This is a genomic window from Bacillus sp. FSL W8-0519, assembly GCF_038005585.1.
GTDB lineage: Bacteria > Bacillota > Bacilli > Bacillales > Bacillaceae_G > Bacillus_A > Bacillus_A paranthracis.
The window spans coordinates 849474-906979 of record NZ_JBBOTL010000001.1 but is presented as its reverse complement, the minus strand read 5'-3'; the positions used below and the strand labels follow the sequence as shown (position 1 = coordinate 906979).

Genomic DNA, 57506 nt, shown 5'->3' with positions numbered 1-57506 from the left:
GGAGCAGCCGATATAAAAACATTCCTTCTCGGAATTGGTTTATTCGTAATCGGCTTTGCCTTCTATCCATTAATGAATCGTGATCAGAAAAAAAATAACGAAAAGAAAAACGGGCAAGTTGCATAACGCAATTTGCTCGTTTTTTCTTTTACAAAACATATATAATAGAACAAAGAGGTGAAAAACATGTCAATCGAATCACTATGGAGCAGCCGTTTCCAACAACATATGCAAAATATCATTACATACTTTGCACGTATGATTAACGGTTTACTATATAGCTTTATCTTTATTTCATGCGTTGGCGCATACTACTATGCTCAGTTTCTAAAAGCATCTCCTTCTAAAGGAATATCTTTACTACTCATCACGATTGTACTTACATTCATTATAACGAGATGCCCTATTCGTACATTTATTCAAAAACCTGACGCTGTCTATTTACTAGCACTAGAAGAGAAATTAACTTCTTATTTCAAAAAATCTCTTCTATACAATTACATCATTCAGCTTTTCCCATTATTATTTACGTTCCTTATTCTCGTTCCGCTTGCACTGCAATCATTACAATTAACGATACCTTTCTTATGTACAATCTTTATCATTTTAATGGTTACGAAAGCTTGGAACATATACATACATTGGATGTGGCGTGATCGTCACGAAAAAAATATATGGCTGATTATTCGTATTGCTTGTAACGCCCTAGTCATTTATATGCTGTTTTATGCGGCAAATGTTCTCATATTGGGCGGATTACTTTTACTGCTTGCTTTCCTGCTTCTTTATACGAAAAAACAGCCTACAAAACGAATACCATGGGATTACATAATCGAGCAAGAAGAAAAAATGAACGTTCGTTTTTATCAATTTGCTAGCATCTTCACTGATGTTCCGCAACTAAATAAGCAAGTAAATAAAAGAAAATGGCTTACAACTTGGATTGAACCTTTATTACATAAAAAACGAGCAACTTTCTTCTATTTACATACACTCGCATTTTTACGCGGGAATGATTATTTCGGTATATATATTCGCTTAGGGTTGATCGGTGCCTTCGCCTTATATTTTATACCAAACATATACGTAAAAGGCGCTATCGCATATATCGTCCTATATATGATTTCTATGCAGCTCCGTTCCCTATGGAAATATTTTTCGGGAAATATTATTGTAGCATTATATCCAATTGATACTGAAAAACGGCTGAATCAATTTCTTCACTTACTCTTTATATTGCTAAGCATTCAGCTCATTATATTTTCAATTGTTATACTCATTGCTACAGGTCAATTTTTACATAGCCTTATCATTATGATTGTCGGGTTACTCTGGATCAAATTTATTATTGTACCAAAAACGAAACAACGCGTTTCTTCGTTTTAACGAAAAGAATTATCTTAAAAGGCAAGGAGAAAATAAATTCTCCTTGCCTTTTTTATTTTTCCTCCTCAAACAAGAATCACCGGCACAATCGATATTTTATAATTTTACATAGAAAAACGATAATACATGTTTACGTCCTAATAAAAAGGGTATCTATTAATTAACAGCGTAAAGGAGGGGCCTATATTGTGAATAAAAAAACGGAACAATTGGAACACCACGTTACGGATAATCAACGCAAACATGCTTTAACAACAAACCAAGGAGTAAAAATAGCCGAAGATGAATTCTCTTTAAAGATGGGCTTAAGAGGCCCAACCTTAATGGAGGATTTCCACTTTCGCGAGAAAATGACCCACTTTGATCATGAGCGAATTCCCGAAAGAATTGTTCATGCACGCGGAGTTGGCGCTCATGGTTATTTTCAGCTTTATGAATCGTTAGAAGCATATACGAAAGCAGATTTTCTTACTAATCCTTCAAAGAAAACACCTGTATTTGTACGGTTCTCGACCGTTCAAGGCTCTAAAGGATCCAATGACACAGTAAGAGATGTGCGCGGATTTGCCACAAAATTTTATACAGATGAAGGTAACTATGATTTAGTAGGTAATAATATGCCAGTATTCTTTATCCAAGATGCTATTAAATTCCCTGATTTTGTCCATGCAGTTAAACCAGAACCACATAATGATATTCCTCAGGGAGCTAGCGCTCATGATACATTTTGGGATTTTGTTGCACATAATCCCGAGTCTACTCATATGGTTATGTGGCAGATGAGCGACCGGGCGATTCCGCGTAGTTTACGAATGATGGAAGGTTTTGGGGTTCATACATTTCGACTTATTAATAAAGAAGGAAAAGCCCACTTCGTAAAATTTCATTGGAAACCTACCCTCGGGGTTCATTCATTAGTATGGGATGAAGCTCAAAGGATTGCTGGGAAAAACCCTGATTTCCATCGTCAAGATTTATATGAAGCAATTGAAAAGGGCGATTATCCAGAATGGGAGCTTGGATTGCAGCTAATTCCAGAAGAAGATGAGCATGCATTTGATTTTGATATTTTAGATCCAACGAAATTATGGCCAGAAGAAGAAGTTCCTGTAAAACTAGTTGGTAAAATGACATTGAACAAAAATGTTGATAACTTCTTTGCAGAAACGGAGCAGGTAGCTTTCCACCCTGGCCATGTCGTACCAGGTATTGATTTTTCAAATGATCCTCTTCTGCAAGGAAGATTGTTCTCCTATACAGATACACAATTATCTCGTTTAGGAGGCCCTAATTTTCACCAAATTCCTATTAACCAGCCCGTATGTCCTTTTCATAATAATCAACGTGATGGCATGCATCAAATGCAGATTCATCGCGGTCAAACAAGCTATCACCCTAATGGCTTAAATAATAATCAACCAGCAACCGTGCAAGCTGAACAGGGCGGATATGAGCATTATCAAGAAAAGATTGATGGACATAAAATTAGGGGGCGCAGTAAAAGCTTTCTTAACTTTTATTCGCAAGCTAAACTTTTCTACAATAGTATGAACCCTATTGAAAAGCAGCACATAAAAGATGCATTTTGCTTTGAAGTTGGGAAGTGCAAATCAGACATGGTGAAGGCAAATGTAATTGCTCTACTGAATCATGTCGATCGTCAATTAGCAAAGGAAGTCGCTAACATGATTGGAGCCCCTTTGCCTAAAGAAAATCACGAAATAAATTCGGATGCAAAATCACCTGCACTAAGCATGTCCAACACTATTTTTAAAGCTGATTCCAAAAATGTGGCAATTCTATTGAATGGTGACCCAAGCGTCTCCCTTCTGTCCGAATGGATTCAAGCTTTTGTACAACACCGAATGAACTATAGCATCATAGATAATAAAATTCATCAGTTCAATGATTCCATTAAAGTAACGGATACTTATACAACAGCAGACTCTGCACTTTTTGATGCGGTATTAGTGTTTAGTAGCGAATCTGTCATTCAACCCCCTGTTTTAGAATTTGCAGAAACTACTTTTAAACACTTTAAACCGATAGCCTATGTCCTTAGCGATCCTCATGCTTTAGACAATAGTAAAATCAAATTAGATGGAGCAGGAATTTACAACTTAACAAACACTTCAATTGAGTCATTTATAGAAGGCATTGCCCAAGGACGATTCTGGAACCGATAATATAATATAAGGAGCGGATTAAAATGAGTAAAAAAATTGCTATTTTAATAACGGATTATTTCGAGGACACAGAATACACAGAGCCAACAGAAGCTTTTAAACAAAAGGGATATGAATTAACAACTATTGAAACAGAAAAAGGTAAAACAGTACACGGTAAACAAGGAAAAAGTGAATTTGTAATTGATAAAGGTATCGATGATGTTTCTCCAGAGAACTTTGATGCACTCTTCATACCGGGTGGATTTTCTCCAGATATACTTCGTGCGGATGAGCGTTTCGTTCACTTTAGTAAAGCATTTATGGATGCGGAAAAACCTGTTTTTGCTATTTGTCACGGACCCCAATTACTCATCACTGCACAAACACTTGAAGGACGCGATGTGACTGGATATAAATCTATTGAAGTCGATTTAAAAAACGCCGGCGGAAACTTTCACGATAAAGAAGTAGTCGTATGCCAAAATCAGCTAGTAACAAGTAGACAACCTGAGGACATCCCGGCGTTTATTGAAAAATCGTTGCGTATATTGGAATAGTTATTAAAGATTAATCAAAGTAGCTATTTAGCTACTTTGATTAATCTTTTTATTTGTATGAAAAACAAAAAAGAACCTTATTTTAATGATCTTTTCATACACCCTCTTTTCTCTCCCTGGAACTTCTAATCACTTTTCATAAGCAGTTCTCATATAGTGAAAATGACTATACAATTCCTATCCATAAGTTAAATAATGATTTTACACATATATAAATACAAAAGATGGGAGCCTTATTTATGAATAACAATCCACCTTCAACGCCCCCAAATCCAGCGGAAACGAATAATAATGAAGTGAGCTTACAAACGTTACGCGTCATCGGACTTATTGTACTGATTAGTGGCTACATATTAGTCACTCTTTCTGAAGTAGGAACGTTAAAAAATCTTTTACTACAACCGAGCACCACTCCAAATTTAGCTGAAGTTGATCCGTTTTAAAAGCCATATGAAAAGCGATTTCTAGCATCGCTTTTCATATCGTTTTATCCAATCTGAGAAACCTCCCCCTCATACTTCTCTCTCCCAATCGCCTTCATAAATAATAAAATACTGCTCATACCAACGATAAAGTACAGAGCACTCATGCCCCAAGATGCGATAAATGAACCTAGCATAACACCCAATGCCCCGTTCATTTTTGCCACTTGAAAGACCATTCCGTTAATCGCCATATATGAACCTCTCGCCTCATTTGGCACCATATCTGCCATAATAGATTGACGTACTGGCACATACATCATCTCGCCTACCGTTTGGAAAAGCCCTGCAATTAATAAAATCCATAAACTATTGCTCGTTCCGAGTATTGTAAAACCAATCGTATAAATGAATAAGCCTACATATAAAATTTTCAAATCGTTGAAGCTTTTCAGCATTTTAATAAGAAGTGCTGAACATAATACAACTAAAATTGTATTCTCTGCAGAAATCCAGCTCAGCATGCGAATACCTGTTAAATCAAACGTAACACCATTCCCGAATAAAAAGTGCACCGTTTCAAATTCCTTCTGCAAACGTACTCCTAAATAATTATTAATTTGAAACTCTAACGATAATGTACATATACTTGCTGCACAAAAAATTAAAAACGCTCTATCTTTCATTACGACTTTATAACTATCCGCCATATCTTTTAATACATTTTTCTTCTCCACCGTTTTCCGTGCTACATACACTTCTTCCATATATACAGCCATCACATATAAAGTAATAACCGCAATCACTGTTAATCCGATAAACAATTGCAATCTATAGTTCTCAAATAGTAATCCGCCAAATATCGCTCCAATCGCAATGGATAAATTAATTGCCCAGTAGTTAATGCTGTACATCACTTTTCGATTCTCAGGTGTACTCACATCAATTAACATCGCCTCTGTCGCAGGATTCATAAGTCCAGATCCTAAACTATTCACTAGCATAAAGATAAATGTTAACCAAGGTGAATCTACATAATCGGAATTTGCAATCCCCATACAAGCAATGGAAATGACTTGTATACTTTGACCGATAATCATAACCTTTTTACGACCAAGCCGATCTCCAACATACCCACCGTACAAACCAATTACTAATGAAGCTATGACATTAATAAGTAGTAACGCACCAGCAATCGCACTACCTAACTTTATTGAAAAATAAATCGCCATAAATGGAAAAATCATCGTGGATACAGTACGTGTTAAAAACGAAGTTATAATTCTAATTTTTATATTTCGATGCATACTCCAAAATCCCATTGTTTCCCCCTCCTTATGCTTACTTATTTTACTTTGAAAAAAAGGAAGAAAAAGGTTAGAATATTCTAAAGAGTTTCCCCTTTTATGATAGAAGGAAGTGTATATATGAAAATTATGGACTATTACATTAGACTAAGACTACATGCACAAGATCAACAGCATATGCGAAATAGCTTACAAGAATTAGCGGATGTTTTATATTGCAGTACGAAAAACGTAAAGATTTTATTAAAGAAAATGAGCGAGGAGCAATTAATTAGCTGGACTCCAGGGCGAGGTCGCGGGAATAAAACGGAAATTCTATTTATACATAATTTCGTAGAAGCGATTGAGTCCTATACAGATGAACTGTTAGCGCAAGAAAAATTAAAAGATATCTTTCTTCTTTTAAAAGAACCCCTACCCCTTGCACTTCAAAAAAAGATAGAAAATAAACTACATCATCATTTTGGATACGAACCTTCAAATGATATGTACGACATACTAAAAATTCCTATATCGAGAAAGATAGTCCCATTAGATCCGGCTTTTGTGGCTGTAACTACAGAAAGCCATCTTACAAGTCAAATTTTTGATACGTTAGTCGTTTATAACGATGTTACGGAAAAAATGGAACCACACATTGCGCATACGTGGGAATTAAGCGAAGACGGGCTTACGTGGACTTTTTATTTACGAAAGGATGTATATTTTCATAACGAAACAGTTTTAACTTCTAAAGATGTACGATTTTCATTTGAAAGACTAAAAGAAGTTCACTCTCCTTTCGAATGGTTAACAGCAGAAATTGTTCAAATTGAAACGCCATCACCACTGCAAATTCGATTTCATTTAGCAAAACAAAATTTATTTTTCTTACACTATGTAAGTTCCATACAACTAGCAATTTTACCGTGTGATGCAGTTATTCAAAATCACCATTATATAGGTACTGGACCTTTCAAACTTGCTCATTACTCTGAAGACAATATCGTGCTCGAAGCGTTCACTCATTATTTTAAAGAGCGCGCTTTATTAGACCGTATTGAATTTTGGGGTATTCCTGATCATGTACAAATCGATGCTGATTATGAACTACCAAATGAAGAAGAAAATGAAAGGCATAATATACAAATAGAAGAAATAGGTTGTATTTATGCTGGCTTCAACTTTACAAAACCTGGTCCTCATCACGACATTTACTTTCGAAAGGCTTGGAGAGAACTATATGATGTTGAAACGATACTTCGTAGCATAGAGGGTAGACGAACAATTGCTGCATCAAGCTTTTTCCCTGAAAGAAGTCGCCAAGCTTCTAAAAGGTCTTACTCTTTAGAAAAAGCGAAAGAGTATTTAAAAAAGAGCACCTATAATGGAGAGACGATACATATTTACTTCTTCGCATTTAAAGATAGTGCAAATGATGCATATTTCTTAAAAGAACGATGTGAAAGTTTAGGTATACAAGTAGAGCTTCACCCATTTCTCGTTTTAGATTATATGAACCGTTCTATCGATCAACATGCCGATATTATTTTCATGGGAGAAGTGTTTGCTGCCGATCATGAACTTGCATTCTTAAATGTATTTAAAAATAAAAGTTGCTTCGTAAACCGGTTCATGGACCCGCACTATGAAAAACAAATTAACTGTTTACTTGATACATTTTTATTAGAAGAAAATAAAGAAAAGCGCTACGAGCTCATGTATGAGATCGAAGAATTTTTACAAACAGAACACATCATTTTATTTAACTATCACGTTTTAAAAAGAAAGACATACCCTTCTTCTTTAAAAAACGTAACAATTGATTCATTCGGTTGGGCAAATTTTGCGAAGTTATGGATACAGCCATCCATGTCTTAAAATGTAATTCATTATAAAAGGAGAAGGTACTACATCCTTAGTAGTACCTTCTTCACATACAAATACAAACTATTATTTAATTACTTCATCTAAGTGATCCTTCAAGTTCAATAAATATTGCTCAATATCCGGATTCTTCACCACATCATAACAAGCAAAACTCTTTAACGGACTCATCCCAAGAAACTTCTGCACGCGGTGTAAATGACTAAGCGTTGATTCTAGACTTTCCCCTTCAAAGAACTTCGTCTTATCTCCAAATGAATTTTCAGGTGCATTCCAAGTTGTAGAGAACATATACTCTTTCTCTGTTAATAAACCACCTGTTCCGTATTCATCTGCACCTTTAAAGAACAAACCGTATTCATATACTTCATCCATATACGTTTTAAATAATCCTGGAACACTAAACCAATAAATCGGTGTTTGATAAATCACAACATCAGCCCATAAAAATTTATCTTGTTCTTCCTTTATATTGTATCCATCTTGAATCGTTGTTGTTTTTACTTGATGGTTCTCGCTTAATACCGCCACCATATGATCCACTAACGTTTTATTTAATCGTCCTTCCTTTGTACCGTATTTTTCATGTCCATTTATAATAAATATTTTTTTCATCGTTTTCCTCTCCCCTACTCTATTCCTCGCTTATTAACCCAAGTTGCTGTTTCAACGTAAGATTATCTTCTAAATGCCAGTCTTCCGTAATCTTTCCGTCTTTCACATGCAAAATATCTATTGCAGAAAAGCTAATATTTTTACCGTTATGCGTTCCTGTAAAAGAAAGACGAGCTGTTACTTTATCACCGACGACTAATAAATCTTCAATCTCGCAATGTATATTAGGAACGACTTTACGAAAATTTTGTGCTGCAAACTTTAACCCTTCAACACCTTGTGGTCGCCCTTTTGGCAACGTATTATCGAAAAAATCTTTTGTAACAGTCTGCGAAAGAAGCTCCTCTTTACCTGTATCCCAAAATGCATAAAAACGCTGCGCTGCATGAACCATTTCGGTCGCTTCCATTTTACTTAGTGAAGGATCGATTGTCATTTTTTTTGCCTTTGGCATTTCTTTTAATAACTGTACTTCAGTTTTTCCCTCCACGCCACATGCTACAAGCACAATACAAATAACAAACAAACTAAGAAATCCAAACAACTTTTTTACCCCCATGAAAATCACCTCCCCCTCATAAAAAAACTTTATATTTCGTATTGCTATTGTATATACACTAACTTCCTTTATGGAAGTAGTGATATTTTTTTCATATAGTTACCAAAAGTATAGTTTTGTGATACTATAAAGCAAATTCATTCAAAAAATTTTATGGAGGCTAGTTCCATGAACAATATAGATCCAGTTGAATTAACGAAAGGTTTACCTGGCATACCTTGTCCTATCGCTAAAACGCTTGATGTAATTCGTACGAAATGGACGTTTTTAATCATTCGCGACCTTCTTATCGAAGGAACATTACGCTTTAGTGATTTACAAAAATCAATGGACGGGATTAGCCCGAAAACATTATCGCTTCGACTAAAAGAATTAGAGTCTCAAGGCATTATAACGAGAAAAGTATATCCAGAAGTTCCACCTCGTGTAGAGTACACATTAACGGATAAAGGAAAGCAATTAGAGGGGATATTTATTGAATTAAAACGGTTTGGATTAAGCTTATAAACCCAAAAACCTTACCATCGTTAAACAGGCTATAATTAGAAGTAATTATAGCCTCATTGAAACGTAAGATTAAGAAGTTAGCAGAAGAGAAGAAACAATTACGTGAGCAATTGAAGATTGCTTATGCAGATATATACAAAAAGAATTTAGAATATGAGGGGAACTTTGTCCACCTTTATTCTGTCACTAAGTAGCGTATAAATTTATATTTTATTAGTTTATCTTCACACTATTAAACGTCTCCATATGTGTGCATCAACTTAAAAATTTTATAATGCCCCCACAAGATAAAATCTATATTTTTTCTTGTGAGGGTATACACGCAAAGCAACTAAATCTTTGGCTTGTTATTTACTAGTTCGTTGCACAAACCCTACATTTCTAGCAGGATCTCGTAAAATATTAGAGGATAAAAGAATTGAATTTCTTGAGTAAATAGTTAAGAGTTCTCTATATTTTTAATTATTTCTTTTTCAATCTTCTCAAGTTATTTTATCTAAAATATGATTAATGTGCGCCACTTAATTTAACTAAAATTTTTGCTTGCGCTTTATCATGAATTAACGCTTCAAAACCTTGTTCAGCAATATTATCTATATCAACTTTACTTGTAATAATGGATTGTGCAGGTAATCTTCCATTAGCGAGTAATTGAATGACCTCATTATAAGTTTCATTACTGTACCCCACAGATCCCAATAATTTTACGCCACTAAAGAGTAAGGAAGCAGGAGCATTAAATTGGATATCTTGAGTATGGAAGCTGATAACCATCATTGTGCCACGAACTTTAGTTGATTGAATGGCTTGATTAAATGTTGACTCAACACCTGCAGCTTCAATTGTCACATCTGCTCCATCTGGGAATAATTTACGAATTTCTTCTACAGGGTTTACTTCTTTAGCATTAAAGACATGCGTCGCACCCACTTCGGTTGCTTTGGCAAGCCGACTATCAAATAAATCAACAACAATAATATTAGAAGCACCTGCAACTTTTGCACCTAAAACAGCAAATAGCCCAATAGGGCCTGCGCCATAAACAACAACAGTATCTCCTTCTCCTACATTTGAATCCTTAATTGATTGGAATGATACAGCTGCTGGTTCTACCATTGCTGCTACTTCTAGTGATAAATTATCTGGAATTTTAAAAATCGTTTTTTGTGGAAGTATCACGTATTCAGCAAACCCTCCGTCGATTTGTGCACCTACTGCGTCTAAAGTGATAAAACGTTCAGTTTCAGCATTTGAAGGATCTTTAAGCATCATTGGATAAATACATACTCTGTCCCCTTCTTTAAATTTTGTTACATGAGCACCAACCTCTGCAATTTCACCAGAAAACTCATGTCCGATTACCATATTCTTATTCATTGGTACTGAATCTGGATGCAAGTATGCATGTAAATCAGAACCACAAATACCAGCCCATGCCACTTTAACTTTTACATCATTGGGTTGTAACTCTTTTGTTTCTCTTTCCTCGATACGAATATCTTTTTCACCATACCACACTGCGGCTTTCATAAAAAATCCTCCCTCAAATAATTGGAATATTATATATAATTTTCATTTAATATTAGATCGTAATTCGTTTTTTAAAGCATAACGGTAATTTTTTTGCTCTTTAACCTTACTCATTCCTCCTTTGCTATGTTCAATAATCTATCATAGGTTTTTGAGGAAGACGATGAGCAAAAAATAATATACGTCTCGAATTGAGACATTTGTTTTAATTTGGTTCATTTATCAATAAGTTCTTAGAAATCTGAATCAACTCTTCTTTTGTATAGGAATATTCATTGCTTAACCATTTTTTTATAATCTCAAAAAAGCCACTACAGTAAAAATCACACAGTACCATTGGATAATCTGAGTTTTGGATTTTTTTCGAAAGCGGATCATTATATTCCATTGAGTTTTCATATAAATTTTCTGCACCAAATCGAATCAATTTTTCGTATAACTCAAGGCTATTATTTTTACTAGTAATATTAAAAAACAATGCACGATTAACATCTATGTATTCAATTATTTCCTCAAACAATGTATGTTCTAAATCCAATCCTTCTTTTGTTTGTTCAAAAAGATTGATTGCGATGGAATTTGATACATCGCTAAATAATTCATATTTATCCTCATAATGACGATAAAATGTGCTTCTATGAATCATTGCTTTTTCACAAATATGATTGATTGTGATGGATGAAAATGTTTTTTCTTTTAATAAATCCATAAACGCATCTTTTATTATGTTTTGTGTGCGTAAACGTGTGAAATTACTCAATTTTAGTATCCTCCTATATTGAATCTAAGTACTGCATGAATTTGTAATTGTTTTCCTAATCCTTATCTCCTTTTAGTATGCCTAAATTAATGATAATCTGGCATTTCCCCACGAATATAATCCTTTTATGAAACTGAGATGGATCATATAAATTTGGCTCTGGCGCGAATATACCAGAGCCAAAATATTTAATTTAGTTCACTTTTTACAGGGAAAGAATGTAATCCATATATAGAACTACTATTTGAGATAGGAACAGGAAGATCCTGGTCAATAAATGAAAATGATTTATATCTTTTTATTAATTCCGTTAATACAATTTTCGCTTCTAATCTAGCTAGAGGAGCACCTAAACAAAAATGGATGCCATGTCCAAATGTAAGATGAGGATTACGTCTACGATATATGTTAAAACTATCGGCATCTTTGAATTGATGCGAGTCACGGTTAGCTGATCCAACCCAAGCTGAAATGATTTGGTCTACTTGTAAAGTTTGTCCTTTTAATTGAATCTCTTTTTTTACTCTGCGTACAATTCTTTGAACTGGTGAACGATACCGCAATACTTCTTCAATTGCTTTCGGAACAAGAGATACATCCTGTTGTAATTGATCATAAACATTTGGATGTTCTATGAAGCAATATAAAGCGTTTCCAAGTAAATTGGTTGTTGTTTCATTTCCCGCTACTAAAAGTAGTTTACAAAACGGTACTATTTCTTTTCCTGAAATATTTTTGTCCGCTTCACTTTGAACTAATAAAGAAATAATGTTATTTGAATCTTTTTTGGATTTCCCTCGATTGGATTGTATAATTTCTTCAAAAAACTCTCCTAATTCATTTTCTGCTTGTAAACGTGTATTAAAAAATTCCTCCAAATAATCCGAATCATCATGACTCGGTGAACTTACGATAATATCAGACCATCTCTTAAACCTTTCCATATCCTTAGCAGAAACACCTAACATTTCAGCAATTACTATAACTGGTAACGGATAAAATAACTCTCTAACAATATCAAAAGTTTCACGATTAGATAATTGATTGAGTATATCGTTTGTGATTTGCTGGATTCTAGGTTCCCATTCCCTTAATGCTTTAGGAGTGAAAGACCGATTTACAATAGACCGAATTTGCGTATGCTTTGGCGGATCCATCCCAAGAATACTTTGTGGAAATGGAGACTTTTTCTTCTCAGGCATAATACTAGAAAAGTACTCTTTATCCTCTAAGACAGTTTTTACATCTTCGTACAAAAAAACATTCCACATGTCTGCCTGATGATTAAAACAAATAGGCTCCTTTTCTCGCATCTCTTTATACCATGCAAATGGTTTATACGGATCTTCTAAAGCCTTTTTTCCCATCAACTTATTTGTAGGAATCATAACAACTGATTGATAAGGTGTTTTCATATACAACAATCTCCTCTCAAAAAAATTTCATTACACCGAATAATATTCACCGAATGTCATTCGGTGTAATGAGGATTATACAACAAGAACCAAAATATTCAAACTACTTTTTCGGTTTTAAAATATCCGTTAATATATAAATAAGGGGGAATAGACATTGCACAAAAAAACTCTGACAAATAGAAAACAACAAGCTTTACTAACACAGAACAATATATTTCATGTGTTTTTAAATTTAATGAAAGAAAAGAAATTTGAAAATATAACAATTGAAGATATTTGTAAAAAAGCAAATGTATCAGTAGGAACTTTTTATCATTATTTCACTTCCAAAGAGGATATTTATAAAAAATTATTTCAACAAATTGAAGAAAATCTACATGTTGAATTAGAAAATATCGATCAACATGCAACAATGCAAACAACTATTTTAACTTTCTTCCAATGCATAGCTGAATATACAACTAAATTGGAGTTACATATAAATCTTCTTAACGATTTCAACAAAAGGTCATTTATATATGAGCCTTCACTCATTTACGAAGCTCTAAATGGCTTTGTTTACAAAGGACAACTTGAAAAAGAATTAACAAATGATATGAGTGTAGAAGAAATAACAACGTATCTTTTTACAATTGCTAGAGGACTTATATTAGATTGGTGTCTTTTAGATGGAAAATACTCACTAGAACAGAGAATGAATACTTATATGAATTTAGCATTGAAATCTTTAAAGCCTTAAATTTTAATCAAGCCCTACGCTTTGTTGCTTCATTTTGTACATTTCATTCAGTTTTATTTTTTCTAGGTGTTACGCAGCTGGAATAAAAGAAAAAGCATGCCCCTTCTTTATACTGCGAGAAGGGCATGCTTTTTCTTTTTTTACAATACAACTTATAAATCCCACATCAATCCATTTCAAGATAGTTAATTTCCCTTTTCCTATCCCCTCGGAAAAGGAGAATAACAGTCAAAATACATATGAAAAATCAAGAAAATGAATATTTCATACAGGCTAGTTTTAGCACTGGGTATACTTTATATCGTTAAAAATCCATTAAAAAATGAACCACTTTGAGATATATGTCGCATTTTGAAACACATAAACATTTTTGATTATCGTTTTCCTCTAATGCCTATGATAAATTGCTATACATAGCTAGCTTACAATTATATTTCTAAAAATAATATTTCACCTTTCATAAAAAATAAAAAGGAGTTTTTAAAATGAAGAACCGAGTAAACCCAGCATTATTACCAGGCTTAGAAATGTATCCAGATCAAGATTTACGCCCAGAGTGTTTGCCAGTAATGAGAGAAGAAGCATCAAAAGTCTTCCCTCCTACCATTGTTGATGAAACTCTTTCTGTAACAAATGAAGTCATTGAGGGACCTGATGCAAATCCATTACGATTAAAAATTTATCGTCCAAAATCAAATAATGAATCCTTACCTGCTCTGTTGTGGATACATGGTGGCGGATATATCTTGGGATCTATAAATGATAACGATGATCTTGCTGTAAAAATTGCAAAAGAGGCTAACTGTATGGTCGTTTCTGTAGATTACCGTTTAGCTCCTGAACATCCTTATCCAGCTCCAATTGAAGATTGTTATGCAGCATTAAAATGGATTGCTGATAACGCGGAGACATTGAACATTGATTCGAATCGAATTGGTGTTGCAGGAGTGAGCGCTGGTGGCGGACTAACAGCTGCATTAACATTATTAGCCCGTGATCGCCAATATCCTTCTATTTGTTTCCAAATGCCGCTTTATCCAATGATTGATGATCGTAATAACACACCTTCTGCCAATGAAATTAAAGAAGGGTTTGTTTGGAATCAAAAATCAAATGAAGCTGGCTGGAAAATGTATTTAGGAGAATTACATGGAACGGATCATATTCCCGCTTATGCAGCCGCTGCTCGAGCAGAAGATTATCGTAATTTACCACGTACCTACACATGCGTTGGTCAATTGGACCCATTCCGTAGTGAAACATTAACCTATGTAACCAAACTTGCAGAAGCTGGTGTTGATGTCGAGTTCCATTTATATCCTGGAGCTTATCATGGGTTCGAAATGATGCATCCGGATACTGATATATCTATTCACGCTTGGAATGATTATGTGCGAGCAGTTAAAACTGGTTTCGCAAGAAAGTAACTAAGGTAGCTACAAAAAATTTCATAATAAAGGAGAATTTTTAATGAAGAATAGAGTTCATCCAGAATTAAGAGAAATGTTTTCTGTATTACCTGAAGTAGATAATAGTCCGGAAAATTTCCAACAATATAGGAAATGGGCTAAAGAATCTTTTACTGCAACAGTTCTATCATCGAATGATGAAGTTACTGTATCTAATCGATTTATACCTGGGCCTGAAAGAGCGCCTGAAGTTAGAGTTCGCATTTATGAGCCAACTAAAAAAACAAAAGCTTTACCTGGGGTCCTTTGGATACACGGTGGTGGATATCAAGTGGGATCACCCGAAATGGATGACAAACTTTGTGAAAAGTTCGTATTGGAAGCCAACTGTATAGTGGTTTCGGTTGACTATCGATTAGCACCGGAAAATCCATTCCCTGCACCACTTGAGGACTGCTATGCAGCTTTACAGTGGGTTTCTAATAATTCGGAAGATCTTGGTGTCGATTCTTCTCGAATTGCAATTGCCGGAATGAGTGCGGGAGGTGGACTAACAGCAGCCCTTGCCCTTTTAGCAAGGGATAGAAAGGGACCTTCAATTATATTCCAAATGCCACTATGCCCTATGATTGATGATCGTAATATAAAACCTTCTGCTTTTGAGATAACGGATTCAAAATTATGGAACAGAAAAACTAATATCTCTGGGTGGAAAATGTATTTAGGTTCAGTTTACGGTGAAGAGGTATCCCCATACGCTGCTCCAGCTCGTGCAACTGACCTTACAGGACTTCCACCAACTTATACAATGGTGGGTGAAATAGACTTATTCCGAGACGAGACAATTGAATATGCGAATAGATTAATGCAAGCTGGAGTACCAACAGAATTTCATGTTTATCCTGGTGGCTACCATGGATTCGAATTAATAGTGCCCAATGCTGAAATTAGCCAAAGAGCTGAGGAAGAATATATCGGTGCATTAAAGCGAGCATTACAAAAAACAGAAGTTTAAATATATATGAGGATTTTATATAGCATATAGTAAAAAATAAGAGAAAGAGTCTATGAAGAGAGCAGCTCCTCTGTCACTAAGTCTTATAGAGATAAAAAAGTACTGGCAATGCCAGTACTTTTTTATTATTATGCTCGCTGTTCAACATTGACTCTTTTAATAAAGAACGAGATTATTAATCCAACAATTACTACAATGATAGCAAAGATAAAGGTATTTTGAACACCGTTTGTAAAGGCCAGAACTTGGTTTAATGGATTTTCTTTATCAGATACTGTCTGAAGGAAGCTTCTTGAACCTGAGGAAAGAATTGAAATTCCAACAGCTGTTCCAATAGCACCAGCAACTTGTTGTAAGGTGTTCATAATCGCTGTTCCATGCGGGTATAGTTCAGGTGGCAGCTGATTTAATCCGTTTGTTTGAGCTGGCATCATAATCATTGAAATTCCAACCATAAGTGCAATGTGTAGTGCAACAATAAATCCTGTAGATGTTTCCAATGTTAAAGTTGAGAAACCATACAGTGCACATGCTACAATGACAAGTCCAGGAATAACTAGCCATTTAGGACCAAAACGGTCAAATAATCCCCCCATAACAGGCGAAAGAATTCCATTAATAATTCCTCCCGGTAGAAGCATAAGACCCGCTGCAAACGTTGATAACGCTAATGATGTTTGTAAGTATAATGGTAAAATCATCATCGTACAAAGCAGCACCATCATGCATACTAAAATTAAGAGAAGTCCAATAACGAACATTGGATATTTAAAAGCCTTAAGGTCTAACATTGGCTCATCCATCTTCATTTGACGAAGGGAAAATGCAATTAATCCAACGACTCCAATAACAAGAGAAAGAATAACGTGTGAGCTTCCCCAGCCTCCACTTTCTCCAGCGCTACTGAAACCAAATACGATACCGCCAAAACCAATTGTTGAAAGAATGATTGAGAAAATATCGATTCTTGGCTTTGTTAGTTTTGTTACGTTTTGCATGAAGAATGTACCAAATACTAATGCGATAATTAATAATGGGAGTGAAATCCAAAAAATCCAGTGCCACGTTAACGTTTTTAGAATCAACCCTGAGACGGTTGGTCCAACAGCTGGAGCAAACATAATGACAAGCCCGATAATTCCCATAGCTCTTCCACGCTTATGTGGTGGAATAATAACAAGAATGGTGTTAAACATAAGTGGTAAAAGTAAAGCTGTTCCTACTGCTTGTACAATGCGGGCAATCATTAATACGCTAAATGTTGGTGCAATAGCTCCAATTAATGTTCCGATAATGGAGAATACAAGAGATGCGATAAAAAGCTGTCTTGTTGTAAACCATTGAAGAATTAAACCTGAAATTGGCACAAGAATTCCTAATGTTAATAAGTAGCCGGTTGTCAGCCACTGTGCTGTTGTCTCTAGAATATCAAAACCTGTAATTAAATCTTTTAACGCCATATTTAAGGCTGTTTCACTAAACAAGCCGATAAATCCAGCAATAAGAAATGACGTAATAATCGGGAGAGCTCTGATGTTAGAGTTCTCTGCTGTTGTTTGTTGATTCCCCATATTAAATTGTCTTCCTCTCTCTTACCTAATTCTTTTATTTGAATTTTCGATTTTAATAACCTTTCCTTAACACCTCGTGGCACTCCCAAATCAGCTCTTCTATTCCCGTCTGGCCTTTCAGCCTACGGCGAACGATTTCTGAGGATAGATTCTGGACTTTGAGCGCTCTTGGTGCTCTTCTTTCGAAGTATGCCTGAAAGGCTGCTTCAATGTCATTATTGTTTTTGAGCTCTTCGGCGAGAACGATTGCATCCTCAATAGCCATGGCTCCTCCTTGCGCAAGAGTCGGAGCTCCGACGTGGGCGGCGTCTCCTCCAATGACGACGCGGCCTTTGTACCATGGCTCTTGCACTGCGACTTGTTCCAATTTGTTAAAAATAACAGGGTAATCTTTTGACATATGCTTTGTAATAAAATCAAGTCCCGGAAAGCCTAAGAGAATCTCTTTGACTCTATTAAACCGGGTATCTTCCTCATCCCAGTAATCGCTGGCGCAAGGCTGGAGCACAAAGACATAGCCGGCGCGTTCAGCTAATGGTACGACGCCGATTTGCGTTTCTCCGCTTATATACATCAATGACGAATCCTCAAATTTGTAATCAGGAAGCTCGAAATAAAATCGCCACGCTCCCATACCGAGATGCTCTTTTTCTATTTCCTTTTGCAGCATCATATTCCTTACAGTTGAATGAATGCCGTCAAAACCTACTAAAATATCAGCCTTTATCTTTTCTCCGTCGTCAAATATGGCAGAGACCGATTCAGCCCTTTCTTCATAAGCAACAACCTTTTTCCCCCACTTGATATCTACACCCGCTGCATCAGCATGCTTGATGAGAATATCACTTAATGTTTTTCGCGGGATATTATTGCGCCCTGGAAGTGTGTCGTCTAAAAAGGATTCACTGACTTGAAACTGCAGATTCCCCTGTGCATCAAATGTTTTCAGCCATTTTGTTTGAAAGCCATGTTCACAACACTCTTCGAATACGTCCAATTCTTTCAAGACAGCCAGTGCGTTTTGCGGCATAAGAATCCCCGCACCGGTTTTGCGATTTTCTAAAGCCGCTTCGCACAAGGTAACAGAAAATCCTACTTTACTAAGGGAAATAGACGCTGACAATCCGCCAATTCCCCCACCAGCTATCAAAATATGTTTCATATAAATAACCCCTTTTAGTTCTTTCGAAAATAGTTAGGCGCCTAACTACATTACTTTACTACATCCTCAGAAAAATTGTCAATCATCTTTAAGTCAGGTTGTATTATGATATTAACTCCTTTATAATCGTGTCATAACTAACGAACGGGAGCTTATTTTAATGGAATTAAAACATTTACCTAAATATAAATATTTAACAGAACACACCGAGACGTATTCCAATATAGATGCCAGTTCTCTTGAATTGTTTTTATCTCTATTTGATATATCAAAAAAAATGAATCATGTGATGGAGCGTTACTTTGCAGGCAGAGGGCTGTCTGAAGGAAAATTCAAAATCCTGATGCTACTCTTCGACGCAAAAGACCACTCGTTAAGTCCGACAGAACTTGCAAAGCAATCAAACGTTACGAAAGCAACGATTACAGGTTTGCTGGACGGGCTGGTGAGGGACGGTTTTGTCAGCCGCACGCATCAAAATAAGGATAAACGAAAAATCAGCATTGAACTGACAAAAGAGGGAAAAGAACAACTGAAACAATTTCTACCCGGTCATTTCAGTAAAATCTCTGCGGTAATGGAAAACTACAGCGATGAGGAAAAAGAAATGTTTATCAATATCCTGGGAGATCTATTTGAAAAACTGAGCGTGTTTAAAGACTAAAACGCATTTTTTTGGTCCCACCACATCGTTATTCAGCTAAAATTTTATAGTACCCCCAGAACGAAATTTTGTACTAACTTGTAATAAAATATTCATTTTTCGTTTTGAGGGTATTTGCATTTCTTAGGTTGATGGCGGTGAGGCTAGTTCCATGAACAATATAGATCCAGTTGAATTAACGAAAGGTTTACCTGGCATACCTTGTCCCATCGCTAAAACGCTTGATGTAATTCGTACAAAATGGACGTTTTTAATCATTCGCGACCTTCTTATCGAAGGAACATTACGCTTTAGTGATTTACAAAATCAATGGACGGCATTAGTCCGAAAACATTATTGCTTCAACTAAAAGAATTAGAAGCTCAAGACATTATAACGAGAAAAGTATATCCAGAAGTTCCGCCTCGTGTAGAGTACACATTAACGGATAAAGGAAAGCAATTAGAGAGGATTTTTATTGAATTAAAACGATTTAGATTAAGTTTATAAAACAAAAACCCCTTACCGTTGTAAGGGGTTTGATTACTTCGCAAAACTTTCAGCTAACTGTTTTTCTCTCCACATAAATGTAATAGCGAGACCCACTATTAAAACAACTCCTGAAAATGCATATGGATAATGAATATTCATATCAAATAATATTCCGCCCATCGCTGGTCCTGCTATATTTCCTAAACTCGTATAAGTCGAGTTCATACCAGCAACGAATCCTTGCTCTTTTCCAGCTGCTTTTGATAAAAACGTCGTTAAAGCTGGGCGAAGCAAATCAAATGCAAGGAAAATGAAGCACGTAACGAGAAGTACAATCCAATAATTAAAGACTACAGTTGAAACGAACGCTAATACTGCACCTACAATTAAACAGATTTGAATTAACACTTTTTCACCGAATATATCAACCAATTTACCAAACATAAATACTTGCACAACTACCCCAAAGATTGAACTAATTGTAATAATTGCCGCAATATCTTTCGGTGTGAACCCAAACTTATGATCAGAAAACAGACTGAACACCGTTTCATACGCCGATAAACCGAACGCAAGTACAAATACGATGATAAATGCAATTGCATACATTGGATGTAATGATTTCTTTAAATCACCAATAAAGCTTGATTCTTTCGTATTAGAAGAAATCTCTGCAAGCTCTTCTTTCGTTAACGGTTCTTTTAAAATAAAGATCGAAATGACACATGCTATAAAAGCAATTGCAGCTGCAACGAAAAACGGTACACGTATACCGTATTCTGCAATAAATCCGCCGATTCCAGGTCCTATAATAAAGCCGGTACTAATAGCAGCAGATAAATATCCCATCGCCTTTGGACGTTCCTGTATAGATGTAATATCCGCAACATATGCCGTAACACCAGGCATAATAAACGCAGCACTAATTCCGCCTAACACCCTCGCTGCATAGAGCATCCATACATCTGTTCCTAATCCAAAAAGAAGCTCTGAAACACCAAAAATAAATAATCCAATGATTATCATTTTCTTCCTACCATAAAGGTCGACCCACCGGCCTGTAATAGGTGAAGCAATAAGCTGAGCCATTGCAAACACTGCAACGAGATATCCCATCGTCTTACCTGTTAAACCCATATCATTCATAAAGGACGGCATAACCGGAATGATTAATCCAATCCCTAAAAAAGCGATAAATATATTACTCAAAAGAATGACCAATACCATCTTTTGTTCTTTTATCGGTTTCTTCACTTTCAACACCTCTTCCCGTAAGCTCCCCTCAAAAAAATAATGCCCAAGAAGCTTTTTCTTTATCCTGCTATTTGTAGGCTAATCATGAGTAGAGATGCCCCTACTCGTTAGAATTTCGCTGTATCCTTCCACACATACATACGCATTAGGTGAATGACTATCATTCAGTTTTCCTCAAAAATGAACCTACCTTCTCAGACAGGTTCATCTCACTATTTCTTTATATGTAATGCATGTGTTAAAAAATCTAGTACTTCTGCCTTTTGTAACTCGACTTGCTCATCATCTTTATGATCATATAAATACACTTGCTCCGCTGCTGATTCAACTAGAGCGATAAATAACTTCGCTGTTCGCTCTGCGTGAACCGAATCACGAATTTCACCCGCTTCTTTCGCCTCATTTAAAAATTCACTTAGCCACATATAAAGAGGCTCATACACAGCTTCCCATTCTTTTATATGTTCTGTAGATGCAAGACCCGCATACATTAAAGCTTGTATTTCACGATATTCCTCTATGAAGTGAAACACCGCATCTATTACTTGCGTTACTTTACTTGAGAAAGGCGCATCGTTTTGCACTTTTTCTTTTACTGCAAGTATCATCTTTTCAACCATCACTTCTGCTATTGCAGGCATAACAGATAACTTAGAAGGAAAATATAAATAGAAAGTTCCTTGTGCAATGCCAGCTAATTTCACGATATCAGAAATCTTCGTTTTTTCAACGCCCTTTTCCTGAAATACTTCAATCGCTGCATAGACAATTTTCTCTTTTTTATTCATCATCTAAACCCTTTCACACGCGTATTGAATGACTGTCACTCATTTTATAAGATAATCGATTGTACTGTCAATGATAGTGAACTTTGCGAGGAAATCATTTTTTTCATAATAAAATCTCCTAACAAAAAATTAGGAGATAAAAATGCCAAATACCTTTAAGAAAGAGCCTTTAACCCTGTCACGCCGCATACAATAAGAGCTACACTAATGATACGTGCTTTACTTTTCGACTCACCAAACAGGAACATGTTTAATAAAACGGCACCTGCTGTTCCAATACCAATCCAAACCGCATACGCGACACTTACTTGTAAAAATAAGAAAGATGTATACAAGAATGCAAAGGATGTAGCAAACCCGCCTATATAAAGAGCCCCATTTGCTAATGTTTTATCTTTACTATACATTTTAAGACCGATTACACCGACTATTTCACTAATTGCAGCACAAAATACGAAAAACCAACCCATCTTTAAGCAGCTCCTTCCATAGTATCTTCTTTATTATCAGCTAGCTTTAAACCGATAACGCCAGCTACAACCATCACGATAAAGAATAATTTTCCTACACTGAAACTCCCGCCGAAAAGGAATACATCCATTAAGAAAGTACCTACCGTACCAGCTCCGGCGAAAACAGCATATACAGTCCCTGTTGCAAGATGTTCACACGCTTTAGAAAGGAAGTGAAAATCAACAGCGATAACTCCTAAAATAATAATCCAATGCCACCAAGTATTCGCTGTATTAAAACCAAACACCCAAAAAATTTCAAAGATACATGTTAATATGACATATAACCAAGCTTTATTTTTCATACCTCTCACCTCTTATGACTGACTATCAGTCATTTTTATTTTAAAAAAATATGCTCTTTCATCCCTACTATATATAAACAACTATCATCCTCATTTACCTTTTATATTTATTCCGTTTTCAAACTAACTACATCCTTCCAAAGAAGAAATGACTGAATGTCATTCATATATATTGTACATGAATATTTTAAAAACTGTCAATGCCGAAAGTTTATTTAAAATTTCTTTCATCCGATTTGTATATTTCCTAATAATCTGTCAATACTGCTAGTAACATAATATTTTCTCCACTCCCCCTTGGAGAGATCCCTTAAATAGAGCAGTTAGCTTTTGCTAGCTGCTCTTATTTCTTTTGCTTCATCCAACATACCGAATCATCGCTACTTCATCACAATAATCTACCTTTGGACAATGCCTACAATCAATCCATACTTTCTCTGGCAGTGCATCTCTATTCACAAAATCAAACCCGCACTTTTGAAAAAATTCCGTTTCATATGTTAAAGAAATAACTCTACTCACTTTTATTTTCGCCGCCTCATTTATTACATGGTTTACTAACATACGTCCGATCCCTTTTCCTGCATATGTATGCGAAACGACTAAAGATCGTACTTCTGCAAGATCCTCTCCTAACACATGTAAACCAGCAACTCCGACGATTTCTCCCTCTTCTTTCATAACATATAAACATTGTAAATATTGATAGAGAGACAAAAGAGAACGCGGTAAAACCACTCCCTCTTTTGCATAAATCTCAATAAGACTATAAATTTCTTTCACATCACTCGTAACCGCATTACAGATTTTCATATGCTATCCCCTTGCCCCCGATATTAATATTTATAACTCGAAATGAATTTTAATACATAATTTTATATAATAATACATCTCTCTTTTCTTCTCGTCAATCACTTTATACAAACAAAAAACCAAGCAATCTAATCGATGCTCGGTTCCTCATTTCGTATCGGTAATACCGTCGAATATTTAATTTCACGAAGTGCTAAACTCGTCTGTATCTTTGTAATACCAAGCTTATTCAGCTTTCTAATAAACTGCTCTAATTCTTTACGATCACGATTTGCGACCTTTAATAAATAATCATATTCTCCTGTTAAGCAGTGACATTCTAACACTTCAGGCATCGCTTCTAATTCTTTTTCCAACACTTCCAACTTGTCAAATTGATGAATATTCGTACTCATAAAAATGAAGCATAACAAGTCAAAACCAAGCTTCTCTTGATTTAAAATAGCTACTTGCTTATCAATGAATCCTTCTCCATCTAATCTTTTTATTCTTGCATGCATTGCAGCTGGTGATAAATTAACACGTCGTGCAAGCTCTGCATTACTTACTTGTGACTCCTTCTGCAATATATCTAAAATTTGGACATCTAGATCATCCAACACTTTAATAACAGACGACTCCATTATAATTCCCCCTTTTTTCTTACCGATGATTATTCGAAAAAACACCTTATAACTTATATAAAACTGAACATCCTTCTTTAAATATCATTCATAGCAAAACATTTTATCGATTTTTATCCATTATACAAAAGAATATATTACACAATAAAGAAAAATGCTAAAATTATTTACAATTCACATTGATTACAACAAAGGGGATTTTAATATGCCTTATTTTTATGTCTTTTTACTATTACTAACGAGCTTATTATGGGGAGGAAACTTTGTCGTTGGAAAATCACTTGTTGATCACGCATCTCCAATGACACTTACAAGTTTAAGATGGATGATTGCGATTGTTTGTTTATTACCAATGGTATGGTTTAAAGAAAAAAAAATCATTCCACCACGCGCGGCGATACTTCCGTTAATATTGATGGGAATTTCAGGGGTTGCTCTTTTTAACATCTTTCAATTTTTAGCATTAGAAAAAACATCCGCAACAAATGTAGGGCTTATTTCTACATTAAACGCGATTTCTATTGCACTATTTTCTGTCTTATTTCTAAAAGAAAAAGTAAATACACTTCAAATTCTATCCATGATTCTTTCATTCTTTGGGGTTATTCTTGTCCTATTAAAAGGTAACTTTGCACTTTTATTTTCACTACATTTTAATAGTGGTGACTTATGGATGATTGCGGCTGTTTGTATTTGGGGAATGTATTCTGTTTGTAGTAAATGGGCAACAAAAACAACGACACCACTCATGGCGACGCTTTACTCTGGTATTTTCGGCGTTATTTTATTACTACCATTTAACATAGGAAGCTTCACTGTTACAAATATCAACACTTCTTTTATAACATCACTTTTATATACTGGACTCATTTCCACAGTTCTTTGTATGGTGTTTTGGAATGTTGGCGTACAAAAATTAGGAGCAACTACATCCGGCATTTTTCTAAACTTCAATCCCATTTTCACAGCTATTTTAGCATTCCTTTTCCTCGGAGAAGAATTAACGTGGATTCAAATTTTAGGGACAATGATCGTTGTGACAGGATGTTATTTATTTTCCCATTTCAAAACAGTTGCTGTTCAGCCAACTAGAGCTTTAATGCGAAAACATTCTTAATCCAAAAACATCGCCACCGAAGTGGCGATGTTTTTATTTACGTTTCATTTCTTTCACATATTGCTTTTCTTCTTCTGGCGATAAACGTTCTGTCGCCTTTCCAGTATCACCACCTTGAATTTCCCACAAAAAGTTATGCTCCTCAACCGTTTGTGAAAAATCCCCTTTCTCCCAGCGCTCCAAAGTAGAAAGTAACTCTGACTTATATTTAAAATTCGTACCGCTTTCTACTGCGTTCTTCGCACCACGAATTTCCTTATTTGTCATTTCAATAAATCCCCATTTTTCAGAGGATTTCACTTTTTGATGTACCATCCTATGCATTGTAGAAATAATTTCAGCTTCACTAACTTGTTGCTTCTCTTCCTCTGCTTTCTTTCCTTGTTGTCCCATTACTTTTTGCGCTTTAAGACTCTTCTCCTCTTCTTCTATATAATTAACACCTTTAGTAACACCGAATACAGCTCCTATCGCAATTACGATCACTGTAATTGTCCCTATAATCCATTTTTTCATATTATGTATTCCCCATTCCCCTAATAATCACATAAACAAATGGAATCGCCTGCACACAGTCGATTCCATTTGTTTCCTTATTTTATTTTAAACCTTAAGCGCTTCTCGCACAATATAACTATCCACACATTGCTTGAATTTTATGATTTTTCCATTTTCAAGTTGCCATACATGAACAAATTCTGCTTCAAATGATTTTCCCGTTTTTTTATAAACTCCAGAATATATACCTTCAGCAATAATTACATCTTTTCCGTTTACTTCATGGTATGTATTTACACTTGCTTTATAATCATCCCATTCTGATCCTAATCGGCTAAATACATTTTCCATAATCGCTTCTACACCTATATAAGTCCCACCGTACGGGAACCCTTCTGCCTCTGTCCATTCTACTTTTTCAGAGAGGGCTTCTGCTAAATGTTTTGCATTCGAAGAAGCTGATCCTTCATACGTACTTCGAATTATTTCTAAATTTGATTTAGACATATTACTTCCTCCCGTTTCATTTATTTTCGGGCAAGTTGTAACCAAAATAATTACAACCTACCCAAAAAAATATTTAAATTGTTTTATTCTTAATCTACACGTTGTAATCATTATAGTTACAATGATCCTTTAAGTCAACAATTTATAAATAAAATCTACTTCGTTTTCATTACTTTCTCTTTTATGAAACGGTCTACATATCCTTCTGCTTTTACAACGAATAAATACGCACCCATTGATAATAATGCAAGGTCTAATTCATATCCTGGATTCTTTCCATCTCCTAATAAACCTGCTGCTCCATTTACCTTTACGATAGCTCCAGCTAAAATAAGAGCGAATAACAATCCTACATACTTTACGCCTAAACCGATAATTAATAATATACCACCAACTAATTCAACTGTTGCTACGCCATACGCTAGACCACCCGGTAAGCCAATGCTTGTAAACCAGCCTGCTACGTTATCGATACCTGATTGAAACTTCGCTAAACCATGTGCAAAGAACGTTACTCCTAACACGATACGAATAATTAAATTCCCAATATATTGATTCATTTTTTTCTCTCCTTTTTGTTTTGTTATGGTGAACTTTTATTTACAAGTCAAAACAATACGGTATTTCATTTCATTCGTCAAATACTTTTTTAAAGAAAACAAAAAACATTATCCCTTTTACGGATAATGTTTTCCTACAAAGTAGCGTTAATTCAAGCTTTTACTCTATCGCACAAAAAAGTTGAAACATTTTTCCAGCGCCAACATACGGCAATAAAGAAATATCCTCTTCTACAACCATGCCAACAACGTTCACTTTCTCATCTACAGGCAAATCATGTATAGCAACTTGCATCTCTCCTGCATATCTACCGTACAATTCATTATCAATTGTAATGCTGCCTTTCTTTCTTACAATTGCATTCATTGGCTGTAAAATCACTTTATGTTCTTCTCGTGATTCTACAGACCGAATGACATCACGGGCTGGATCCAGCCTATTTGTATGCACTTGCTCCACCACTTTTAATACTTCATTATCAGTTATAAATGATTTGTAACGCAATGGAATAATCCCTCTACTCGCACTCGCTATCTCTTGTACACTTTCTACACTTCCGCTTATATCCCCGATTAACACTTTATCAACACCACAATGTTGTACAAGTTCTAAGTACGCTTCGAGCGGTCTCATATAACGATGCTTTTCTAGCGTCGGTAAGCCTTCATATAGTGGACCACGCTTTTCACCATCTCCCGGAATAAATGCCATCGTTTTTATTCCGCACTCATGCAAGTATTGGTTTTGTTTTTGTAAAAAGGACTTTGCTAGTCCTGTTTCTGGGCGCGGGTAAAAATTATGCCACGCTTCTACATTCTCTACCTTTATATTTTCTATGATTAACTCTTTCCAAAATGAATCTGTAATCGTGCTCGCATTTAAAGCTACTTTCATCTTGTGAGATACGCGTGCGATGTCTTTTGGCGCAATGCCGTAGTCCATTCTTAAGCCTGTAATGCCCCAGTCCAGTAGATCCTCCACATTTTCATACGTCATCCCTAAATGGTGTAACGATTTTGGAGAAACATCGACCATTAATTCCATGTCATTTTCAAGAGCTTGTTTCCCAAGTATTTGAATTAGCTCTTTATACGTACCAGGGTCATCTTCAGGAATGTGCAATGATGTAAAAATAGATGAAAACCCGTTTTCCTTCGCTACTTTTAGCCACTCTTCTTGCTTCTTTACTCGTTCTTTTGCAAGGTAAATTGAAACTCCAATCATATGAATCTCCCTTTCTATAAATAGAAAAAGAGAAAGGAATCCCTTTCTCTATATGTTTTCTGCCATTTCTTCTTTAAATCCGAAGAAGTACGTAAAGATGAATCCGAACGTATATGCCACTACTAATCCAAGGAAATATAATACATATTTATTATCAGCAATTAACGGAATTAATGATAATCCTGATACACCAATTCCGAGTGCAGCTGTTTTCATAACTGCTTGGAACGCACCGCCAACTGCTGCTCCTAAACAAGCTGTAAGAAACGGTTTTCCCAGTGGTAATGTAACCCCGTATAATAACGGTTCACCAATTCCTAAAAATCCAACTGGTAATGCCCCTTTAATTACGTTACGCAGTCGTTTGTTTTTTGTTTTTACAAAAATAGCAATCGCTGCTCCTACTTGCCCAGCGCCAGCCATTGCAAGTACCGGTAATAAAGGCGTTACATGCGTTTGATTAATAAACTCCATGTGAATCGGTGTTAAACCGTGATGTAATCCGACCATAACGAGCGGTAAAAATGTTCCAGCAAGTACTGCCCCAGCAAACGCTCCGCCAATACTTAAAATACCATTAATTCCGCTCGTAATTCCTTCAGATAAGAAACCTGCTACCGGCTGAATTGCTAACATCGTTACGATACTTACGACTAACACAGTAATAAGTGGCGTTACAATAATATCAACTGCATTTGGTACAGCTTTTCGAACTTGTCTTTCCACTACAACCATAAGCCACGCTGCAAAAATAACTGCAAACAATCCGCCCCGTCCGGGTACGAGCGCTTCACCAAATAACTTTACGTTCGCCATCGCCGGATTGAAAATTAAAATACCAGCAATTGCCCCAAGAACTGGTGTCCCGCCAAACTCTTTCGCTGTATTCCAGCCGACTAAAATGCCTAAGAATGTAAAGATACCGCCGCCAATAAGTAGTAACATTTGTAGCCATGTTGCATTCGGATCAGCGCCTGCGTTTTTCGCAAAGTTAGCAACCCCGTTTATAATACCTGACGCAACAAGACCCGGAATTAACGGAATGAAAATACTTCCTATTTTTCTTAAAAAGTTTTTCACCGGTGTATTATTTTTCTTCTTAATCTCTGACTTCATCTCTTGCCCAAGATCTTCAAGGTGATGATCTGCCACCTCACCAATTCGCAGTCCCGTTAAACCTTCCATCTCTGCTGCTACTTTATTTACCGTTCCCGGACCAACGACAACTTGAAGCGTCTCATCCTCAATAACGCCCATAACCCCTTCAACCTTTTTCAAAAGGTCCATGTTCACTTTACTTTCATCATGAAGCGTTAATCGTAGTCTCGTCATACAATGAGCAATGCCACGAATATTTTTTACTCCCCCAAGTTGCTCTGAAATTTCTTTCGCCATTCTCTTTTCTTTCCTCATAATAGAATCCCCCTCCCTATTATTTATAGTGCCTTCTTCACAAACCCTTTCGCTTCTTTTAGTTTCTCCAGTGCTTCCCCATACTCACACTGCAATAACACCATAACAATCGCAGCTTTCACGTTACGTTCTGCTTTTTCATAATGCTCTGCCGCTACTTCATAACTAACACCTGTTGCTTCCACAATAATTCGTTTTGATCGTTCTATTAACTTTTCATTTGTAGATTGAACATCTACCATCAAGTTTTTATATACTTTCCCTACACCAATCATAGATGCTGTTGAAATCATATTGAGCACTAGTTTTTGCGCTGTACCAGCTTTCAAACGCGTTGATCCTGTTAAAATTTCTGCGCCTGTTTCTACTTCCACGTTTAGTTTTGCATATTTACTTATTTCAGCATTTTTATTACAGGAGATACTAGCTGTACTCGCTCCTACGCTATTCGCGTACTTCAAGCCACCAATAACATAAGGAGTTCGACCACTTGCTGCAATTCCAATCACTGTATCTTTCTCATTTAATCCAATACTTTTTAAATCTTCTTCTGCTAATTCTTCGCGATCTTCTGCACCTTCTACCGCTTTAGTAAACGCTTTCAATCCACCTGCTATAAATCCTTGCACCATTTTATCGTCTGTGCCAAATGTCGGCGGACATTCCACTGCGTCCAAAATACCTAAACGGCCACTCGTACCAGCCCCAATGTAAATTAATCGGCCCTCTTCTTCGAAAGATTTAATAACAGTCTGCACAACTTTTTCAATCTGCTCTATTTCATTTTCAACTGCTAATGCAACAGTTCGATCTTCTTCATTCATACTTTGCAAAACTTCTTTTATGCTCATCTCATCTAAATTCATCGTCTTCTCATTGCGATGTTCTGTCGATAAATTTTCTAACATATTCCCACCTACTTTGAAATTTAATTTCATACTTTCATTATAACTTTAAGAAATTTAAAATCAATATCACTTCATTATTTTATGAAATTTAATTTCTTTTCATGACGAATTTATGTCCGTCCGTATGCAAAAAAGATGGGTTTCCCCATCTTTTCATTTCAGCTTCCGTAATCGCAAAGCTTCTTCTCTTGTATCCATAAATTGATCTAGCACTTTATTACCAATGCGATTAAAGGTAATCACATATAGAGCATCTATCATGTTCAATTGCGTCATTCTTGAAGCAATACTTGCAATACGATGATCTTGTTCTACATCTGGCATACAAAGGCGAATATCCGCCTCTTTATATAACGGTGATGATTGATCAAGCTTTGTAATCGCAATAACTGTTGCACCCTGTCTCTTCGCATATTGCGCCATTTCAAGTACATCTTTCGTACGACCAGATGTTGAAATCGCCACAAAGATATCGCCTTCTTTTAAATTCGTCACAAGCGGCAACATCATATGAAAATCAGATAGCATCATCGCTGTAAATCCGAGCCTTGTAAATTTATAAGCTCCGTCCATCGCCGGAGTAGCTGATCCGCCTACTCCGTAAAAGATAATTTTATCGGCATTTACAATATGATCTGCAGCTTTTTCAAGTTCTTTTTTATCTATCGCCGTCACGCTCGCCTCAATTGCAGCTTTATTCACATACGTAACTTTATTAAACAAGTCGTACGGGCCATCTTCCGTATTCATCACTGAAAAATCATTAATATTATAATCAGCAATCGTTAATTCACGAACGAGCGCGATTTTAAATGCTTTAAAGCTCCCAATCCCAATCGACTTACAAAAACGAACAACACTCGCTTCACTTGCACCTGCATTCGTTGACACTTCTTTCGTCGTTAAGTTCGGAACAATCTCTGCATTCTCCATTATGTACATGGCAACCTTTTTTTCAGCTGGTGAAAATTGATCCATATTACTTTCAATTTTAAATAGTAATGTTGAAGCTTTCACTATTTAACCTCCACTTCTTACGGTTGCGTTCACTTATTTTCTCTTGCTTCAAGAAGGTAAAAACCATCATCGCCAGGAGGATGAAACACATTTACAATGCGATTCCCTTTTTGATAAACAGTTCTTTCCCCTTCTGTCCACTTCTTTTCCCAACCGTTCATCCAAATCGCAACATCAGGTAAAAAAGCAGTATATTTCAGCTTCTGATCGTACTCACCATCTGCTTCTTCCGAGAAAATAGAAACCGGAAAATCTTTCACTTTTGATTCTTTCCATGCAGTAAATGGTATGCACAATAAAAGAAGTATAATTACACCTATAATCTTTTCCTTCGTAATCCTCAAACACATCCCTCTCCTTGTCATATCACATACATAGATTTTACCATAATTACAAACCTTTCATGCCACATGACTATTGCTTTTCCAATAAAAAAAGAGCTTACCCACATCAGATAAGCTCTTCCTCTCTATACAAAATACTTCTTCAAAAGCGGCGGGGTAATAATCGTTGTCAATATAACAACAATAACAATCGCTGTGAAATTTTCTTTCGCTAATAAATTCGCCGTAAGTCCATTCGCTGCGATGATAAGTGCTACTTCACCACGCGATACCATTCCCGCACCAATACTAATAGAAGATTGAAGATTGAATCCTGTTAGTCTTGCTCCTAAACCGGATCCAATTAACTTTGTGAAAATCGCAATAAGCGTCATGATGATAATGAACCAAAGTTGGCTTCCGATACCTTGAAATGTAATTTCCATTCCGATACTTACGAAGAACACCGGTACAAATATTGCATACGCAATCGGTTCAATTTTATGTTCTACTTCGTGCTTATACTCTGTTTGAGAAATGGCAATTCCGGCTGCAAATGCTCCAATAATGCCTGCAATTCCCATCATTTCACTGTAATAAGAAAAAGAGAAGCAAATAATAAGAGCCGCGCTAATTAACGCTTCTGTTACACGAAGCGGCACGAGCATTTTCATAATCCAAGGAACAACTTTCCATGCAATAAAAACAATGCTAACAAAGAAGATAATTTTCTTTACGATAACAAGTGTTATATTCACATCTTGCGTTCCTAAAAAGCTCATAACAAACGCTAATAAAATAACGACGATGACGTCATCAAATACGGCAGCACCTAAAATCGTTGTACTTTCTCTCGTATTCATTTTCCCTAAATCTCTTAGCGTCTGCACTGTAATACTAACCGATGTTGCGCAAAGTAATAATCCTAAAAAAATGGCATGAGATTGTATTAATCCAAACAGCAATCCTGTTATATAACCACCGATGAAAGGAAAAATAATTCCACCAGCTGCTACTGCAAATGACGATTTCAAATTCCGATTTAACTCTTCTAAATCTGTTTCAAGTCCAGCCATAAACATAAGTAGTAAAACACCAATCTCACTCAATTCATCGATTAATTCAGAACTATTTATAATACCAAGTACAGCTGGACCGATAATAATACCGATAATTAATTTACCAAGTACAGAAGGCTGGCCAAGCCTCACGCTAATATCACCAGCTAATTTCGTACAAAGTAAAATGACGACAAGTTCAAAATAAAATAACATAACATCTTCTCCTACTTTAACTTTGATCAGTGGGTTTTCTCCATCCAAAGTAAATTTATAACCCTCGTCCATTCCTGCAAGTAGTTTCTCCTATTCATCTGCATTTTATTTGTCATATTTTTATTTGACAAAATATTCTGAATTATATTAAGATTAATCCAGCAATTTTAAAAAACTATGCACCATAACTGTACCTCCATTTCCTTACATACTCTTTTCTAGTGGGCTCATACTACATTCACAGTTATGGAAATGAAAAAACGGGGGGAGAGTCCAAAGTGAAGTCATTATTACGAAAAAAAGCGCTTAGTACTGAATCACCACGGCAGTTAGAGAGAACATTAACCGCACTTGATTTAACGTTTTTAGGAATTGGCGCCGTAATTGGGACAGGTATATTTGTATTAACAGGTATTGTTGCAGCGAAACATTCTGGTCCTGGTATTATGCTATCATTTCTTATTGCTGCATTTACTTGTGCTTGTGTAGCCTTTTGTTATGCTGAATTTGCTTCTTCTATTCCTGTCTCAGGAAGTGTGTATACTTACGCATACATGACAGTCGGTGAAGTCGTCGCCTTCATCGTCGGATGGTGTTTAATGCTCGAATATTTACTTGCAGTCGCAGCAGTAGCTGTCGGTTGGTCTGGTTATTTACAATCTTTACTACAAGGATTTAACGTCCATCTGCCCGCCATAGTCGCCTCAGCACCTGGCGTAGGAAAAGGTGGTCTCATCGATTTACCAGCTGTTTGTATTTTACTCATCATTACGGGGCTTTTAAGTTTTGGTATACGCGAAAGCGCACGCATTAATAATATTATGGTTCTTATTAAGTTAGCCGTTATTATCGCCTTTATCGTAGCAGGTGCAAAATATGTAAAGCCTGAAAATTGGACGCCGTTCATTCCATTCGGGTACGACGGTATTATTACTGGAGCTGCTACTGTATTCTTCGCCTTCTTAGGCTTTGATGCAATCGCAACCGCTGCGGAAGAAACGAAAAAACCACAGCGCGATTTACCAATTGGCATTATCGGTTCCCTTCTTATTTGTACTGTTTTATATATGATTGTATCTTTCGTTTTAACAGGTATGGTTCCTTATACACAATTAGATGTTTCTGATCCAGTTGCATTTGCCTTACATTTCGTTGGCGAGGATACAATTGCAGGACTACTCGCTGTTGGAGCGATGACTGGAATGACGACCGTTCTCTTAGTCGTTATGTATGGACAAGTTCGCGTTTCGTATGCGATGAGCCGTGACGGTTTACTTCCAAAAGCGTTAGCACGTGTAAATAAAAGAGTGAAAATCCCTTTATTAAACACGTGGATTACTGGTGTTGTTGCCGCTTTATTAGCAGGACTTTTAGATCTGCACGTATTAGCGAATTTAGTAAACATCGGGACATTAACAGCCTTCACATTCGTTTGCTGCGCAGTACTTATTTTACGAAAAACACACCCTGACTTAAAACGCGGATTCCGCACACCTTTCGTACCTGTACTACCAGTTGTCGCAATTCTTTGCTGCTTATATTTAATGATCAATTTGTCTAAAACGACATGGATTAGCTTTGCCGTTTGGCTTATAGTCGGCTTATGCTTCTATTTCTTCTACTCTAGAAAGCATAGTCACTTAGCTACCGAAAAAACGAATGATGAAAAGAAAAAAGCATAACAAAATAGCTCGCCGTTTTAGCGGCGAGCTATTTTTCTGTACTATTATATTTTTTCGTTAACGATTGTAAAATGAAAAATATGCCGATGCAAGCTGTAAACGATGCCCAATTTCCTATTGGCGTTGCGTATTTCACAATTCCAATACCTACAAGTAATAGGAAAATAATCACCTGATATATGAGCTTCCACTTTTGCATATATTCCCTCCTTTACTTCGTTCCCTTCTTTTTCTTCTTCCATGCATTTAAACTATCAAAGAAGAAATTAATAAATAACGTGCCTAAACCCGCTAATAAAAACGTCATTAAAAATAGAACCCATATACTTTTTTCTTTTAAGAAATAATATCCTACAAGGAGCACAACCGCGATCCATACATATTCAAGAATTCTTTTTAGCTTTTTCTCTTCCAAATTATTCGCTCCTTCATTCTATGCTATTTTTAGTATAACAAAAAAGAAGCCTATCATGATAAGCTTCTTTTCTTCTCTCTTATTTGTTTATGCTTTTTTCAACAAGTGAAATCGTATACTCTAATGTACGATTCATCGTTTCTACCTGTGTATCTTTTACTTTTACATCTTTCACTACAGCTTCGGCCACTGTAATTTTTTGACTCAGTGCTTTCACTGAACCGTCCGTTACATTTGCATCTTGCGCTTTTTTCACTACTGCTTTTGCAGATTCAATATTGATTTGTAATTTTTCTTTCGGTGTTTTCGGTTGTTCTACTACTTTAGATTGTACAAATGTTACATTAGCTGTTTTTAATTCGTTATACGTTTGAACGATTTGCTCTCCCGTACTCCCTACATTTTCAAATGCTTGCTTTGCATTATTATAGCTTTTCTCTAATTCTTGAAATGCTTCCTTTGAATATTGACCTGGCTTATCACCAAATTCATACGTACCAGCTAACACTTCTTTCACTTTTCCAAGCTCTTCATATAACGCGTTCACTTGCTCTAACTTTGTGCGGTTAGAAAACTCATTGTACGCCGCTAATACTTCTGAAGAACTTAACGCTTTACTATATAATCTCGCAAGCGCAATTTGTCCGTTCAACGGAATACCACCATTTCCTTTGCTATCAGGGTCAGCTCCAAATGCAAATGGTACGTTCGGATGAGACACTTTCCCTGTAGCTGGTTGGCTATTTACTTTTTTACCATCGACATAAATAGCTACTTCGCTTCCGTTATACGTTCCTGTTAAGTGATATGTTTTGTTTGCTTCTAATTGAACGCCAACGCGTTTATAACTGCCGCCAATGTGAGCCCATAATTCAACATATCCACTTCCTGTAGATTCAAAACCAATTCCGCCACTCTCTGTATTTTGCAAAATACCTTGTCCGCGAATTTCATTCATTGAAAATACAGTTTCTAGCGTGAACGTATTTGCTACTTTCTCTTTTTGTGCTGCTGAAAATGGAAGGTATCCAAATGTGTTTGCTTTTCCGTTTAATTTCATAACATTCTTTTTCAATGCTTTATCATATTCAATAGTCACATTGCCCTTCACATCACCTTTTGTAGCAAATGGTGAATTGTCTTTAAATGTACCATCTGCAAAGTTCACATCGAAAACATCAGCCTTTGGCACTTTTACATTCGGATCAATATTATCTTTTTTCGTAGTAACTTCTGCCGTTAACGGCTGCGCACTTTCATTACCGAACGAATCGATTGCAACTACTTCAAGCATATATGTTTTTCCACCATCTAACCCTGCAAGCGTAAACGTAAGATCTTTCGGCACTGGATCACGATAAAACTCTGAGAATGCTAACAATTTATTCTTTATTTCTCCCGTTTGCTTATCTCTAGCTTGTACACGATAAGAATGTACAAGAAGGTTGTCCAATGCTTGTGGAAATGTTACTGTTGCCGCATTTTCTGTTACATTTGATACCGCAAGCTTTGCATCCTTAGCAAAGTATGGCTTTTCTTTATCACGATCTTCTATATGTGTAAATGTGTCTTTCTTTGCTGGTAATTTAATTTTCCAAGGCTCGCCTGTCCAAGAATTTGTATGGAAATCACGGCGATTGATCGTTACTTCTTTATCGTCTACTTCTACTAATAAGCCTTGGCTTAATGTGCTAGCTCCTGGCGGGATATTCCCTTGTACTTTACCACCTTCAACTTCCATGTAACTTATAGAAGATGTACCAACTGATGTAAAGTCTTTTTGATGAATCGATCTTGGATCATCTAACGGATAATGTGAATGACCTGAAAACGTAATAGCCTGCGGATATTCTTTTAATACCGTATTAATTTTTGCGCTATCTTTTGTTCCCCATTCATGACTACCGTAAACTGTCTCTTTAATGTGTTGGTGTAAAAATACGAAAATTGGTTTTTCTGGATCATCTTTTTGTGCCTTTGCCATTTCTTCTTTTAACCAATTAATTTGCTTGTCCGAATAATATCCATGAGTTGTCCCGTCCTCTGGAGACATAACAAGGAAGTGATACCCTTTTACCACTTTATGATAATAAATTGATTCCATTCCTGTCTTTTCTAAGAAACGCTTCTGTGCGCCCTCTACAGATAAACCGTTCCAATAATCATGATTTCCTAGAGAATTCATTCGCACTGCATCTTTATTTGCATTTTCATTATACACTTGCATGAAACGATCATATTGTTGCAGTGATCCTGAATCAGTAAAATCTCCCACAATTACAAACGCATCTTGTTTAGGTGCAAGTGTATTCAGTTGCTCGATTGCTCGTTTCCAGCGAAACGTATCATCTGTTCCACTATTCTTAATATGTACATCACTTACAACCGGAAAAACGATCTTCTTCTCACTCGGTGCCTTTTCTTGCTTCTTCTCTTCCGCTTTAACTGATGTACTCCACGGAAATGATACAAATGCTAATACAAAAACCATTAATAATCCAATAAGACCTTTTACTTTTCGCAAAACCATTCTGTCCACGTGAATCCTCCTCATAATAATCGATTCATTACAAGGGATATTTTATCTAAAGCATATTAATGTCGTTTAAATAACAAATGAATTTTATTAGATTTTTGTAAATATACAGTTAATTAAAGGTTAAGTTCAACTTTCTTCTTACTATTGTATACAACCACTTTTTGTCTAAAAGAGTCTGAGCATTCTTTTCCCATGTCTATCCACATATAATCTTTTCTATAACATGAATAATAATTTAAGGTTTCAGCCTATTAGACAATCTTAATTTTTAACAATTTCTTCTTTTTTTTAACACATCGGCCATGCTTCCACATTTAATAGTAGTAAAAGACTACTTAAAAAGGAGGGGGTTGTATTGAAGAATAAAAAAAACATTGGCTGTTTTGCTCCTTTGTCTATCATTTGCCCAGATCCTTGTCCACCTCCCCCTCCTCCAGATCCAGATTGCGAGCGAGTAACAAATGAATTTGCAGGAAATTTCCTTATAACGAATAACAACATTCCCTCCGCCAAAGATGAATCACAATCGATGATACTGTGGCAAAGTGATGGAATGCTGCCTATATCAGGCACTGTCTCGGTTTACAATAGTACTAGCAGCACAGAAGCAATTACCATTGAAATCGTTGGAGCAGTAACCAATATTTTCACTGTGTTTCCTGGTAATACAATATCGTACACAGGAAAAGACTTACAGTCAGTTAATATTGCTAATATCCAACATAATCCTTCACTATATTTAGAAGGCAAGTACTGTTGCCAATTTACATGTTGTTTATAAAATACCAATCTTATTACTTCCTCAATTAAAAAAGCATACCATTTGCGGTATGCTTTTTATGAAATCGGATAACGTACTGTAATACAAAACTCACCTTGATTAACAGTTGTTCCTGTTGTAGTAATTCGAACAGTCGTAAAATATCGTACAGTGAAAGTACCACTACTTTGTGGTTGTACGGTAATTGTATCAATTACTGTAGCACCTACTAAAAAATCAACTGTAATTGGAGCCGCACCTACATCATATTTCACGTAACCTGAACCATATACTTCTTGCGTGATATTATTTGTATATACAATTTGAGTACCAGCACCTGTAATAGACCAGTCTGTACATACTTGATCTTGTACAAGCGTTTTATTAGAACAACAAGACAAACTGGAACTTCTCATTCCCATTTTAATCCTCTCCTATTCTGCTATGAAAGTGGATAACGTGTTGTAATACAAAATTCTCCCTGATACGTTCCAGCAGGTGTTGCAGGTAACACAACTTGTATAATGTCAAAACGCCGATACGTAAACCCGATACTCGTTCCTGGGTTTAATGTTTGTGTATCTATTACAGTACCAGCAGAATCAAGCGCCTCTACAGTAATTGGTCCTGGTCCAACATCATATTTAACAAAACCAGTCCCCACTACGTTTTGGTTAATATTATTTGTATAGAGAACATTATCAATTGCTGTTGCAACTACAGTAGCAGACCACGGACTACACACTTTATCTTGCACATAATTTTTATCTGGACAACAAGTTAAAGCTGACCCTGAGCAATCACAAGACATAGTTGTTTCCCCTCTCTCTTTTATATTCCCTATATGTGTATGTCCCTCAGAGTCTTTTGCCTGTACTATTCATTTATTTTCAAAAAATATTCAAATGACTAAATAGATTCCGTTCTGTTCCTTTTCTTCATAAATTTATAGATTAAAATACCACCGACAACGATAACTACGACTAGTAATATCGGTAGCATATATTGCCCCACAACATCCGCAGCCTTTTCCCAATGTGGACCTAATTTCATTCCAAAATAGACATATAAAGTCGTTAACGGGAACATTGCTACAAATGTATATATACTAAATTTCCATATGTTCATTTTCGCCATACCACATGGAACAGAAATAAGCGTTCGAACGCCAGGTACAAAGCGTCCAACAAATGCTACAACTGGTCCATATTTCTCAAAGAAATCATCTGCTTTTTGAATTTGTTCTTCTTTAATAAAGAAGTATTTCCCGTACTTTATTAATAGAGGACGACCACCGTAATAACCGAGTGCGTATAACGTTAACGGTCCTGTCGTTCCGCCAAGTGTTCCAGCTAATACAGCTAGCCAAAAATTCATATCACCCTCGTATACCCAATACCCAACCATAGGCAAAACGACTTCTGCCGGAATAAATTCAAACGTTAAAGCCAATACAACTCCAAAATAAGAAAACTGCTTTAAAAACTCAATTATATCTAAAATAATTTGCTCCATATTTTAACTCCTATCCTACGTTTACGTTATGCTTTTCTTGTAATTGAACTGGAGCCATTTTTACAATTCGGTTCAAAATAAATAACACAATTCCAATATCATCTAAAATACCGATGAACGGTAAGAAGTCTGGAATTAAATCGAGCGGCATCGCTACATAACCAACTAAAAAAGCAATGGATAAGATTTTCTTCTTTATTGAAACCTCTTTTGAAGTAAAAAAGTCAAATAGGAATGGAACAAATCGGCGAACATGAAATACAACTCTTAATCTACTAATAAGTTTTTTCATTTTTATATCTCCTCTCCTTGTATACAAAAAGGCCCCTACCAAATATGGTAAGGGTCCTAAAAAAGACAATAAGGGGCCTTTACCATTGCTGGTAAAGGTCTCACTAACAACGAAACGTTGCCAATAAAGCCGAGGGTTTCTCCCTGTAATGACGACTTTACTGTAATAAGTTACTCCCCTTTATATACACAATTTTATACAATCACATTAAAATATTTTAGAGGGCTTGTCAATATATTTTATATTCCAATCCCTTTTGCTTACCCTTCCATAAAAAACAAAAAACGTATAGGAAATTTCTTACTATCTCATAATATACATAATCATTTTTGAATGAAAGGAGAGATTTCATTTGCATACCGTATGGAAAGGTGCACTTTCACTTGGACTATTAAATATAGGAATTAAACTATATAGCGCCGTAGAAGAAAACGACATAAAATTTTTAAGCCTCCATAAAGAATGCTTAACACCTATTAAATATAAAAAATTCGCTCCCGATTGTACAGATGAAGAAGTCGATGATAAAGATATTGTAAAAGCCTATGAATACGCACCTCATAAGTACATTATTATGGATGAAAAAGAATTATCTGCGTTGCAAAAAGCTCACGAACCACGATCTATTCGTATTATATCTTTTATCCAAAATAACGAAATTGATTCTGTTCTCTATGATCGTTCTTATTTTATAGGCCCTACTCCAGGACACGAAAAATCGTATCTATTATTAAAAGAAGCTCTTGAACGTACGAATAAACTTGGTCTTATCCATATTTCCATTAGAAAAAAACAACATTTAGCTATTATCCGTAACTTTGAAGATGGACTTATGTTGCAAACCATTCACTACCCTAATGAAATTCGCGATATAACAAATATACCTAACTTACCAAGTAACGAAAATTATCCGATTCAAAAACAAGAACTCACCGCAGCAATCAACTTAATTCACCACCTTACAAACCCTTTCGAACAAGAGTTATATACAGATGAATATAAAGAAGCCCTTACCGAATTAATAGAAAATAAAATTGAAGAACAGGAAAAAACGGAAACCATCTCTCCTGCTCCAAACATCATCAATATTATGGAGACATTACAGGCAAGTATTGAACAAGCAAAAATAAAAAGAGACAATAAAACAGAAAAAGAGGCCAAATAAAATTGACCTCTTTTTCTTTAAAGCGGATTACATTTCGGCATTTCAAGTCCAGATGATTGAGCTAATTTTAATAAATAATAACATTCTTCCCTTGCCATATGATCTGCCATTCTCGCTGATAATACACTTAATACTTCATTGGACAACTCGAGTTCTTCCACTTCATGTAAAAAATGTGAAAATAATTTCAATTCAAGTGAAACATCTTTTGTAAACTTCTTTAATGCTGGAAAATGATGAAGCTCCGTTCGTAAATATCCAGTCATCTCAACCGCCTTTAAGTAAAATTGTTCAAAATGCTTCGTAAATTCTTCGCTTTTCTCTTTTAATCTTTTTTCAACAAGATCTAACCCACCAGAAATAGAGCCTGCATGACCAGCTGCATCTGTTAACCAAACGAGATGATAATGAAGTTCATGAAAAACAGGTGGAATTTCCCCCTTCTTCAAAAACTCTAAAACCGTTATATACTCTTCCACTTCGTTTACCATATGATTAATAAAAGTCGGCGTAAAATGAATAGTAATTTTCCCTTCCAACTGTTTCTGTATAATATTTAATTTAAACGTCCGAATCTCCTTAGCTGCTTGTTCCGCCTCTTTGGAAAATGCCACGAGATTCACATTACGAACTTTATTTAACAGATTCGTAAATGTTTCAACAAAATAAGTAGCTTTCTTTATATCTTCTTTTTCCTTTGGAGCTAACGCATCAAGTAAAAATTGCGCATGATCACTCAGCACTTTTAGCCAAAATTGATGCTCAAACAACGCACTTTCTTCATAATTTCTCTCCACCAAATCCCCTCCGTCTATTCATCCTTCTCTACCACTTGAAGTTTATATCCATCTGGGTCTTGTACTACAATACTCTTTGCATATTCATTTTCTGTATATAAAATTTCATAAAACGCTAGCTTCTTTTTCAATTTCTCTATGTCAGAAATCGTAAATGTTAAATCCTCACATGAATCTGTAACACTTTTTTCCCGCCCGCCTAACATGCGATTCATAACAAAACTAATTCTCGTTGAATCGGCATCATACCAAACCCCCGTTACATCTAATTGTGGTCTTTCTAAACTAGGTTTAATTCCTAAAATCCCTTCGTAAAAATATAACGTTTCCTTTAAGTTTTTCACTTCCAATACAATGAATTGTTTCACAGTCTCCACATTCATTCCCCCCGTACCTATTACTTTTTTATATGTGTCATAAATGCTCATTATGTCTGAATACAATACGTAGTAATGAACATGTAAGGAGGTTTATTCGTGAATAAATATATGAGATCATTCGTGCCCTATCATAGTCCTCAAGATCCTTGCCCTCCTATCGGAAAAAAATTTTACTCTACTCCTCCTAATTTATTTTTAGGCTTTCAACCGCCAAACTTACCACAATTCACGCCAAAAGAAGCGCTACAAAAAGGGACTTTATGGCCTGTTTTTTATGACTATTATGAAAATCCTTATAAAAAAGGGCGGTGACTACTGACGTGACTCAATCTCTACCAGAAGAATATTATGAGCTGTTACTGGAGCTTCAAGAACTAGACTTTGTACTAGTCGAACTCACTCTTTATTTAGATACACATCCAGATGACACTGCCGCGATTAATCAATTTAATGACTTTTCCTATAAACGAAGAGTATTAAAACAAAAGATGGAAGAAAAATACGGGCCACTCCAACAGTTTGGAAACAGCTATTCTAATGCCCCTTGGGAATGGAGCAAAGGTCCTTGGCCATGGCAAATATAAAGGAGAGAAACTATGTGGATTTATGAAAAAAAATTACAATACCCTGTTAAAGTAGGAACTTGCAATCCAGCACTTGCAAAATTATTAATTGAACAATACGGCGGTGCAGATGGAGAATTAGCTGCTGCACTCCGTTACTTAAATCAACGTTATACAATTCCTGACAAAGTCATTGGCCTACTTACTGATATTGGTACAGAAGAATTTGCTCATCTTGAAATGATTGCTACAATGGTTTATAAGCTGACGAAAGATGCGACTCCTGAACAAATGAAAGCTGCTGGTCTTGACCCTCATTACGCTGATCATGATAGTGCACTCCACTACCATAACGCTGCCGGTGTTCCATTTACTGCAACCTATATACAAGCTAAAGGTGATCCAATTGCCGACCTATACGAGGATATTGCGGCTGAAGAAAAAGCACGCGCAACATATCAATGGCTTATTAACTTATCAGATGATCCAGATATAAATGACAGCCTACGCTTCTTACGTGAACGAGAAATCGTCCATTCACAACGTTTCCGAGAAGCGGTTGAAATTTTAAAAGAAGAACGTGATAAAAAAATATTTTTTTAAAACACGTATCCTAGTGATATGTGTTTTTTTACGCTATAAGTTAAATCCTTCCTATTAAACATATAAATAGTATATTTATTCGATTTAATGCATTATTTTTTAATTTTTTCAAAATTCCCTATTGCTTTCTAGTCATCAGACCTTTAAAATAATAACAGTTACTCGACAAATTATTTGAATTTTCGACAAAAACACTCATTAGGAGGATTTTCTTTATATGCGTACAACTTTAAAACCAGCGCAAATACTTTCGATTAGTTTACTACTATTCGCAGTTTTCTTCGGTGCTGGTAATATGATTTTCCCGCCCCTTCTCGGCCTTTCTTCCGGAGAAAATATGTGGATTTCCATTACAGGATTTATTATTACAGACGTCGGTTTATCTTTACTAGCTATCGTCGCTGTTGCCCTTGCCGGTGGTAGTTTTAACACTTTAGCAAGCCGTGTTCACCCAAAATTCGCAGCAATATTTGCTATCATTATTTATCTTTCAATCGGCCCACTATTTGTTATTCCACGAACTGGATCTGTATCTTACGAAATTGGGATTGCACCACTTTTCCCAGACCAATGGTACTCTATGTTAGTTTTTAGTGCGATTTTCTTTACAGTCGTCTACTTCTTATCATTAAATCCATCAAAATTAGTAGATCATATCGGAAAAATATTAACACCAATTTTACTTGGAATTATTGCGATTATGGCAACAAAAGCAATTCTTTCACCAGGAACGTTTGCAGAACCTGTTGGTGACTATAAAGAAATTCCATTTTTCAAAGGATTTCTTGAAGGATTTTTAACGTTAGATGCAATCGGTGCACTTGTATTATCAACGATTGTTGTAAATGCAATTCGCCAAAACGGTATACAAGAGAAGAAATCAATTGCGAAATATACAATTATTTGCGGAAGCATTGCCGCTCTATTTTTAACAATTGTGTACTTCTTACTCGGTTATATCGGTGCTTCAAACGGCAACTTAGGACAATTCGAGAACGGTGGTCAACTATTAGCAACTGTTATGTATCACTTCTTTGGGACAAGCGGTAATGTTTTATTAAGCATCGCCATTATCTTCGCTTGTTTAACGACAGCAATTGGTGTTGTAAGTGCATTTGCAAACTATTTCGCAACAGTATTAACAAATGTTTCTTACAAAAAGCTCGTACTATACGTTTGTATTTTTAGCTTCATTATTTCAAACTTAGGATTAAGTTTACTAATTAAAATTACTTTGCCTGTATTAATTATTCTATATCCAATTACAATCATTTTAATTTTCGTATCATTTATCGATAAATATACGAAACGTAAACCTTCTGTTTACATCGGAGCAATGATCGCAGCATTCCTTATTAGCTGTATTCATGCACTTGATAATGTGGGAATGATACCAAGTTTTATCGCTAATATCGTACACACGATTCCTTTTTATAACTTAGGAATCGGTTGGATCGTTCCAGCAATAATTGGTGGTATAATCGGATACTTTATTCCGCAAACAGAAGCTGAAGGCGAAGTTTCTACAAAATAAAGAAAAGAAGCAAGCATGAAATACATGCTTGCTTCTTTTTATTTTCACATCGTATGCTTAAAAGTAAATAACTCTTCTTTCGACTGCACAGCAGATTGTTCCTCTTCTGCAACGTCCTTCTTTATCTCTCCTCCCAACCTTACTTTCATCATCGCCTCTTCGATACTTTTTACAATCATATTTCCTGAAAAAATAGTAAGTCCAAAAAATGTAATCGGAACGAGAGGGATCCACGGATTCACTGTTAATGACCTAAAGTATACTCCAATTAAACCTGACCATTCATGCGTATAAGATTCCACCTCTTTTATTTGTCCACCAAACATTACAGTCCCACCAAAGAACACTTCAAGTAATCCTAAGTGCAGTAAAATAGTAAGAGTCTGCGTAAACTGCTGAAGAAATACGAGTATAAACGTCATATAGAGGTGCGGAAAAAGATGTTTTATAACAATATGTCTTCTCGATCCACCTAATATGCGTGCGGCATCAACAAATTCTTCCGTTCGCAATTTACGAACTTCCTTCGCAACATACAGTGCAATAACTGGCATTACAAGCAGTACAAGTAATACCACTTGAAACGAAGCCCTTTCAAAAAAGGTTGTTGTCTCCTCTCCGCTTCCAAATGTATTTGCAGATTGAAGAAAAAAATACGCAATCATAACTGTCGGAATAACTGTAAAACTATCAAAGAAAGCCTCAATTTTTGAAAATCCTCTTTTTATGTACGTTCCGAGTACGACACCGAAAAACACACCTATTACCATTCTAAGTGCCGCAATTAAAATAGATATACCAATCGTCCACTTCGCGCCCTCAATGACTAAATGTAACAGGTCATACCCTTTCCGGTCTGTCCCGAGTAAAAATTGTAATGAAGGTGGAAACGGTGGCACTTGTGGATTTTCATCCGCATCATATTGCAATGTAACTTGTCTAATATGTCCATCATTCCATAACGTATTTCCGATGCTCAAAAGAACTAATAGGAGAAGAAACCCAATACTTATCCAAAATCTTTTATCACGTTTTATATACGTCCACATATTATAATCTCTCCTTCATCGCAGCCGGAATGAGATAATGAAACAATTTAAATAAAATAAAAATCGGAATATATATAAGAAGTACACTAACAATGAAAACCTCAACTCTAATACCGAAATACGATTTCAAAAACATAAAAATACCACTCGTATTAAAAATCCATTCTATAATATATAAATTAGATAACATAAAAAAGATATTCGTTTTCGCAAAGAATAATGTACTAAGCAACACATTTCGTAAAATATGGCGATTTAAAATATGAAAGCGCCCCAGCCCTTTCGCCTTAGCAAATAGTACATAATCTTTTTCTAGTTCATTTTCAAAACGAAGCACGATCATTTTTACAAACATAATCGTAGTCGGGATGCTCAAACACAATATTGGCAACCCCCTAATCGACTCGCCTCCAATTGAAGCAATTTGAAAAGGTAAAAAACCTGTTTGTTTAAAAAACCATACAACTAAAATTTGTGATACTAAAATAAGAAGGATATCTGGAATGGATTCTAGGAAGATAAGAAATGATTTAATTCGATGTTGTATACGCGGTGAACTACTCATAATTACATAAACAATACAAAATGCTACAAATAATGAAATGAAAAAAGCAGCTAAAAATATAATAATTGTTTCTTTATAATGGACAAACAACTGTGGAAATAAAAATTTATCTCCCACATATTTAAAATTGGAGATGTCCATTAAATTCACAAACACTTCTTGTAAACTCTTTATGTACTGTGATGCATGCAGCTCAAATCCATAAAATAGTTTCGGCAATGTCCCTAAACAAATAATACCCAAAATCGAAATAAGAAATTGAAACGTCACTTCCATCCCATTCAAAAATACTTTTTTGACCATTTTCGCCCTTCTCTCTCTATAATTTACCTCTTAATTTTATTCTTAATTTTCTGAATTGTAAATATTTAATATATAAAAAATCGCTAGGTTATGACCCTAACGATTCTTTGTGTAACTGTTTTTCTCTTTTCGCAAACGGCATATACAAAATAAAACATCCAATAAGCGCAGCTATTTCTAATGAAATAATATAGTAAGGATGTGGTCCTAACATATCAAGTAATGAAGCTGTTTCTGGCTTATGAGCTAAAAACATATAATTACCACCTGTTTTGTAATTTACAAACGAAACAATCGGAATCAATATGTTTAAAAATATCATTGTGCGTTTAATAGATTGTACTGTCGGACGATATCCTTCCACCCAAGTCATAAAGAGCGGTGCCCAAATGAGCAATATATGCGCGATAAAATATTCAATGAACCGAAAATGCGGAAAAGCATACTGCAAGTTTGGCGTTAAAATGGCTTGTGATGCACCAATAATTCCTGTAAAAAATACAATCTCATATATACGGTAACTTTTCGTTATGATCATAATTGACGCTAACAACAAACTAATCGTACATAACTCAAACGGTAATGAAGTGGCTAGCTCAAAAATCCCTGCTTTCCACTCCCACATATGAAGTCCAATTTCACTCCCTATAAATAGAAATGCAATCGCATATCGAACCGTTATATTCCACTCATTTTGACGTAATACATCTTGGTATTGATATAAAAAAACGATTCCCACCAACAGAATAAATAATATAATGGCATGTTGCCTTGAGTAGGGAATAAACGGTTTTAATGGATGCGCACTAAAATAAGCTTCCATCTTCCTTCCTCCTCTCCTTCATACAATATTATTGTAAGAAAAAAAACACGCGTCAATTCATTTGCTTACACTGGGACAAGCTCTACCTTACATTTATATATTCATACCTTACAAAACTGTAAGGTTATTGTAAGCTAAAACGATTTGTCAGATTCTTTCCCTCTTCTATACTTAATGTAGATACTAAAACGAACGAAAAGGTGATAAATAGATGAAGAAGAAAAATAAAGTGTTAATTACTAGTGTAGTAGCAATCGGAATTGCAGCTGGATCATACTTTGCATTTGCTGGCGGCGGTTCAGAAGTAGCAATGGCATATAGCGGATATAAAGTAACAGAAAAACAGATTGAAAACGCGCAAAAATTTGGCGGTGAAGTCATTCCAAACGGAATTGAAACAATTTCATTTGATCCAACAAAAGGTACGTATGAATTAGCTGTAAAAAAAGGTGATGAAGTAAAAAAAGGGCAACTCCTTTTTAAATACAATGACCCTACTGCGAAACAAGGTGTAACTGAAGCAGAAATGCAAAAGAAAATCGCCCAAAAAGAAGTAACATTATTCCAAAAACAAATTGATGCAGCGAAACAAAAATTACAAAAAGATAAAAATGCAGGTCTTCCTGCTGAAGCATTAAAAGCATCAGAAATCGAGGTACAACAATTAGAATCACAGCTTGAAATGAAAAAGTTTGAAGTTGAAAAAGCTGATGAAATGATTAAAGCAGCAAAAGAGAAAGTAAACACACTTTCTGTAACGAGTCCTGCTGATGGCGTAATTGATGATATCGTAAAAGTCGCTGACGAAAAAACAGGTATGAGCGGTATTACACTTCGTCATGCTGGTCCATTTAAAGTAAAAGGTCAACTTTCTGAATATGAGCTTGCTAGTATGAAAGTTGGGCAAGAAGTTACTGTTTCATCAAAAACCGTTGCTGGTAAGACTTGGACAGGAAAAGTAACAGAAATCGGTTCTACTCCATTAAAGAGTATGGACGAAAACAAAACAGTTTCTAACTATCAATTCACTGTCACTTTAGATAATAGTGAAGAATTACAAAACGGCTTCCACGTTTACGTAACAAGTAAATCTGGCGAAGCAACTGGTACAATTGTTCCGAAAAGCAGCATCGTGAAAAAAGGTGATAAAAATGTTGTGTTTGTTGTAAAAGACGGTAAAGCGAAAGAACAAACAGTTACTGTTGAATTCGAGACTGATAGCGAAGCAAAAGTTTCTGGAGTGAAAAAAGGAGAGGAAATTATTTCTAAACCTGAAAAAGACTTAAAAGATGGTATGGAGGTTGTCGCCCAGTGATTAACTTAAAAGGCATCACGAAATCCTTCCAAAATGGTGCAGAGTCCGTTCAAATATTACACGGAATTGACGTAACACTGAACCAAGGAGAATTCACTTCGATTATGGGACCTTCTGGTTCTGGTAAATCAACATTAATGAACATTATTGGTTGTTTAGATAAACCGACGACAGGTACGTACGAACTAGCTGGTCAAAACATTTCAAACATGTCTGAAACAGAACTTGCACACGTACGTAATAAAGAAATCGGATTCGTATTCCAAAACTTTATGTTATTACCGAGACTTTCAGCACTTCAAAATGTAGAGCTCCCTCTTATTTACGCTGGAGTCGATAAAAAGGAAAGGCGCGAGCGCTCATTAGCTGCTTTAACAAAAGTAGGTTTAGCTGATCGTGCTACTCACCTGCCGAACGAATTATCAGGTGGACAAAAACAGCGTGTCGCTGTTGCACGCGCAATCGTAAATAACCCGAAGTTTATCTTAGCCGATGAACCAACGGGGGCACTTGATACGAAAACAAGTACACAAATTATGGACCTCTTTTACGAATTAAATAAACAAGGCTCAACAATCATTATGATTACCCATGATCGTGAAATTGGGGAAGCAGCAGCACGTCAAATTGTAATTCGTGACGGAAATATCGTCCAAGATTGGAGAGGTTAATTTTGAACACGAGTGAAAATATACGCATGGCCCTTTCCTCTATCTTTGCTCATAAAATGCGTTCTATTTTAACGATGTTAGGTATTATTATCGGTATTAGTGCCATTATTACTATCATTTCAATGGGTGATGGTACAAACGCAAAGTTTAAAAAAGAGTTAGGCCAAGGGAAAGATAACGAAGTAACGATTTACTACAACAATCCTGACTATGGAACAGATAATGCCAAAATTACAGCTGATATGCTAAACCGACTGCAAACTGTACCAGGCGTTAAAGATGTATATCCAGATGTAAGTATGAAAGTAAAAGCATCTGCTGGTTCAAAAGATGTAAATCTTGATTTAAAAGGCGGAACAGGCGCCTTTATGACAGATTCGAAGATAAAATTAGTTCACGGTCGTGAATTAAACGACAGTGAGCTAAACCAAGCAATCCCTGCTGTTATATTAAATGAAGAAGCTTTCAACAAATTATTTAGTGGTTGGGAATCAAATCAATACGCAGATATAAAAGGAAAGCCGTATAAAATAGTCGGTGTATACGAAACGAAAAATGACTTTGGAATGCCTATGCCTGAGGGTTATACATCACTTGAAAACGCGCCTGTCATTTCAGGAGTAACTGAGTATGACTCTGTAAGATTAACAATGACCTCTCCGGCCGAACGTAAAAGTGTAGAAAAACAAGCCGTTTCTGTTTTAAACGAAATGAAAGCTCCTAAATTTGAGCACAAATTCGAAGCACAAGACTTAGGTGAATTTACGAAGCAATTAGATGAATCAATCGGTATGATGAAAATGGTATTCGGTGGTATTGCCGCTATCTCCTTACTTGTTGGTGGTATCGGTGTAATGAACATTATGCTTGTATCTGTAACAGAGCGTACACGTGAGATCGGTATTCGTAAAGCTCTTGGTGCAACGCGTGGTAAAGTATTAACACAATTCTTAATTGAATCTTGTATTTTAACAGGACTCGGTGGTTTCATCGGTTTCATGCTCGGTATCTTCTTCGCTTGGATCGTCTCCATCTTTGCTGGATGGCCACTCGTTGTCTCAAAAGAACTTGGACTTCTTGCAGTAGGTATCTCCATGTTAATCGGTATTATATTCGGTCTACTACCAGCTAACAAAGCTGCAAAACTGGATCCAATTGAATGTTTACGATATGAATAAACAAAAACGTAGGAGTTTACACTCCTACGTTTTTTATTTATCTATTAAATCATGTTTCTTCTATTATATATGTTTCACGTTATAAACATCTTTCATTATTTTAATCTACTAAATCTATTATAGAATCCTATTATTGCAAAAATACTATGTGAAAGTCGAAAATCAAGGCGTAATTTTTTCCATACCTCGACTTATTTTGTAACAATTATAGCGATATTTTATTAAATTTCACCTCATTTTTATTTCTCCACAACTAAAATAGTTATTTTTACATAACTACTTTTCTGTTCCGACAGCAAAATACGCCATTTTTGTAATAATTACGAAATAATTACGTAATACTATAGAAATAATATTAACCTATCAGAAATTGAAATACTACCTTTTTTATGCATCATATGCTCTAACCTCCCCTAAAAACTATAAGAAAGCGCTTTTAGGATATTACTGGAATTATTACAAAATATTAATGACCCGTTACGAAAGCTTTGTAATTTTATGTTTTTCGCAAATAAGAAAATAATGGTTGCTATAATGAGGTCAACGAAAACAAATGCAATGGAGGCTATTATGAAAAAATTTATGGGTATAGCAACAGCAGCGGTTTTTGGTCTTGGGATTTTCACAACATCTGCTAAAGCAGAAACAATCGTAACGACTGATGTACTAAATGTACGAGAAAACCCAACTACTGAATCAAAAGTTGTAGGAAAATTATTAGATGGATATAAAGTTAACGTTTTACATACAGAAAACGGATGGTCAAAAGTGAAATTGAATAGCGGTAAGGAGGCTTTCATTAGCGCTGACTACACAAAAGACACTTACTACGTAACAGCTAACGTATTAAACGTACGTGCTGGTGCAAACACAGACTCAGAGATTCTTGGGAAATTGAAACAAGATGACGTAATCGAAACAACACACCAAGTTGAAAATGGTTGGATCCAATTTGAATATAACGGAAAAACAGCTTACGTTCACGTTCCTTACTTAACAGGTAAAGCTCCAGTTAAAGTTCAACCAGTAGTTAAAGCTGAAAAAACAACTACAGTTCAAGATACAGCTAAAGCCGTGGCAACAACTAAAGCTCGTGAAGTAGCTGAAACGCAAGCAAAAGCTAAAGCGGAGGAAGCAACTAAAGCTCGCGAAGCAGCTGAAGCTCAAGCAGCGGCTAAAGCTCGTGAAGCAGCTAAGGCTCAAGAGACAGCTAAAGCTCAGGCAGAAGCTAAAGCTCAAGCAGCAGCTGAAGCTCAAGCAGAAGCTAAGGCTCAAGAAGCAGCTAAAGCTCGTGAAGCAGCTAAAGCTCAAGCAGCAGCTGAAGCTCAAGCAGCGGCTAAAGCTCAAGAGGCAGCTAAAGCTCGTGAAGCAGCTAAAGCTCAAGAAGCAGCTGAAGCTCGTGAAGCAACTAAAGCTCGTGAAGCAGCTGAGGCTCAAGAAGCAGCTAAAGCTCGTGAAGCAGCTAAAGCTCAAAAACCAGCTACACAACAACCTGTTGCAAAAGAAACTGAAACAAGTGCACCATCATCTTCTCGTGAGTTACGCGTTGTAGCAACAGCTTACACAGCAGATCCACTTGAAAATGGTTATAAAGCAGGCGACCAAGTAAAATCAGCTTTAGGTCACAACTTAACAGCTAATCCAAACATGAAACTAATCGCAGTTGATCCAAGTGTCATTCCATTAGGTTCAAAAGTATGGGTTGAAGGTTACGGAGTAGCAATCGCTGGTGATACTGGTGGAGCTATTAAAGGAAATAAAATCGACGTTTTAATGCCAGATAAAGGCACATCTAGTAACTGGGGACGTAAAACAGTTACAGTTAAAGTATTAAACTAGTTTGTAAAAAAAGAGTCAGTCTCATTGAGGCTGACTCTTTTTTTGATGCTTACATTCTTTCTCTTGGAAGTAAGCAATATTATCTCGAAGCCACTTCCTCTCTAACATAAACAAGTTCCCACGTTTTTTGTGCACTTTGTCAAACGTCTGTAAAACTTCTTCATGATTAGCAAACTTATGTAAAAAATGAAGTGCAATGATAACCTCTGATTCATCTGTAGACTCTACTTCATTTTTACGTCTCCTAGAAACAAGAACAAAGCGATAAATCATTTAACTGCCTCGCTTCTTCATACGCACATTGCCGAACTCCTGCTTCTTCGTCAGCCATCCGTCTTAATAAATCATCTATATACTCTTCCATCTCCTTCTCTCCCATCCAAATTAAGTCTATCTCTTTGCATTCTATATACGATAAACCACTATTTCACCAGAAAAAAGAGGATGCCACGGCATCCTCTCCTTGTACTTCCCTATTCCACACAAGTAAACTGCGTCCAAGCTCCTACATAATCTAGTAAGAATAACTCTTCTTCTGCAATTGTACCGACAATATTTTTTCGTTCATCTATCGGCATTTCTTTTAGAATGATTTGTAATTCGCCTTTATACTTACCAAATGAGTTGTTACCAATTACAACTTGGCCTCTTTCCTGTCGTACACTTTCGCGCACCGGGAAGTCATAGTCTTTGTACTTTTTACGTACTTCTGTAGAACGTACCATATATTCTGTTATGTCACCGCGTCTTACGTGTAATTCTTGCAGCGTGGCTCTCTTCTCTACTTCAGTCGCCTCGTCTACAAAGTTTACTTTCAGCTGTAACATGTAACGATTTAAGTTTCCTAGTTTCTCTAACTCTTCTTCACTCGCATAAGCATTTCCGATAATAACGTCATCAATAAGCCCTGTCGCCCATAAATGTTTCGCTTGTACTTCAATCGGTAAGTTACGATGCTGTTCTAATGTACATAATCCGTCGTTAATATCCCATGGGCCGATGTTAGCTGCATGTGACGTAATAAACGCTGCCGTGCGAATACCCTGTTTTTTAAAGCGTTCACTACAGCGAATGAAATAATCGTACGGAAGTCCAGTAAATTTTTGCGGATAGAAGTTATGACAACCAATTAAAGCTGACTTATTTGCCTGATGCGAAAGAATATTTTCTAAGTACGCAATATCGTTACTTACGTTCAGCTCAATTTTTAAGCCGTACGGATTATTCGTCATTTTCGCTTCAGTTAATCCGTCAAACCCTAAATCTAATCGAATACCGTCTGCACCTAACTCTGCGAAAAATGATAGATCACTATAACTAATACCGAGCTGATCAAAGACAGCCGGAGCTACATCCAAAATCACTTCCATATTGTTATCTTTTGCGTGATGAATAATTTCTTTAAATTCAGCTACAATCTCTTCTTTCGGACGATTCACAGACAATAAACAAGTGAATATTCTTGAAAAACCGTGGCGTGCCGCTGCCGAAATGTATGCCATATCTTTTTCTTTCGTTGAATGCTCTGGATAAAGTGAAATTCCTAATTTACGCTCCATGCTTTTGCATCTCCTTCACACGTTGTATTAATGCCATGCTCGTAAATCTATATTTTGCAGATAAACATGTTGCACATAAAATCGTTGGTACAATAATTACGTACGGTGATTGTAAGCTTAGCATTACATAGGCACCCATTGAACTACCGATAAATACAATTGATACTAGTAGTAAAACTAATAAAGATTTACTTTGTACCCATTTTGAATAATGTGCAATACACTGCCCCGCTACAAATGTAATTAAGATGATAATTGCTCCGAGCATTCTGTTTTCTCCTCTCCTGCTAATTGTTGTTTCTCATACATTTTGAAGAACGGATAGTAAATAACGAATGAGATAACAAAGTTAACAAGTACAAGTACACCAGCCATAATTGTCCAGTCCGTACTAATAATCGCTGCAATTGGTGCTAACATCGTAAATGGCAGTTTCGCCATCATCATCGGAATCATACCTGAAACAACTGCGAAATATGATACTGTCGTTGTCACTAACGGTGTAATAACGAACGGAATAATTAAGATTGGGTTCATTACAATTGGTGCCCCGAAAATAATTGGTTCGTTAATATTGAATAAGCCTGGCACGAATGATAATCTACCTAACTCTTTTAAGAACTTAGATTTAGAGAACATAAACATAATTACTAAAGCTAACGTTGAGCCTGATCCACCAATCCATACGAACCATTGAATAAATTGCTCTGTAAATAAGTTTGGTAATTGATGTGCATTTCCTGTAGCTGTGAATACTTCCATATTTTCAAGAATTGCAGAATCCCACATTGGACGAATGATCGGTCCTAAAATCGCAGGGCCATGTATACCGAATGACCAGAAGAATACGATTAAGAATACTGTTAATAAACCGCCGAATAAATTATTTCCTACTAATACTGATTTTAGTGGTGCGATTAAATATGTGATTGTTGTATTTACATCAAATTTCAAACCGTAGCGAATGCCCCAGAATAAAAGAATAACTGCTAGCGTTGGAATTAATGCTGCAAACGAATTTGAAACTGCTGGTGGTACACTATCTGGTAATTTAATTGAGATATTATGCTTAATCATAAAGTGATAAATTTCTACTGCAATTAAAGCTGTAACAATTGCGCCGAATAAAGATGTTGCACTTAATGTTCCTACTGAAATGTATCTACCTGCATCAATAACACCTGGTACGGCTTTCGTAATTTGAATGGGTTCAACTGATGCTAGTAAAAAGGCGAGTACAGATAATAACCCTGCACTTAACTGATTGAGCTGATAAAAGTTCGCGAGCGAAGCCCCTACCCCAAATGCTGCGTATAACGCCATTAGTCCTACTGTAAATCGGAATGGAATATCTAAAATATGGCGAAACGGTGCAATCCACTCCATATATGCATCAATTGGTAAGTTTAAAAAGATAACGAAAAATGATCCGACAATCGTTAACGGTAATGTAGAAATAACCCCGTTTCGAATTGCTAATAAATGTCGCTGTCCGGCAATCTTTTGTGTTGTTGGCATAATCTTTTGTTCCATAAAACTCATAAAACCATTCATCAAAACCCCTCCTCTTTCTCTTTTCTATGAAAGAATGAAATAAAGTTATAACATTATAATGTTTATATTTAAAAAAATATAATTATGCTAAAACTAATTGTTCTGCTTGTTTCAATACTTTCAAACCATCACACATGCCATAATCCCGTTGGTCTATAATCGCAACTGGTATATTGTATGAATTTGCAAGAAACTCTACGGCTGGAAATAAATATTTCACTTGCGGACCAATTAAAACAACATCAGCATTTTTTATTTCCAGTTTCACAAGTTCTGAATCAACTGCTTTAATTTTATAATCCTTCCCTTGTTTCATTGCCTCTTCTTGCATTTTTCTTACAACCATACTCGTTGACATGCCTGCTGCACAACATAATAAAATGTACATCTTATACTGTCACTTTCTCTTCTATTCGTTTATGAAGAGTGATAAATTCTTCAGCAAGTTCTTTCACTGTAATTGCATTCATTAAATGATCTTGTGCATGCACTAACAGTAAACTGATTTCTGCATGATTTCCTCCTGCTTCTTCTTGAATTAAGTCTGTTTGAATACGATGAGCTGCTGAAATTTCTTCCCTAGCAAGTTTCATCTTTTCACTCGCATTCTCAAAATCTCCTTGTCTTGCAAAAGCAATTGCTTCAAGTGACGCGCTTCTCGCGTTGCCACCATGTAAAATTAACGCAAATGGAGTTTGCATATCAGTCATTTTAAATTCCCCCAAGCCATCTTTTTTCTATATTGTTATCTTATTATGAAAACGCATACAATTAAACATAAAAAACTTCCGTTGTGTAACGGAAGTTTTTATATACTTCTCTTATAACGATAATAATATCTCTTGAAAATCTTCAACCACTTCAGCCTGAGCTAATTTCTCTATCGTATTTTGATTAGACATAATATCATATAAAAAATCATAAAGCTTTTGTAAATCTTCATTATTATTGCGCTTTACACTAAATAAAATAATAACTTGTACTTTCTTATCTCCCCAGTCAACCGCTTTATTAAGTGTACAAAACATCAAAAATGTTTTCTCACTTAATAACTGCATCGGATGTGGAATCGCAACTAAATTCCCAACCGCTGTAGGGGATGTATTCTCTCTTTCCATAACAGAGTCATAAAAGTGTTCTGG

General features: G+C 35.9%; 65 protein-coding genes and 2 pseudogenes (2 of these 67 cut by a window edge). 25 read left to right on the top strand and 42 right to left on the bottom strand.

What is annotated here, in order from left to right; translation table 11 throughout:
• The 5 genes from NST14_RS04790 to NST14_RS04770 all read left to right on the top strand — a co-directional run.
• Positions 1-126, top strand: the 3' portion of a protein-coding gene (locus NST14_RS04790; protein WP_229143228.1) for an amino acid permease. It extends 1299 nt beyond the left edge of the window; only the last 126 of its 1425 coding nucleotides appear in the window; the start codon falls outside the window, past its left edge; it ends in the stop codon at positions 124-126.
• Between the two features lie 60 nt (positions 127-186).
• Positions 187-1386: an ABC transporter permease gene (locus tag NST14_RS04785; RefSeq protein ID WP_101218483.1), complete on the top strand. Its 1200-nt coding sequence runs from the start codon at positions 187-189 to the stop codon at positions 1384-1386.
• Between the two features lie 188 nt (positions 1387-1574).
• Positions 1575-3572 carry a catalase gene (locus NST14_RS04780; protein WP_001036524.1) on the top strand — a complete coding sequence of 666 codons (1998 nt, stop codon included), beginning with the start codon at positions 1575-1577 and terminating at the stop codon, positions 3570-3572.
• Positions 3573-3595: 23 nt separating this feature from the next.
• Positions 3596-4111 (top strand): type 1 glutamine amidotransferase domain-containing protein, encoded by a 516-nt coding sequence (locus NST14_RS04775; protein WP_229143226.1) that lies wholly within the window; start codon positions 3596-3598, stop codon positions 4109-4111.
• 239 nt (positions 4112-4350) lie between these two features.
• Positions 4351-4554 carry a hypothetical protein gene (locus NST14_RS04770; RefSeq protein WP_001063858.1) on the top strand — a complete coding sequence of 68 codons (204 nt, stop codon included), beginning with the start codon at positions 4351-4353 and terminating at the stop codon, positions 4552-4554.
• 44 nt (positions 4555-4598) lie between these two features.
• Here NST14_RS04770 and NST14_RS04765 read toward each other — a convergent pair whose 3' ends face one another.
• Entirely contained in the window at positions 4599-5855 is a 1257-nt protein-coding gene (locus tag NST14_RS04765; RefSeq protein ID WP_000508188.1) for an MDR family MFS transporter, read from the bottom strand.
• 84 nt (positions 5856-5939) lie between these two features.
• Between NST14_RS04765 and NST14_RS04760 the strand changes: the two genes are divergently transcribed.
• The gene (locus NST14_RS04760; protein WP_163258183.1) at positions 5940-7700 is read left to right on the top strand and encodes an SgrR family transcriptional regulator; all 1761 of its coding nucleotides are present in this window, start codon (positions 5940-5942) and stop codon (positions 7698-7700) included.
• A gap of 72 nt (positions 7701-7772) precedes the next feature.
• Here the strand turns inward: NST14_RS04760 and NST14_RS04755 are convergent, their stop codons facing one another.
• On the bottom strand, positions 7773-8321 hold the full coding sequence (locus tag NST14_RS04755; protein WP_000718019.1) for an NAD(P)H-dependent oxidoreductase: 549 nt from the start codon (positions 8319-8321) through the stop codon (positions 7773-7775).
• A gap of 19 nt (positions 8322-8340) precedes the next feature.
• Positions 8341-8880, bottom strand: a complete 540-nt coding sequence (locus tag NST14_RS04750; protein WP_000538345.1) for an ester cyclase — start codon at positions 8878-8880, stop codon at positions 8341-8343.
• A gap of 168 nt (positions 8881-9048) precedes the next feature.
• Between NST14_RS04750 and NST14_RS04745 the strand changes: the two genes are divergently transcribed.
• On the top strand, positions 9049-9387 hold the full coding sequence (locus NST14_RS04745) for a winged helix-turn-helix transcriptional regulator (protein ID WP_001059468.1): 339 nt from the start codon (positions 9049-9051) through the stop codon (positions 9385-9387).
• Between the two features lie 56 nt (positions 9388-9443).
• Positions 9444-9581, top strand: coding sequence for a hypothetical protein (locus tag NST14_RS04740; RefSeq protein WP_171900865.1), 138 nt, complete (start codon positions 9444-9446; stop codon positions 9579-9581).
• Between the two features lie 313 nt (positions 9582-9894).
• On the opposite strand, the gene NST14_RS04735 is transcribed toward NST14_RS04740, so the two are convergent.
• From NST14_RS04735 to NST14_RS04725, 3 genes are all read right to left on the bottom strand, one after another.
• A complete protein-coding gene (locus NST14_RS04735; protein ID WP_229143224.1) occupies positions 9895-10917 on the bottom strand; it encodes a 2,3-butanediol dehydrogenase in 1023 nt (340 codons plus the stop codon).
• A 205-nt stretch (positions 10918-11122) separates the two neighbouring features.
• The gene (locus NST14_RS04730; protein WP_000064552.1) at positions 11123-11677 is read right to left on the bottom strand and encodes a TetR/AcrR family transcriptional regulator; all 555 of its coding nucleotides are present in this window, start codon (positions 11675-11677) and stop codon (positions 11123-11125) included.
• 188 nt (positions 11678-11865) lie between these two features.
• A complete protein-coding gene (locus tag NST14_RS04725) occupies positions 11866-13092 on the bottom strand; it encodes a cytochrome P450 (RefSeq protein ID WP_000856908.1) in 1227 nt (408 codons plus the stop codon).
• A 157-nt stretch (positions 13093-13249) separates the two neighbouring features.
• Between NST14_RS04725 and NST14_RS04720 the strand changes: the two genes are divergently transcribed.
• The 3 genes from NST14_RS04720 to NST14_RS04710 all read left to right on the top strand — a co-directional run bounded on the left by NST14_RS04720 (position 13250) and on the right by NST14_RS04710 (position 16258).
• Positions 13250-13834, top strand: a complete 585-nt coding sequence (locus tag NST14_RS04720; RefSeq protein WP_016125526.1) for a TetR/AcrR family transcriptional regulator — start codon at positions 13250-13252, stop codon at positions 13832-13834.
• Between the two features lie 485 nt (positions 13835-14319).
• Entirely contained in the window at positions 14320-15261 is a 942-nt protein-coding gene (locus NST14_RS04715; RefSeq protein ID WP_000797646.1) for an alpha/beta hydrolase, read from the top strand.
• Positions 15262-15304: 43 nt separating this feature from the next.
• Positions 15305-16258: an alpha/beta hydrolase gene (locus NST14_RS04710; protein WP_000797638.1), complete on the top strand. Its 954-nt coding sequence runs from the start codon at positions 15305-15307 to the stop codon at positions 16256-16258.
• 128 nt (positions 16259-16386) lie between these two features.
• Here NST14_RS04710 and NST14_RS04705 read toward each other — a convergent pair whose 3' ends face one another.
• Positions 16387-17829 carry a DHA2 family efflux MFS transporter permease subunit gene (locus tag NST14_RS04705; RefSeq protein WP_000528112.1) on the bottom strand — a complete coding sequence of 481 codons (1443 nt, stop codon included), beginning with the start codon at positions 17827-17829 and terminating at the stop codon, positions 16387-16389.
• A 52-nt stretch (positions 17830-17881) separates the two neighbouring features.
• Positions 17882-18991 carry an FAD-dependent oxidoreductase gene (locus tag NST14_RS04700; RefSeq protein WP_000680551.1) on the bottom strand — a complete coding sequence of 370 codons (1110 nt, stop codon included), beginning with the start codon at positions 18989-18991 and terminating at the stop codon, positions 17882-17884.
• Between the two features lie 160 nt (positions 18992-19151).
• On the opposite strand from NST14_RS04700, the gene NST14_RS04695 reads away from it, so the two are divergent.
• Positions 19152-19655, top strand: coding sequence for a MarR family winged helix-turn-helix transcriptional regulator (locus NST14_RS04695; protein ID WP_000420689.1), 504 nt, complete (start codon positions 19152-19154; stop codon positions 19653-19655).
• 151 nt (positions 19656-19806) lie between these two features.
• Positions 19807-20144, top strand: a pseudogene (locus tag NST14_RS04690) (winged helix-turn-helix transcriptional regulator).
• 33 nt (positions 20145-20177) lie between these two features.
• Here NST14_RS04690 and NST14_RS04685 read toward each other — a convergent pair.
• The 6 genes from NST14_RS04685 to NST14_RS04660 form a co-directional block, all read right to left on the bottom strand.
• Positions 20178-21380, bottom strand: a complete 1203-nt coding sequence (locus NST14_RS04685) for an MFS transporter (RefSeq protein WP_000742937.1) — start codon at positions 21378-21380, stop codon at positions 20178-20180.
• A 212-nt stretch (positions 21381-21592) separates the two neighbouring features.
• Positions 21593-22171, bottom strand: coding sequence for a TetR family transcriptional regulator (locus tag NST14_RS04680; protein WP_002163739.1), 579 nt, complete (start codon positions 22169-22171; stop codon positions 21593-21595).
• 152 nt (positions 22172-22323) lie between these two features.
• The gene (locus tag NST14_RS04675; protein WP_000539674.1) at positions 22324-22638 is read right to left on the bottom strand and encodes a DMT family transporter; all 315 of its coding nucleotides are present in this window, start codon (positions 22636-22638) and stop codon (positions 22324-22326) included.
• A 2-nt stretch (positions 22639-22640) separates the two neighbouring features.
• Positions 22641-22985 carry a DMT family transporter gene (locus NST14_RS04670; RefSeq protein WP_000790625.1) on the bottom strand — a complete coding sequence of 115 codons (345 nt, stop codon included), beginning with the start codon at positions 22983-22985 and terminating at the stop codon, positions 22641-22643.
• A 357-nt stretch (positions 22986-23342) separates the two neighbouring features.
• On the bottom strand, positions 23343-23798 hold the full coding sequence (locus NST14_RS04665) for an N-acetyltransferase (protein WP_229143222.1): 456 nt from the start codon (positions 23796-23798) through the stop codon (positions 23343-23345).
• Positions 23799-23926: 128 nt separating this feature from the next.
• Entirely contained in the window at positions 23927-24421 is a 495-nt protein-coding gene (locus NST14_RS04660) for an Lrp/AsnC family transcriptional regulator (protein WP_000446092.1), read from the bottom strand.
• A 205-nt stretch (positions 24422-24626) separates the two neighbouring features.
• On the opposite strand from NST14_RS04660, the gene NST14_RS04655 reads away from it, so the two are divergent.
• Positions 24627-25538, top strand: a complete 912-nt coding sequence (locus NST14_RS04655) for a DMT family transporter (protein ID WP_001146278.1) — start codon at positions 24627-24629, stop codon at positions 25536-25538.
• A gap of 33 nt (positions 25539-25571) precedes the next feature.
• Here the strand turns inward: NST14_RS04655 and NST14_RS04650 are convergent, their stop codons facing one another.
• The 9 genes from NST14_RS04650 to NST14_RS04610 all read right to left on the bottom strand — a co-directional run bounded on the left by NST14_RS04650 (position 25572) and on the right by NST14_RS04610 (position 33263).
• Entirely contained in the window at positions 25572-26054 is a 483-nt protein-coding gene (locus tag NST14_RS04650) for a DUF6241 domain-containing protein (protein WP_000758766.1), read from the bottom strand.
• Between the two features lie 87 nt (positions 26055-26141).
• Positions 26142-26543, bottom strand: coding sequence for a nuclear transport factor 2 family protein (locus NST14_RS04645; RefSeq protein WP_000045917.1), 402 nt, complete (start codon positions 26541-26543; stop codon positions 26142-26144).
• Between the two features lie 155 nt (positions 26544-26698).
• Positions 26699-27103 carry a DoxX family protein gene (locus tag NST14_RS04640; protein WP_001077745.1) on the bottom strand — a complete coding sequence of 135 codons (405 nt, stop codon included), beginning with the start codon at positions 27101-27103 and terminating at the stop codon, positions 26699-26701.
• Positions 27104-27263: 160 nt separating this feature from the next.
• Positions 27264-28328: a DUF871 domain-containing protein gene (locus tag NST14_RS04635; protein ID WP_229143220.1), complete on the bottom strand. Its 1065-nt coding sequence runs from the start codon at positions 28326-28328 to the stop codon at positions 27264-27266.
• Between the two features lie 48 nt (positions 28329-28376).
• Positions 28377-29741 carry a PTS transporter subunit EIIC gene (locus tag NST14_RS04630; RefSeq protein WP_229143218.1) on the bottom strand — a complete coding sequence of 455 codons (1365 nt, stop codon included), beginning with the start codon at positions 29739-29741 and terminating at the stop codon, positions 28377-28379.
• A gap of 23 nt (positions 29742-29764) precedes the next feature.
• The gene (gene murQ / locus NST14_RS04625; RefSeq protein WP_000892365.1) at positions 29765-30649 is read right to left on the bottom strand and encodes an N-acetylmuramic acid 6-phosphate etherase; all 885 of its coding nucleotides are present in this window, start codon (positions 30647-30649) and stop codon (positions 29765-29767) included.
• A 153-nt stretch (positions 30650-30802) separates the two neighbouring features.
• Positions 30803-31666, bottom strand: coding sequence for a MurR/RpiR family transcriptional regulator (locus NST14_RS04620; RefSeq protein ID WP_000648156.1), 864 nt, complete (start codon positions 31664-31666; stop codon positions 30803-30805).
• A 29-nt stretch (positions 31667-31695) separates the two neighbouring features.
• A complete protein-coding gene (locus NST14_RS04615) occupies positions 31696-32010 on the bottom strand; it encodes a hypothetical protein (protein WP_001223240.1) in 315 nt (104 codons plus the stop codon).
• Between the two features lie 125 nt (positions 32011-32135).
• On the bottom strand, positions 32136-33263 hold the full coding sequence (locus NST14_RS04610) for a cation:proton antiporter (protein WP_073541796.1): 1128 nt from the start codon (positions 33261-33263) through the stop codon (positions 32136-32138).
• Between the two features lie 278 nt (positions 33264-33541).
• On the opposite strand from NST14_RS04610, the gene NST14_RS04605 reads away from it, so the two are divergent.
• A complete protein-coding gene (locus tag NST14_RS04605) occupies positions 33542-34945 on the top strand; it encodes an amino acid permease (protein ID WP_000838731.1) in 1404 nt (467 codons plus the stop codon).
• Between the two features lie 28 nt (positions 34946-34973).
• Here NST14_RS04605 and NST14_RS04600 read toward each other — a convergent pair whose 3' ends face one another.
• From NST14_RS04600 to NST14_RS04590, 3 genes are all read right to left on the bottom strand, one after another.
• The gene (locus tag NST14_RS04600) at positions 34974-35144 is read right to left on the bottom strand and encodes a hypothetical protein (RefSeq protein WP_001174836.1); all 171 of its coding nucleotides are present in this window, start codon (positions 35142-35144) and stop codon (positions 34974-34976) included.
• A 12-nt stretch (positions 35145-35156) separates the two neighbouring features.
• Positions 35157-35360, bottom strand: a complete 204-nt coding sequence (locus tag NST14_RS04595; protein WP_000391504.1) for a hypothetical protein — start codon at positions 35358-35360, stop codon at positions 35157-35159.
• Positions 35361-35439: 79 nt separating this feature from the next.
• Positions 35440-37899, bottom strand: a complete 2460-nt coding sequence (locus tag NST14_RS04590) for a LamG-like jellyroll fold domain-containing protein (RefSeq protein WP_130777594.1) — start codon at positions 37897-37899, stop codon at positions 35440-35442.
• Between the two features lie 355 nt (positions 37900-38254).
• Here NST14_RS04590 and NST14_RS04585 point away from each other — a divergent pair, with 355 nt between their 5' ends.
• Entirely contained in the window at positions 38255-38680 is a 426-nt protein-coding gene (locus NST14_RS04585) for an S-Ena type endospore appendage (RefSeq protein ID WP_000791313.1), read from the top strand.
• Positions 38681-38736: 56 nt separating this feature from the next.
• On the opposite strand, the gene NST14_RS04580 is transcribed toward NST14_RS04585, so the two are convergent.
• The 4 genes from NST14_RS04580 to NST14_RS04565 all read right to left on the bottom strand — a co-directional run bounded on the left by NST14_RS04580 (position 38737) and on the right by NST14_RS04565 (position 40466).
• A complete protein-coding gene (locus NST14_RS04580) occupies positions 38737-39081 on the bottom strand; it encodes a DUF3992 domain-containing protein (RefSeq protein ID WP_000525809.1) in 345 nt (114 codons plus the stop codon).
• 20 nt (positions 39082-39101) lie between these two features.
• A complete protein-coding gene (locus NST14_RS04575) occupies positions 39102-39470 on the bottom strand; it encodes a DUF3992 domain-containing protein (RefSeq protein WP_001277521.1) in 369 nt (122 codons plus the stop codon).
• A gap of 98 nt (positions 39471-39568) precedes the next feature.
• Complete coding sequence (locus NST14_RS04570) at positions 39569-40174, bottom strand: DedA family protein (protein ID WP_000435019.1); 606 nt, start codon at positions 40172-40174, stop codon at positions 39569-39571.
• A gap of 10 nt (positions 40175-40184) precedes the next feature.
• Positions 40185-40466, bottom strand: a complete 282-nt coding sequence (locus NST14_RS04565) for a YkvA family protein (RefSeq protein WP_000733844.1) — start codon at positions 40464-40466, stop codon at positions 40185-40187.
• A gap of 352 nt (positions 40467-40818) precedes the next feature.
• Here NST14_RS04565 and ku point away from each other — a divergent pair, with 352 nt between their 5' ends.
• Complete coding sequence (gene ku / locus NST14_RS04560) at positions 40819-41631, top strand: non-homologous end joining protein Ku (RefSeq protein WP_000557757.1); 813 nt, start codon at positions 40819-40821, stop codon at positions 41629-41631.
• 17 nt (positions 41632-41648) lie between these two features.
• Here ku and NST14_RS04555 read toward each other — a convergent pair whose 3' ends face one another.
• Together NST14_RS04555 and NST14_RS04550 are read right to left on the bottom strand one after the other, a co-directional pair.
• Positions 41649-42428, bottom strand: a complete 780-nt coding sequence (locus NST14_RS04555) for a DUF2935 domain-containing protein (RefSeq protein ID WP_000440969.1) — start codon at positions 42426-42428, stop codon at positions 41649-41651.
• Between the two features lie 14 nt (positions 42429-42442).
• On the bottom strand, positions 42443-42856 hold the full coding sequence (locus NST14_RS04550; RefSeq protein ID WP_113732862.1) for a VOC family protein: 414 nt from the start codon (positions 42854-42856) through the stop codon (positions 42443-42445).
• A gap of 48 nt (positions 42857-42904) precedes the next feature.
• Between NST14_RS04550 and NST14_RS04545 the strand changes: the two genes are divergently transcribed.
• The 4 genes from NST14_RS04545 to brnQ2 all read left to right on the top strand — a co-directional run bounded on the left by NST14_RS04545 (position 42905) and on the right by brnQ2 (position 45508).
• Positions 42905-43120: a spore coat associated protein CotJA gene (locus NST14_RS04545; RefSeq protein WP_001046258.1), complete on the top strand. Its 216-nt coding sequence runs from the start codon at positions 42905-42907 to the stop codon at positions 43118-43120.
• A gap of 8 nt (positions 43121-43128) precedes the next feature.
• On the top strand, positions 43129-43392 hold the full coding sequence (locus tag NST14_RS04540) for a spore coat protein CotJB (protein ID WP_000194490.1): 264 nt from the start codon (positions 43129-43131) through the stop codon (positions 43390-43392).
• A gap of 12 nt (positions 43393-43404) precedes the next feature.
• Positions 43405-43974, top strand: coding sequence for a spore coat protein CotJC (gene cotJC / locus NST14_RS04535; protein ID WP_000265273.1), 570 nt, complete (start codon positions 43405-43407; stop codon positions 43972-43974).
• A gap of 217 nt (positions 43975-44191) precedes the next feature.
• On the top strand, positions 44192-45508 hold the full coding sequence (gene brnQ2 / locus NST14_RS04530) for a branched-chain amino acid transport system II carrier protein BrnQ2 (RefSeq protein ID WP_229143216.1): 1317 nt from the start codon (positions 44192-44194) through the stop codon (positions 45506-45508).
• A 44-nt stretch (positions 45509-45552) separates the two neighbouring features.
• On the opposite strand, the gene NST14_RS04525 is transcribed toward brnQ2, so the two are convergent.
• From NST14_RS04525 to NST14_RS04515, 3 genes are all read right to left on the bottom strand, one after another.
• Positions 45553-46557, bottom strand: coding sequence for an ABC transporter permease (locus tag NST14_RS04525; protein WP_000269959.1), 1005 nt, complete (start codon positions 46555-46557; stop codon positions 45553-45555).
• A 1-nt stretch (position 46558) separates the two neighbouring features.
• On the bottom strand, positions 46559-47425 hold the full coding sequence (locus tag NST14_RS04520) for an ABC transporter permease subunit (RefSeq protein WP_000239661.1): 867 nt from the start codon (positions 47423-47425) through the stop codon (positions 46559-46561).
• A gap of 88 nt (positions 47426-47513) precedes the next feature.
• Complete coding sequence (locus NST14_RS04515; RefSeq protein WP_000388673.1) at positions 47514-48248, bottom strand: YwaF family protein; 735 nt, start codon at positions 48246-48248, stop codon at positions 47514-47516.
• Between the two features lie 211 nt (positions 48249-48459).
• Between NST14_RS04515 and NST14_RS04510 the strand changes: the two genes are divergently transcribed.
• The 4 genes from NST14_RS04510 (at position 48460) to entC (ending at position 53251) form a co-directional block, all read left to right on the top strand.
• Positions 48460-49563 (top strand): efflux RND transporter periplasmic adaptor subunit, encoded by a 1104-nt coding sequence (locus NST14_RS04510; RefSeq protein WP_000728818.1) that lies wholly within the window; start codon positions 48460-48462, stop codon positions 49561-49563.
• Positions 49560-50234 carry an ABC transporter ATP-binding protein gene (locus NST14_RS04505; protein ID WP_000609099.1) on the top strand — a complete coding sequence of 225 codons (675 nt, stop codon included), beginning with the start codon at positions 49560-49562 and terminating at the stop codon, positions 50232-50234. Before NST14_RS04510 ends, NST14_RS04505 begins: the two co-directional genes overlap by 4 nt.
• Before the next feature lie 26 nt (positions 50235-50260).
• Positions 50261-51412: an ABC transporter permease gene (locus NST14_RS04500; protein WP_001996759.1), complete on the top strand. Its 1152-nt coding sequence runs from the start codon at positions 50261-50263 to the stop codon at positions 51410-51412.
• Between the two features lie 447 nt (positions 51413-51859).
• Entirely contained in the window at positions 51860-53251 is a 1392-nt protein-coding gene (entC, locus tag NST14_RS04495; protein ID WP_229143247.1) for a cell wall-binding protein EntC, read from the top strand.
• Positions 53252-53272: 21 nt separating this feature from the next.
• Here the strand turns inward: entC and NST14_RS04490 are convergent.
• The 7 genes and pseudogenes from NST14_RS04490 to NST14_RS04460 all read right to left on the bottom strand — a co-directional run.
• Positions 53273-53506 (bottom strand): annotated as a pseudogene (locus NST14_RS04490) (hypothetical protein); the annotation flags it as partial.
• 218 nt (positions 53507-53724) lie between these two features.
• Positions 53725-54810, bottom strand: coding sequence for a DUF871 domain-containing protein (locus NST14_RS04485; RefSeq protein WP_000440033.1), 1086 nt, complete (start codon positions 54808-54810; stop codon positions 53725-53727).
• The gene (locus NST14_RS04480; RefSeq protein WP_000900037.1) at positions 54800-55078 is read right to left on the bottom strand and encodes a hypothetical protein; all 279 of its coding nucleotides are present in this window, start codon (positions 55076-55078) and stop codon (positions 54800-54802) included. Before NST14_RS04480 ends, NST14_RS04485 begins: the two co-directional genes overlap by 11 nt.
• Complete coding sequence (locus NST14_RS04475) at positions 55054-56364, bottom strand: PTS sugar transporter subunit IIC (RefSeq protein WP_001013054.1); 1311 nt, start codon at positions 56362-56364, stop codon at positions 55054-55056. The genes NST14_RS04480 and NST14_RS04475 overlap by 25 nt, the downstream gene beginning before the upstream one ends.
• A gap of 82 nt (positions 56365-56446) precedes the next feature.
• On the bottom strand, positions 56447-56752 hold the full coding sequence (locus tag NST14_RS04470) for a PTS sugar transporter subunit IIB (protein ID WP_000275647.1): 306 nt from the start codon (positions 56750-56752) through the stop codon (positions 56447-56449).
• 1 nt (position 56753) lies between these two features.
• Positions 56754-57074, bottom strand: coding sequence for a PTS lactose/cellobiose transporter subunit IIA (locus tag NST14_RS04465; RefSeq protein WP_000131334.1), 321 nt, complete (start codon positions 57072-57074; stop codon positions 56754-56756).
• A 111-nt stretch (positions 57075-57185) separates the two neighbouring features.
• Positions 57186-57506: the 3' end of a BglG family transcription antiterminator gene (locus tag NST14_RS04460; protein WP_000169840.1), read on the bottom strand. The gene runs 1620 nt beyond the window's last position; the window shows 321 of its 1941 coding nt (coding positions 1621-1941); its start codon lies off the right edge, out of view — the gene reads right to left on this strand; its stop codon occupies positions 57186-57188.

What these genes read in the sequence shown, in the direction of transcription:
- NST14_RS04785 (WP_101218483.1), top strand. Translation starts at nt 187, where the DNA reads ATGTCAATCGAATCACTATGGAGCAGCCGTTTCCAACAACATATGCAA.
- NST14_RS04775 (WP_229143226.1), top strand. Translation starts at nt 3,596, where the DNA reads ATGAGTAAAAAAATTGCTATTTTAATAACGGATTATTTCGAGGACACA.
- NST14_RS04770 (WP_001063858.1), top strand. Translation starts at nt 4,351, where the DNA reads ATGAATAACAATCCACCTTCAACGCCCCCAAATCCAGCGGAAACGAAT.
- NST14_RS04765 (WP_000508188.1), bottom strand. Translation starts at nt 5,855, where the DNA reads ATGGGATTTTGGAGTATGCATCGAAATATAAAAATTAGAATTATAACT.
- NST14_RS04760 (WP_163258183.1), top strand. Translation starts at nt 5,940, where the DNA reads ATGATAGAAGGAAGTGTATATATGAAAATTATGGACTATTACATTAGA.
- NST14_RS04755 (WP_000718019.1), bottom strand. Translation starts at nt 8,321, where the DNA reads ATGAAAAAAATATTTATTATAAATGGACATGAAAAATACGGTACAAAG.
- NST14_RS04750 (WP_000538345.1), bottom strand. Translation starts at nt 8,880, where the DNA reads ATGGGGGTAAAAAAGTTGTTTGGATTTCTTAGTTTGTTTGTTATTTGT.
- NST14_RS04745 (WP_001059468.1), top strand. Translation starts at nt 9,049, where the DNA reads ATGAACAATATAGATCCAGTTGAATTAACGAAAGGTTTACCTGGCATA.
- NST14_RS04735 (WP_229143224.1), bottom strand. Translation starts at nt 10,917, where the DNA reads ATGAAAGCCGCAGTGTGGTATGGTGAAAAAGATATTCGTATCGAGGAA.
- NST14_RS04725 (WP_000856908.1), bottom strand. Translation starts at nt 13,092, where the DNA reads ATGAAAACACCTTATCAATCAGTTGTTATGATTCCTACAAATAAGTTG.
- NST14_RS04715 (WP_000797646.1), top strand. Translation starts at nt 14,320, where the DNA reads ATGAAGAACCGAGTAAACCCAGCATTATTACCAGGCTTAGAAATGTAT.
- NST14_RS04710 (WP_000797638.1), top strand. Translation starts at nt 15,305, where the DNA reads ATGAAGAATAGAGTTCATCCAGAATTAAGAGAAATGTTTTCTGTATTA.
- NST14_RS04705 (WP_000528112.1), bottom strand. Translation starts at nt 17,829, where the DNA reads ATGGGGAATCAACAAACAACAGCAGAGAACTCTAACATCAGAGCTCTC.
- NST14_RS04700 (WP_000680551.1), bottom strand. Translation starts at nt 18,991, where the DNA reads ATGAAACATATTTTGATAGCTGGTGGGGGAATTGGCGGATTGTCAGCG.
- NST14_RS04695 (WP_000420689.1), top strand. Translation starts at nt 19,152, where the DNA reads ATGGAATTAAAACATTTACCTAAATATAAATATTTAACAGAACACACC.
- NST14_RS04680 (WP_002163739.1), bottom strand. Translation starts at nt 22,171, where the DNA reads ATGATGAATAAAAAAGAGAAAATTGTCTATGCAGCGATTGAAGTATTT.
- NST14_RS04675 (WP_000539674.1), bottom strand. Translation starts at nt 22,638, where the DNA reads ATGGGTTGGTTTTTCGTATTTTGTGCTGCAATTAGTGAAATAGTCGGT.
- NST14_RS04670 (WP_000790625.1), bottom strand. Translation starts at nt 22,985, where the DNA reads ATGAAAAATAAAGCTTGGTTATATGTCATATTAACATGTATCTTTGAA.
- NST14_RS04665 (WP_229143222.1), bottom strand. Translation starts at nt 23,798, where the DNA reads ATGAAAATCTGTAATGCGGTTACGAGTGATGTGAAAGAAATTTATAGT.
- NST14_RS04660 (WP_000446092.1), bottom strand. Translation starts at nt 24,421, where the DNA reads ATGGAGTCGTCTGTTATTAAAGTGTTGGATGATCTAGATGTCCAAATT.
- NST14_RS04655 (WP_001146278.1), top strand. Translation starts at nt 24,627, where the DNA reads ATGCCTTATTTTTATGTCTTTTTACTATTACTAACGAGCTTATTATGG.
- NST14_RS04650 (WP_000758766.1), bottom strand. Translation starts at nt 26,054, where the DNA reads ATGAAAAAATGGATTATAGGGACAATTACAGTGATCGTAATTGCGATA.
- NST14_RS04645 (WP_000045917.1), bottom strand. Translation starts at nt 26,543, where the DNA reads ATGTCTAAATCAAATTTAGAAATAATTCGAAGTACGTATGAAGGATCA.
- NST14_RS04640 (WP_001077745.1), bottom strand. Translation starts at nt 27,103, where the DNA reads ATGAATCAATATATTGGGAATTTAATTATTCGTATCGTGTTAGGAGTA.
- NST14_RS04635 (WP_229143220.1), bottom strand. Translation starts at nt 28,328, where the DNA reads ATGATTGGAGTTTCAATTTACCTTGCAAAAGAACGAGTAAAGAAGCAA.
- NST14_RS04630 (WP_229143218.1), bottom strand. Translation starts at nt 29,741, where the DNA reads ATGAGGAAAGAAAAGAGAATGGCGAAAGAAATTTCAGAGCAACTTGGG.
- murQ (WP_000892365.1), bottom strand. Translation starts at nt 30,649, where the DNA reads ATGTTAGAAAATTTATCGACAGAACATCGCAATGAGAAGACGATGAAT.
- NST14_RS04610 (WP_073541796.1), bottom strand. Translation starts at nt 33,263, where the DNA reads ATGTTATTTTATTTTGAACTTGTCGTCATTTTACTTTGTACGAAATTA.
- NST14_RS04600 (WP_001174836.1), bottom strand. Translation starts at nt 35,144, where the DNA reads ATGCAAAAGTGGAAGCTCATATATCAGGTGATTATTTTCCTATTACTT.
- NST14_RS04580 (WP_000525809.1), bottom strand. Translation starts at nt 39,081, where the DNA reads ATGGGAATGAGAAGTTCCAGTTTGTCTTGTTGTTCTAATAAAACGCTT.
- NST14_RS04575 (WP_001277521.1), bottom strand. Translation starts at nt 39,470, where the DNA reads ATGTCTTGTGATTGCTCAGGGTCAGCTTTAACTTGTTGTCCAGATAAA.
- NST14_RS04570 (WP_000435019.1), bottom strand. Translation starts at nt 40,174, where the DNA reads ATGGAGCAAATTATTTTAGATATAATTGAGTTTTTAAAGCAGTTTTCT.
- NST14_RS04565 (WP_000733844.1), bottom strand. Translation starts at nt 40,466, where the DNA reads ATGAAAAAACTTATTAGTAGATTAAGAGTTGTATTTCATGTTCGCCGA.
- NST14_RS04550 (WP_113732862.1), bottom strand. Translation starts at nt 42,856, where the DNA reads ATGAGCATTTATGACACATATAAAAAAGTAATAGGTACGGGGGGAATG.
- cotJC (WP_000265273.1), top strand. Translation starts at nt 43,405, where the DNA reads ATGTGGATTTATGAAAAAAAATTACAATACCCTGTTAAAGTAGGAACT.
- brnQ2 (WP_229143216.1), top strand. Translation starts at nt 44,192, where the DNA reads ATGCGTACAACTTTAAAACCAGCGCAAATACTTTCGATTAGTTTACTA.
- NST14_RS04525 (WP_000269959.1), bottom strand. Translation starts at nt 46,557, where the DNA reads ATGTGGACGTATATAAAACGTGATAAAAGATTTTGGATAAGTATTGGG.
- NST14_RS04520 (WP_000239661.1), bottom strand. Translation starts at nt 47,425, where the DNA reads ATGGTCAAAAAAGTATTTTTGAATGGGATGGAAGTGACGTTTCAATTT.
- NST14_RS04515 (WP_000388673.1), bottom strand. Translation starts at nt 48,248, where the DNA reads ATGGAAGCTTATTTTAGTGCGCATCCATTAAAACCGTTTATTCCCTAC.
- NST14_RS04510 (WP_000728818.1), top strand. Translation starts at nt 48,460, where the DNA reads ATGAAGAAGAAAAATAAAGTGTTAATTACTAGTGTAGTAGCAATCGGA.
- NST14_RS04500 (WP_001996759.1), top strand. Translation starts at nt 50,261, where the DNA reads ATGGCCCTTTCCTCTATCTTTGCTCATAAAATGCGTTCTATTTTAACG.
- NST14_RS04485 (WP_000440033.1), bottom strand. Translation starts at nt 54,810, where the DNA reads ATGGAGCGTAAATTAGGAATTTCACTTTATCCAGAGCATTCAACGAAA.
- NST14_RS04480 (WP_000900037.1), bottom strand. Translation starts at nt 55,078, where the DNA reads ATGCTCGGAGCAATTATCATCTTAATTACATTTGTAGCGGGGCAGTGT.
- NST14_RS04475 (WP_001013054.1), bottom strand. Translation starts at nt 56,364, where the DNA reads ATGAATGGTTTTATGAGTTTTATGGAACAAAAGATTATGCCAACAACA.
- NST14_RS04470 (WP_000275647.1), bottom strand. Translation starts at nt 56,752, where the DNA reads ATGTACATTTTATTATGTTGTGCAGCAGGCATGTCAACGAGTATGGTT.
- NST14_RS04465 (WP_000131334.1), bottom strand. Translation starts at nt 57,074, where the DNA reads ATGACTGATATGCAAACTCCATTTGCGTTAATTTTACATGGTGGCAAC.